Raw genomic sequence first — 54307 nt, 5'->3', positions numbered from 1 at the left:
TGTACGACGCCTTCCTGATCAAGGAAAACCACATCGCCGCCTGCGGCGGCATCGCCCAGGCCGTCGCCAGCGCCCGGCAGATCGCCCCCGGCCGGCCGGTGGAAGTGGAAGTGGAAAACCTCGAGGAACTGCAGCAGGCGCTGGACGCCGGCGCCGACATCATCATGCTCGACGAGCTGGACGATGACGACATGCGCACTGCTGTCAGCCTCAACGCCGGCCGCGCCAAGCTGGAAGCCTCCGGCGGGGTGAACAAGACCACCCTGCGCGGCATCGCCGAAACCGGCGTCGACTACATCTCCATCGGCACCCTGACCAAGGACGTCAAGGCCATCGACCTGTCGATGCGCCTGAGCCTGTAAGCGGCTGTTAGTGCCGTGCAACGCAAAACAGCCCGTTGCGCAGTGCTGCACAACGGGCTGTTTGGTCTGAATCAATGGTGCCGGTGAGAGGAATCGAACCCCCGACCTTCGCGTTACGAGTGCGCTGCTCTACCGACTGAGCTACACCGGCTTGAAACGTGGCGCAAAGGCTATCACTGAGCCCGGCGCAGACGCAAGGCGGGCGCGTAGGGAGCGGGATCGACAATCGGCGCCTGGCCCAGCAGCAGATCGGTGAGCAGCTGGCAGGACGCAGGCGCCAGCACCAAGCCGTTGCGGAAGTGCCCGCAGTTCAGCCACAGCCCCTCGTGCTCCGGCACCGGGCCAATGAACGGGATACCGTCCGGCGAGCCGGGACGCAGGCCGGCCCAGTGCTTGACCACCTCGGCGTCGGCCAGCGCCGGCAGCAGCTCGATGGCCGAGGCGCGCAGGCTTTCCAGCGCCTCATCGGTCGGGGTCTTGTCGAAGCCCTCGTACTCCAAGGTGCTGCCGACCAGGATATGGCCGTCGCGGCGCGGAATCGCGTAGCGACCGTTGGCCATCACCATCGCCGGCAGAAAGTCCGCCGCGCACTTGAACAGGATCATCTGCCCCTTCACCGGCTCCACCGGCAGCTCGAGGCCGAGGCTCTTGAGCAGCTCGCCACTCCAGGCGCCCGCTGCCACCACCACCGCATCGGCGCGCAGTTCACCCTGCGCCGTCTGCACACCGACCACCCGGCCGTCCTCGCGCAGGAAGCCCTCGACCGCGCACTGCTCGCGAATCTCGACATTGGGCAGCACCTCCAGCGCCGCGCGCAGCGACTTGAGCAACCGCGGGTTGCGCACGTTGGCCACCCCCGCCATGTGGATCGCATGCCGGTAGCCGTGGCGCAGCACCGGCACCGCCGTCTCCACCTCGGCCATTTCTACCTGCCGCAGCGGCCGCCCCTCGCGCTTAGCCCAGGCCAGCGCCTCGGCCTCGTCCTCCAGGTCCAGCCAGTACAGCCCGGTGACGTGCACCTCCGGATCGACGCCGCCCTCCTCGATCAGCTTGTCGCCCAGCCGCGGATAGAAATCCTGCGACCAGTGCGCCAGCGCCGTCACCGCCTCGCTGTAGCGCCATGGATACAGCGGCGAGACGATGCCGCCACCTGCCCAGGACGCCTCGCTGCCGACGGCGGACTGATCGAGCAGGGTGACGGTGCAGCCGGCCTGCGCCAGCAAGCGCGCCGACTGCAGCCCGATGGCCCCGGCGCCGATGATGAGGATGTTGTGCATGGGGAAGCCTTGTGCTGAAAGAACAGAGCCCGTCTCCATAAATGGGGACGGGCTCCGAGTCTACTCCTCAGTGAACCAGATCGCAGCCGGCAAAGCCCGCCACGAAGCCGAGATTCCGTTATTTATCGGTATCGGAACTCCAATAGGTTCTCTGACGAACCTGATCAACCGTTGGCTCAAGCTCGGTAGTCTTCAAGCCACCTTCGCAACCGATACAGAAAGTAACGACATCACCTTCGCAATCGTTGCCAGTGCAGGAGGGATCATTTTTCACCTTGACAGTACCGATTGTCGGCGCAATCGGCATGCCGGTCCCCACTTCGACCGAGCGCTGCCCGCCGCAGACGCCATCAACACCAATCGCGCCCGAGGCATTGAATAGGTTGACCAAATAAGCCGTGGAAACCCCCATGGGCCTTGAACACATGCCAACTGCGCTGCCTCCCGGTTTGTAGGTATTGAATGCCACCATACCACCGATTGTGACTGAAGAGGTCGCCACCTGTTCGCCACGGCCTGAAAGGCTCATGGACCAACCACGCCTGTTAATCTCACCGAGAATACCCGGCGAGGTACAATTGGTCGGCTCAGAATAGTCAAACATTACGCCATCGTCATTCAGATCGTAGCTTCCGGTATCGGCCGGATCATCACGGAACACATAGAAACGATCATCGACATCCTCGACGTATGGATAATTCTTCTCCAGTGGTCTCTCGCGATTTCCGGAGCCGAACGCCAGATATACCTTGCCATTGAAAGGCAGTGCCGAGGGCGCATGAAGAAACTTGCGCGGGTTGTCTGCATCGCGAGAGTAGCCGATTGTCACAGCCTCCCAAGCATCAGTATCACTAATCGCTGCACCGGAATCTGGATCAATGAAGCTGACCCGCGACAAGTTACCACTCAGATCGACCGCATACGCATAGTCGACATAACCATCATGGTCGATATCTACCAAGGTAATATCGGCTGTAACTGCACCCGGCATGGGAATGGCCTTGACCAACGTGCCATCCTCGGCATCGACCACATACATGGCCCGCCCCTTGGAAGACGTTGGGCAGTTTGTGATCTTGGCATCGGTGTCTTCGCAGCTGTCGTAGCCGCCTCCGAAGATAACCACTGGCGAGTTGCCCTCATCATATCCCTTGAGGTGCGCGGCCATCGGCATGGACCAAGTCTGGCCGATATTTTCAAAGCCCACATCGCAACCCTCATCCGAGTCCGGCAACGGACAGCCCTTGCGCCACATCAACTCCGGCGCATCCGGATCGGTCACATTCAGGGCATATACCATGCGTCCACCGCGTCGCATGGTCGGATAGATGTAGGCCGCCTCTACGGCATTGTCTGCATAGACAACATAGCTGCCAATCGCGCCGTCAAAAAAATAATCCTTGGGCAGAGGCGTCGGCGTTGCCGACATATCCTGGTTGGCGAAGGCCACCAGGGGCTCGTTCACGGACAACCGCTGCAGCTTTTTGAAATGCTCAGGCGCAACCAGCGACCAGCGCTCCTGGCCGGTACGGGAATCGATGGCGCGCAGCAGACCGTCGTTGGTGCCGTAGTAAACCGCCACGTTGGGTGTCGTCTGGCCCGTAGCCATACCGTAGTTGATCGGCAGGGGGCGTGAGTGCACCACATCTCCATGTGCAGTGTGGCGTACCCGGGTCACGCTGGTTTCGACACCATCCGTCACCTGCTTGACCGTTTCCTGACCACGAATGTAGTCGAACACGGTCTGCCCGCCGACATCATCAACGAAATCGGCATCAAACGCAGTCAGAGCCCCCTCTTCGACCGTCAGCACGTTGCGCGAGGTGACAGAAGCGCCCAAGTTACGCAGCGCCTGGGCAGCCCCCCCCTTCTCGACGAAGGGGCCATCCGGCGCATCCGACCAAGGGCTAGTAGTTGCTGCGAAACACTTGCTAAGAGGCGCTGGGCTGACGTTTTTGTCCGCCCAGTAGGTTCCCGAATCCGTGGACCAGAAACTCTGGGAGCACTCGCTGGGGAAGTTGGTCAGGGTATTGATGGCCGACTCCAGATTCGCATCGACCAGCTCCGCCTGTCCATTGAGGATGCCTACCTGATAACGCTTGAGGTTGCCAAACCAGCGCGGAGCCGCATCGCCGTCAGGGCGGAACATACCGATGAACACCTGGTTCTCGTTCTGCGCCTGGTTGTTTGCACTCAAAGGCAGAGCCACCGCCGCAAAGGTCGAACTGGCGGAAAGGATCTCGGAGGCTGCCTTGTTGATCGCATCGACGATGGCCTGCTCGTTCTTGGCGACGAAGTACTTGCCGCCCCCGGCATTCGCCGTACTCAGCATGAGACCGGTATGGTCGGCATCCTGCTGCTTGTTGAACACGTCGATGGTGTAGGTCACCACCGGCATGCGAACACTCTGGTCAGCACCACTGGCATCGGTATAGCTAATGGGCACACCATGCTGGAAGAGGAACTTCGCCCAGTCATCGAGGTTCCAGTTTACCCCCTTGCCGGTATCGGTCTGCCCTGTCGGGAGCACCTCGGTTTCGATGTCATTGACGACCGTATCTACAGTCGCAGTGACCTCGACCGTGTAGTTGTATCGTCCCGCATTACAGCCAGCCGCCACAGGAGCTGGCGTCGCCACGCAGGCACAGGTTGCACCAGCCGGGCAGCTCTGCGCAGCAGTACAGGCAGCAGCACTCACATAACACTTATTATTTTTTTCAGTAGTCACATAGGTGTCCACCGTTCCAGCGGGAATAGTCCTGGTCACAGGCTTCTCCACCGTCGAGAATAGTGGGATGGGCAGTGGACTAGCGGTCCCAACTGGCCCTGCCAGCCCGTCCGCCGAAACATCATCCAGATCCAGGGCTTCGTAAAGACTGGCCAGCTTCCCACTATTGATAGAGCTGTCGGTGGACGGGCCGCTCTGGTTGGGGTTGCCGATGAAGATCACGTAGGTCTTCACGCAGGCATCCTCCGCATCCAGTGGGGAAGCGAACTTGGAGTACGGCGGTTCATAGCCAGCAGAATCGGCGGTCGATGGTGTGCCAGCACCTGCAAAGGACTGATCGTCATCCGCCAGATAGTTGTACACGTCATACATCAGGTTGCCATAAGGCGTTCCCGAGCTACGTTTTTCCAAGGGTGTCTCCACCCCTGCAAATATTTCGTCGAGCTCTCCATTGAATGAGAGCTGAGTGGTGGCCGTCAGCGGCTGGAGATCGAATCGTACGAAGCCACCGTCCTGATTTGCATTACCCTGGGTGGTGAACTCCATCAAGCCGACATTGACCTTGTCTACCAGTCCCCCCAATGCCGTCTTGATTGCACGAACCTCGGACTGTCCCTGGGTGACCCCGCCTGGCCACTGCTGGCTCTGCCGAGACCAGTTGGACGTATTGTCGAGAACGATCAAAATATTCGGCTTACCACCACTCCCACCATTGCCTCCGACGAACACGTCAATATCTTCGGCAAAAGCGAATACTGGCAAAAAAATCATCAACACACTGACAACAAGGCCAGTCAATCTTCGTATCAGGGCCATAATTTCCGTCCCCCCGGACTATATCGGACACACCGATTCAACATTATTCTTTGGCGACCATACTGAAACCCCCTGCCGTACAGTGGCTCGGGCGCCGGTGACACTATCCTCAGCGTCGGCCACAAAATTCCAGATCACCACACTACACTCCGAAGCAGCCAGGCTGCTGGAAGAGCCGCCAGGCCTACCCGATGCCGAATGCGGTGACTGGCAAGAGGTAAATCCATAAGCACTCGCGATCAACCTGTTCTTCAGCTCAACATCCACAGCCGTTTCAGCCTGCTCCAGCAACGCTTCAGCTATACCCAAAACCTCGTCATTAGACTTTGGCGTGACCGTCACGCATGTTGGCGCCCTGACTACCACCGTAATGTCATTGACGCCATCATCATTAAAGTCATAACACCTGTTATTTGCAGAACCACAGGCATTGAGCAGCAGATTGCCTGGATTGCTAATGAAGAGCGTCGAGCTGATCGCCTCCTCAATCGCGGCATTGGCCGCGACCATTGCCTGGGAACGACTTTCCATGTTGCCAGCCACCTGCTGATTGACCTTGACCATATTGAAACCACTGATGGCAAGGAGGGTCACCATGACCAGCATGACCAGCCCGACCAGCAATACGGCGCCGCGCTGGCGCTCGGAAAACTTCAAGGATGTCTTCATCATGCTCACCCTCATATCGCCGGAGCGGATGGTGTTTGTGCGGAAGGCTCTTCCGCTCCCGCGGCGCCTGCAACCACCGGCGACTCGCGGCGGCCGGCGACATTGTTTAAGCGTACGGTGCTGGTATATAGCTGGCGCTTGAAACCATCGGCCGGAGTGTAGGCGGCTTCGTTGCCCATGGTGTAACTGCGATCATCGGTATATCCGGGCGTTGGTTCCAAATTACGCGCCAGCAGCCAGATTCTGATTGCAACGACATTCGCCCACTGGGCCGCTGTCGGCTCACTAACGAATTTGTCGACCTCCCCGTCAGCTCCAGCGCTGTCAATGCCATATTCAAAGTGCAGACGCTCGATACCATCGACCAGCGGCGTAGATACATATGCCCCAGCACCCAATTCAGCACGCATCAAAACATTGTCGTCGCGTACATAGTAGAGCCGACTGAGAAACCGATATACCGGAGCTTGGGAAGTGCAGTCTCGCTGGGTGGCGTCCATATCTGCTACTACCGAAGCGACCTGTAGAAGAATTTCACCCGGATCATCATCCTCACAGGCAGAGACCTGAAGGTGATAGCGGCCACTCTCAAAACCATCGCACTCAGCATCCCCCACAGCACAAGTGCTGGTGCGTCGCACGGCCAGATAATCATTGCCTGCCTTGAATCCGGTCATGCAGTCCGTAGAGCCCGCAGTTAACGCTCCACCACCAAAAACCGGCACATTTACGGCCTTCCTTACATCATCCTCACTTGAGAGACAGGCGGTAACTGTCGGGCTCCCCACGGCAGGCGGAACAGCGCCTGACCACTCACCAAAAAAACCCGTATTGGCCAGCTCGCCTTCCAGCAACTGCATGGCGTAGCGGCCGTTCTCGATCTGGCGGGTGGTGTTTTCGATCTCGATGCGTGTGCGGTTGTTGTTGACGAACACCTCGGAGACCGCCAGCAGGATCATGATGCCCAAGAGCATCGCCACCATCATCTCGACCAAGGTGAAAGCGCCCTGGCGATACCCCATGTTACGCATAGCCGTCATTTCAGACCCCCAGGTAAGCCAGCGTGACCAGCATGGAAACCGCACGGCGCATCCGGTCATCGTCGCCATACGCGCCCTCGCCACAGGTAAGGGACGGAGCAACCGTTGGCGACATGCCCTGCCAGACGACGGTCACGCGCAGGATCACCTCGGAGTTGGCTGAGCCGCTCACGGTTTCAATACAGCCACGGGCGCCGATCATCGCGCCCACCTCGGCACCGTCAGCATCCGCAGCTCCTGCACCTTGCAAGGCCTCATTCCATTGGCATAGGTCAGCGCCGACCACGCTGGCGGTACTGCATACATGACTGGTATCGGTGCCATACACGGTTGCCCCGCTGTACGAACCGTTTCTGGCTTCCGCACGATTGGCATTGACCCTGTTCACCATGTCCTGGACCAGCACCAAAGCATGGGAACGCTGATAGGACTCGAGCTCGGTAGCAAGCATCCGGGTCTGCAGCCCCGCCAGCCCCAGCAGGCCTACTGCGAGGATCAGCAGGGTGACGAGCACCTCGATCAAGGTAAAACCCGATTGGGCGGGCGCCCCACGATTAACCGCGCGCATATCCATCCCCTTATAAGTTCGCGTCATCGCATGCTCCCGACCGGGCGCGACCATCCAGACGGATCACCATGCAGCGGGTTTGACTTGCATCACGGACCGATTCGATTTTCAGCATGGTGGCTGCACTTGCCCGGCCATTCGGGCGGAAAATGATCTCCGTGGCAGCCGGATCCGGCGTTATTTCCACCATCTCCGGCTTGAGATCCTGGCGCTGCAGCACGATCAGGTCCGACCCGGTGCCGACCGTCACCTGCCAGCCTTCGGCGCCCCAATCATCGTCAGCAGCAAGCGGGCTCACCGTGACCGGGCGATTGCGCACCACCGCCTCTGCACGCGCCAGGGTCAGACTGGTATGCAGATCCGCCGCCACCGACTTGGCCCCCTGCCCCGCCATCATCTGATTGACGGCTGGAATACCGACCGCCATGAGGATCGTGAAGATCACCAGAACCGTCATGAGCTCTATCAGGGTGAAACCGGCTGATCCACGGCAATTGATGGCGGCCAGCCCAGGATCGCCTCGAAAATTCATCGACATACAAGAACCCCACGTCTCATTGCGAGACCAGCACCAGAAAGATCAGAATCGAAAGGGTGTGCGCGACGTCTGTACAAGCGCCAAGTGCTACCAGGTCTCGGTGACAGCGGAGCCACCACTCCCGGTGATCCTCTGCTTCACACCCGCACTATCGATCGTCAGGGTGCCATCATCCTTCTGCGCTCTTGTCGCCTTCGGCGTCAGGGTGATCAGGATATAGGGCGGCGGGGTGGTGATATCGAAAGCTTCGAGATCATAATTTTCGGCAACGTTTGCCGGCACCGTTATACCCAGCTCGGTCTCATCAACCGCATATCGCCGCGCATCCAGCATGAACTGCTGCTGGCGTTGGGCCAGGTCCATCAGGAAGGACTGGGCTTCGGCCCGCTTTCCTTTGGCTATGTATTGTTGGTATTGGGGCCAGGCAATGCCCATCACGATGCCGATGACGGCTATCGTCATCATCAGTTCAATTAGCGTGAAGCCATGCTGCGTTTTCTTGTTCACCACGCCACCTATTCCGTTGCGATTCATGGAGCCATGCCAGTCTACCCAAAGGCACTGACAAGGAGGTTGACCTGACTGGCAGAATCACCCATCACGCCTCGCCATCAAGCTCAGCCCGCAGCCTCCTGCTTGTGCCAACAATGATTGCATCCGTCACCCACAAAAAAGAGCCGCCGCACGACAGGCGGCTTCTTCAGCCTCTTGTCCGGCAAGCCACTGTGAAGTAGCGCAAAGTTTGCCCTGCATCGCTGATCGACCTGCAACTACCGGGCTAACCTCTGACAACAGCTTGTGCAGGACGCAGAAGCCCCTCAACCGACAGGAGCACGGATGCCATGCTCGGTTCACACCGCGGTTTTACCCTGATCGAGGCCATGCTGGTGCTAGCCTTGCTATCGATGATCCTTGGCATCGGCGTTCCCGCCGTGCGCCAGATGATCCACGGCCAGCAAGTACGCAAGGCCAGCATCGACCTCGCCACAGCGCTGATCCTCAGCCGCCAGGAGGCGATCATGCGCAGACGTGCAGTCGTGCTCGAGAGGCGGGACGGTGACTGGAGCCTCGGCTGGCGGATCTTCGTCGATCACAACGGCAATGGCGCCTTCGACGCCGGAGAGCTGGTGCTGAAGACCGGCGATGCCATCGCTGATGGCGTGCGCATCAGCGCCAATACGCCGGTCAGCCACTATGTGCGCTACCTACCGACCGGACGCGCCAAGCTGCAAAGCGGCGCTTTCCAGGCCGGCACCATCACCCTGTGTCACGCGGATGCTGCGCAGGCCGTCCGCCGGCTGATCATCAGTGCGACGGGCCGCCTGCGAACGGTGAAGGAAGCTGCAGGCAGCTGTTAGGCTGCCCGCCGTGCTTCAGTCTTCCTGCACCACCCGCAACTCCTTGGGCATGGAGAACGTCACGTTCTCCGGACGCCCGTCCAGCTCGACCACCTCGACGGCGCCCCACTCGCGCAGACGCGCGATCACGCCCTGCACCAGCACCTCGGGGGCGGAGGCGCCGGCGGTGATGCCGATCTTCTGCTTGCCGGCGAACCATTCGCGCAGGAGGTCCTCGGCGCCGTCGATCAGGTGCGCCGGGGTGCCCATGCGCTCGGCCAGTTCGCGCAGGCGGTTGGAGTTTGAACTGTTGGGGCTGCCGACCACCAGCAGCAGGTCGCTGCCTGCGGCCAGTTGCTTGACCGCGTCCTGGCGGTTCTGGGTGGCGTAGCAGATGTCGTTCTTGCGCGGACCCTGGATGGCGGGGAACCTGGCGCGCAGGGCGTCGATCACCTTGGCGGTGTCGTCCATCGACAGGGTGGTCTGGGTGACGTAGGCCAGCGCTGCGGGGTTGCGCACCTCGAGCCTGGCCACATCCGCCTCGTCCTCGACCAGGTAGATGGCGCCGCCGTTGCGGGCGTCGTACTGGCCCATGGTGCCTTCCACCTCCGGGTGGCCGGCGTGGCCGATGAGGATGCACTCCTCGCCGTCGCGACTGTAGCGGGCCACTTCCAGATGCACCTTGGTGACCAGCGGGCAGGTGGCGTCGAACACCTTGAGGCCACGGCGCGCGGCCTCGTCGCGCACCGCCTGGGACACGCCGTGGGCGCTGAAGATCACGATGACGTCGTCCGGCACCTGGTCCAGTTCCTCGACGAAGATGGCGCCACGGGCGCGCAGATCCTCGACCACGAACTTGTTGTGGACCACTTCATGGCGCACGTAGATCGGCGGACCGAACACTTCCAGGGCGCGGTTGACGATCTCGATCGCGCGGTCGACGCCGGCGCAGAAGCCGCGGGGGTTGGCGAGGGTGATTTGCATGGGAAGTCTCGGCACGCGGGGATTCGGAGGGGGCCACCGCCAGCAGGAGCAGATTCATCTGCGACCAGCACAGGTCGCGAATGAACTCGCTCCTACAGGAAGCACATCAGGCGGGCTGCACGTCGACGATTTCCACGTCGAAGGTCAGGCGCTTGCCGGCCAGCGGGTGGTTGAAGTCGATGGTGACCTGCTCGGCATCGAACTGCTTGACCACGCCCGGCAGCTCGGCCTTGGCGGCATCGTTGAAGATCACCATCAGGCCCTCGGACAGCTCCATGCCCTCGAACTGGCTGCGCGGCATGACCTGCACGTTCTGCGGGTTGGGCTGGCCGAAGCCGTGTTCGGGCTCAATGGCGATCGAGCGCTTGTCGCCAGCCTTGAGGCCGTAGAGCGCCTGCTCGAAGCCAGGCAGCAGGTTGCCGTCGCCGACCTTGAAGGTCGCCGGACGCTTGTCGAAGGTGCTGTCGACCACGTCGCCCGACTCGAGCTTGATGGCGAAGTGCAGGGTTACCTGGCGCTCGGGGCCGATGCGCTGTTCAGTCATGGCGGTCTCCGCTTTTGTCGGATTTGAACATGTCCAGGGCCAGCAGCACGGCACCGACGCTGATCGCGCAGTCGGCGACGTTGAAAGCCGGGAAATACCAGCGCTGCTGCCAGTGGACCAGAATGAAGTCGATGACGTGGCCGTAGGCCACGCGGTCGAACAGGTTGCCCAGCGCGCCACCCAGCACCAGCGCCAGGCCCAGCGCCAGCCAGCCCTGGCCGCGGCGCGGCAGGCGCTTGAGCCAGACCACCAGCACGGCGCTGACGCCGACCGCGATCAGGGCGAACAGCCAGCGCTGCCAGCCGTCGTGATCGGCGAGGAAGCTGAAGGCGGCGCCGGTGTTGTAGGCCAGGGTCCAGCTGAAGTAGTCGGGAATGACCACGATCTGCTGGTACAGGCGCAGGCTGTTCTCGAAGTACAGCTTGCTGACCTGGTCGAACACGAAGACGATCGCGCTCAACCACAGCCAGGGCAAGGCACCCAGGCGCCCGGCATCAGGCATGCTCGCGCACCTCGCCGGCACCGTGCACGTTGTCGATGCAGCGACCGCAGATTTCCGGATGCTCGGCGTGCTGGCCGACGTCCGCGCGGAAGTGCCAGCAGCGCACGCACTTGCCGTGCGCCGACTTGACCACGCGCAGCTTGAGGCCCGGCAGCTCGCTGTCCACCGCATCGGCCGGGGCGTCGGCGAGCGGCGCCAGGCTGGCATAGGAGGTGATCAGCACGAAGCGCAGCTCGTCGCCCAGCTTGGCCAGGGTAGCGGCCAGTTGGTCCTCGGCGTACAGGGTGACTTCGGCCTGCAGGCCGCCGCCGATGGTCTTGGCGTTGCGCTGGTTTTCCAGTTCCTTGTTGACCGCAACCTTGACCGCCATGGCCTCGGCCCAGAACTCGCGGCCCAGCTCGGCGTCGGCGTCCAGTTCGAACAGGCCGTCGTACCAGGTAGTGAGGAACACCGACTCGCTGCGCTCGCCCGGCAGGTACTGCCAGATTTCCTCGGCGGTGAAAGCGAGGATCGGCGCAATCCAGCGCACCAGCGCCTCGGCGATGTGGAACAGCGCGGTCTGGCAGGAGCGGCGCGCCTGGCTGTCGGCGGCGGTGGTGTACTGGCGGTCCTTGATGATGTCGAGGTAGAAGCCGCCCAGCTCCTGCACGCAGAAGTTGTGCACCTTCTGGTAGACGTTCCAGAAGCGGTACTGGTCGTAGGCTTCGGTCAGCTCGGTCTGCAGGCGCGCGGCGGCGTCCACCGCCCAGCGGTCCAGCGCCAGCATCTGCTGCGGTTCGAGCAGGTCGGTGGACGGGTTGAAGCCGCTGAGGTTGGAGAGCAGGAAGCGCATGGTGTTGCGGATGCGCCGGTAGGCGTCGGCGCTGCGCTGGAGGATCTGCTTGGACACCGCCATCTCGCCGGAGTAGTCGGTGGCCGAGACCCACAGGCGCAGGATGTCGGCGCCCATGCTGTCGGTGACTTCCTGCGGGGCGATGACGTTGCCCAGCGACTTGGACATCTTGCGGCCGTTTTCGTCGACCACGAAGCCGTGGGTCAGCAGGCCGCGGTACGGCGCGTGGCCGTCGATGGCCGCGCCGGTCAGCAGGGATGAGTGGAACCAGCCGCGGTGCTGGTCGGAACCTTCCAGGTACAGGTCGGCGCGCGGGCCCTGGTCGTGACCCATCGGGTGCGAGCCGCGCATCACGTGCCAGTGGGTGGTGCCGGAGTCGAACCAGACGTCGAGGGTGTCGCTGATCTTGTCGTAGTCGGTGGCCTCGTCACCGAGCAGCTCGCTGGCGTCCAGGCTGAACCAGGCCTCGATGCCCTCTTTTTCGACGCGCTGGGCGACCTGCTCCATCAGCTCGACGGTGCGCGGGTGCAGCTCGCCGCTGGCCTTGTGCAGGAAGAACGGGATCGGCACGCCCCAGTTGCGCTGGCGCGAGATGCACCAGTCGGGACGGTTGGCGATCATCGCGTGCAGCCGCGGCTGGCCCCAGCCGGGGTAGAACTCGGTCTGCTCGATGGCGTCCAGCGCGCGCTCGCGCAGGGTGGCGCCGGCGGTCGGTTGCTTGTCCATGCCGACGAACCACTGCGCGGTGGCGCGGTAGATCAGCGGGGTCTTGTGCCGCCAGCAGTGCATGTAGCTGTGGCTGATGCCTTCGTGCTTGAGCAGCGCGCCGACTTCCTGCAGCTTGGCGACAATCTGCGGGTTGGCCTTCCAGATGAACTGGCCGCCGAAGAACGGCAGGTCCGGAACGTAGACGCCGTTGCTCTGCACCGGGTTGAGGATGTCGTCATTCTGCATGCCGTACTGCTTGCAGGAGCGGAAGTCGTCCTCGCCGTAGGCCGGCGCCGAGTGGACGATGCCGGTGCCGGCGCCCAACTCGACGTACTCGGCCAGGTAGACGGGGGAGAAGCGCTCGTAGAACGGGTGGCGGAAACGGAGGTTTTCCAGCGCCGCGCCATGGGCGCTGGCGATCGCCTCGCCCTGCAGGCCGTAGCGCGCCAGGCAGGACTCGACCAGTTCGGCAGCCAGCAGCAGCAGCTTGTCGCCGACGTCGACCAGCACGTACTCGAATTCGGGATGGACGTTGAGCGCCTGGTTGGCCGGGATGGTCCACGGCGTGGTGGTCCAGATCACGATGCTGGCCGGCTTGGGCAGGCTCTGCAGGCCGAAGGCGGCCGCCAGCTGGTCGGCGTCCTCGACGGCGAAGGCGACGTCGATGGCGTCGGACTTCTTGTCCTGGTACTCCACCTCGGCCTCGGCCAGCGCCGAGCCGCAGTCGAAGCACCAGTTGACCGGCTTGAGGCCCTTGAACACGAAGCCGCCCTTGACCATCTCGGCCAGGGCGCGGATCTCGCCGGCCTCGTTGGCGAAGTTCATGGTCTTGTACGGGTTGCCCCAGTCGCCGAGCACGCCGAGGCGGATGAAGTCGGCCTTCTGGCCCTCGATCTGCTCGGCGGCATAGCTGCGGCACAGCTCGCGGGTCTTGTCCGCCGGCAGGTTCTTGCCGTGGGTGACCTCGACCTTGTGCTCGATCGGCAGCCCGTGGCAGTCCCAGCCCGGCACGTAGGGGGCGTCGTAGCCGGCGAGGGTCTTGGAGCGGACGATGATGTCCTTGAGAACCTTGTTGACCGCGTGGCCGATGTGGATGTTGCCGTTGGCGTAGGGCGGGCCGTCGTGGAGGACGAACTTCGGCCGGTCGGCGCCGAGCTGGCGCAGCTTGCCGTACAGATCGATGCTGTCCCAGTGCTTGAGCATTTCCGGCTCGCGCTGCGGCAGCCCGGCTTTCATCGGGAATGCCGTGTCCGGCAGGTTCAGGGTCGCTTTGTAGTCGGTCATTTCAGGTTCTCTAACGGTTGACCCTGCCAGTGGGCACGGGCGGCGGCGATGTCCGCGTCGATCGCCGACTTCAGTGCCTCCAGGGAGGCGAAACGCTGTTCGTCGCGCAGCTTGCGGTGGAACTGCACCGCCAGACGCCGGCCATAGAGATCACCGGCAAAATCCAGCAGATGTACTTCGAGATGGGCGCGGCCGTCGCCCGCCACGCTCGGCCGGGTGCCGATGTTGGCCACCCCGGGCCACGGGCGGCCGTCCAGTTCGACGCTGACCAGGTAGACCCCCTGCAGGGCCGGACGCAGCCGGTTGAGGCGCAGGTTGGCGGTCGGCGTGCCCAGCTGGCGACCGAGCTTCTGGCCGTGCAGTACCCGCCCGCTGATGCAGTAGGGCCGGCCGAGCAGGCGCTCGGCTAGGGCGAAATCGCCGGCGGCCAGCGCCTCGCGCACCCGCGTGCTGCTGATCCGCTCGCCGCCTTGGGCGATGGTGGCCGCCGACTCGACGGTGAAGCCCTCGCGGGCACCGGCCTCCACCAGCAGGGCGAAATCGCCGGTGCGGTCGCAGCCGAAGCGGAAGTCGTCGCCCACTTCCAGGTGCTTGACGCCGAGACCCTCGACCAGGATCTGGTGGACGAACTGCCCGGCGGACAGCTCGCGCAGGCGGCGGTTGAAGGTCAGGCACAGCACCCGGTCGACGCCGGCCTCGCGCAGCAGCTCGAGCTTCTCGCGCAAGCTGCTGATGCGCCCCGGCGCCTTGTCCGGGGCAAAAAATTCGCGCGGCTGCGGCTCGAAAATCACCACGCAGCTGGGCAGCCCGGCCTGCGCCGCACGCTCGCGCAGGCGCGCCAGGACACCCTGGTGGCCGCGGTGCACGCCGTCGAAATTGCCAATGGTGGCAACGCAGCCGCGCTGGCAGGAACGCAGATTGTGGAGACCTCGAACCAGTTGCATAGACGCGTCTTATGTGCAAATTGACCGATTATACCCATGCATTGAGCGTCAGGCGTAGGCCCTGTGACGACTCGCTCAATGACGCAGATGACGCATGCGCAAGCCCAGCAGCAGCATGGTGGCGGCATAGACGAAGATGCCGCCACCGACCAACAGGCTCAGCTCCCAGGCGCGGCGCTGCCAGCTCCAGGCGAACCATTCGGCGGCCGGCGCATTCAGCCACCAGACCAGCGCCACCATGGCCGCGCAGCCGCCTAGCAGTTGCAGGCCGAACATCCACCAGCCTGGCGCCGGGTGGTACACGCCGGCCTTGTGCAGCCCCCACAGCAGCAGGCAGGTATTGAGCATCGACGACAGCGAAGTGGCCAGCGCCAGACCGACATGCTGCAGCGGCCAGATCAGCACCAGGTTGAACGCCATGTTCGCCAGCATGCACTGCACGGCGATGCGCACCGGGGTCTTCAGGTCCTGGCGGGCAAAGAACGCCGGCGCCAGCACCTTGATCAGCATGAAGGTGAGCACCCCCAGCGAATAGGCCTCCAGCGCATTGGCCGCCTGCACCACGTCGTTCTCGGTCATCTTGCCGTAGTGGAACAGGCTGGCGATCAGCGGTTCGGAGAGGATCGCCAAGGCCAGCGCCGCCGGCACGCCGACCAGCAGCACCATGCGTAGCGCCCAGTCGATGGTGGCGGAAAAGGCCTTGGGATCGCCGCTGGCATGCAGGCGCGACAGGCTGGGCAGAATCACCGTGCCGATGGCGATGCCGAAGGCGCCCAGCGGCAATTCCGACAGGCGGTCGGCGTAGTACAGCCAGGACACGCTGCCGGTCTGCAGGAAGGACGCCAGCACGGTATCCAGCAGCAGGTTGATCTGGCTGACCGATACACCGAACAGCGCCGGCAGCATCAGCTTCATGATCCGCTTGACGCCCTCGTCCTTGCGATTCGGTCGCGGGATGGGCAGCAGCTGGATGCGTACGAGGAACGGCAGCTGGAACAGCAGCTGGGCCATGCCGGCAATGAACACGCCCCAGGCCAGCGCCATGATCGGCTGGTCGAAATACGGGGTGAGCAGCACGGTCGCGCCGATCATGCAGACGTTGAGCAGCACCGGCGTGAAGGCCGGCACGGCGAAGCGCCCGTAGCTGTTGAGGATGCCGCCGCAGAAGGCGGTCAGCGAGATCAGCAGCAGGTAGGGGAAGGTGATGCGCAGCAGCTCGCCGGCCAGGGCGAGCTTTTCCGGCTCGCCGCGAAAGCCCGGCGCGAACAGCATGATCAGGTAGGGCGAGGCCACCACGCCAAGGGCCGTGATGGCGGTCAGAGTCAGCCCGAGGGTGCCGGCGACCCGGTCGACCAGCTGCTTGACCTCGGCCAGGCTGCGCTGCGCGCGGTACTCCGACAGCACCGGCACGAAGGCCTGGGCGAAGGCGCCCTCGGCGAACAGCCGGCGCATGAAATTGGGAATCTTGAAGGCGATGAAGAAGGCATCCGCCGCCGGACTGGAGCCGAAATAGGCCGCCACCACCATGTCGCGGACCATGCCGAGCACCCTTGAGAGCAGGGTCATCACACTGACTACGGCACTGGAGCGCAACAGACCGCTTTTGGTCGACTCACCGGACATGCTTTAATCCCCCCCCTGCAAAGGTCGGCGAGTTTAAGCCAGTGTCTGCCCGTACGACCAGCAACCCGCAGCCGCCGCCGGCGCTTGACAACATCGTCAGGCATCGGCATGATTCGCGGCCTTATTATTTGGTATCCCCCAGTATTCGAGGAGCTCGACGGTGGCAAACTCCCCCTCCGCCAAAAAACGCGCCAGACAGGCTGAGAAGCGCCGCAGCCACAACGCCAGCCTGCGCTCGATGGTGCGTACCTACATCAAGAACGTGGTCAAGGCTATCGACGCCAAAGACCTGGCCAAGGCTCAAGTCGCCTACACCGCTGCTGTACCGGTGATCGACCGCCTGGCTGACAAAGGCATCATCCACAAGAACAAAGCTGCTCGTCACAAGAGCCGTCTGAACGCCCACATCAAGGCGCTCGGCGCAGCCGCTCAGGCTTAAGCTTCTGTTCCGACAAGAACCGGCTTCGGCCGGTTTTTTGTTGTCCTCAGAAAAGTGCTGCGCGCCGCCCCACTCCCCCCCCCTAGCCCCTTGCCGGCGCCACTCCGGCGGCGATATCCGGCCGGTACCGAGCCGTACGCCAAGCCACCAGCATCGCGCCACCGGCACAGAGCAGCATCACCAGCGCCATCGGCCGCGCCGTGCCATCGTGCAGTACACCGACCAACGACGCCGCCAGCGCGGCAATCGCGAACTGCAGGCTGCCGAGCAAGGCCGAAGCACTGCCGGCATGCGCGCCCTGCCCGGCCATGGCACAGGCCGAGGTATTCGGCATCACCACCCCCAGGGTGGCGATGCAGCCAAACAGCGGCAGCAGCAAGGGCCACAGCACGGCAGGCTGCAGCAGCGCCGCGACGAACAGCAGCAGCGCACAGAGCAGATAGACAGCCACCCCACGCGACACCCAGAAGCCCGGCCCGCGGCGGCGCAGCAGGCGTGCATTGAACTGCGCGACGAGAATGAAACCGGCGGCGTTGCTGCCGAATAGCCAGCCGTACTGCTGCGCCGGCACCTGATAAAGGTCGATGAACACAAAAGGCGAGCCGGCGACATAGGCGAACATCGCCGCCATCGCCAGACCGCCGGTCAGCACATGACCGATGAATGCCCGATCTGCCAGCAGCAACCGGTACTGGCGCAACGCCCCTCCCAGCGGCGCTGGCGGCAGATGCTGCGGACGCGTCTCCGGCAGGAACAGGGTCACCAGCAACAGGCAGAGAGCGGCAAACAGCCCCAGGCTGACGAAGATCGCCTGCCAGCCAGACAGCACCAGCAGCAAGCCACCGGCGGAAGGCGCCAGGATCGGCGCCAGTCCCATCACCAGCACCAACTGGGAAAACACCCTGGCCGAGTTGACCGGATCGCACAGGTCGCGCACCACCGCCCGCGACACCACCATCCCGGCACAACCGCCCAGCGCCTGGACGAAGCGTGCCGCGACCAGCCACTCCAGGCTCGGCGCCAAAGCGCAGGCAAACGAGGCCAGGGTGAACAGCCCGACGCCGAACAGCAGCGGCAGCCGCCGACCGAAGCGGTCGGCCAGCGGCCCATAGAGCAGCTGCCCCACGGCCAATCCGATAAAATAGGCCGCCAGACTGAGCTGGACCCGTTCGACATCGGTGGCGAAGACCTGCGCCAGCACCGGAAAGCTCGGCAGATAGAAATCGATCGCCAACGGCGCGAACGCCGTGAGGGCGCCGAGGATCAGCAGGATTCGCAGCGGCATCAGAACTCCCGAACAGGACTGGCAATGGCCGTGGCGATGCACGGAAAGCCGTCATTCTTAGATACATTCAGGCATGCTTGTAAATAGCCTGAACAAATAATCCGCGATCCCCCACCGCCAATGTGGGCTTTCGCCCGAGGTACCGGATGCGCCGCACCAAAGAAGAAGCCGAGCAGACGCGCTGCGCCCTGCTGGCTGCCGCCGAACAGCTGTTTCTCGAACAGGGAGTGGCCCACACCACCCTCGAGCAGATCGCCCGCGCCGCCGGCGTGACCCGCGGCGCGCTCTACTGGCACTTCGAGAACAAGGCCCACCTGTTCCAGGCCATGCTTGAGCAGGTGCGCCTGCCGCCGGAGCAGCTGGCCGAGCGCCTGTCCACCTGCGGCGACCACGATCCGCTGCAGATCCTGCGCGAGATGTGCATCGAAGCCATCACCAGCCTGGCGCGCAACCCACAGAAACGGCGGATCTTCACCATCCTACTGCACCGCTGCGAGTTCACCGACGAACTGCGCCACGTCGAGGAGCGCCACGAAGCCTTCGTCAATCAGTACATCGATCTCTGCGAGGAGCTTTTCCAGCGAGCCGACCGCCAAGGCCGCCTGAACCCCGGACAGACTCCGCGCCTGGCCGCCCGCTGCCTGCACGCGCTGATTATCGGCCTGTTCAGCGACTGGCTGCGCGACCCCGAACTGTTCGACGCCGAGCGCGACGCACCGCAGATGATCGATGCCCTGCTGCGCGGCCTGGCGCGCGACTGGCCGACCGGCTGAGCCACCCGCGGCCGGATGCCCGGCAGCCCACGGCTTTCGCCGGCGTTCACACGCCTGCAACCCGCATCCGGTAAATAGCTGCCATCGATTCACGGAGCAGCGACATGTCCACCCTCACCGAACTGGCCCAACAGATCGCCCTGCTGTACCCGCTCAAGGACAAGACGGCCGGCAAGCGCTATCGCATCGTCAACGAACTCGCCGGCCTGACCGAACTGGAGGAGATCGGCGGCAAACCGCGCTACATCCCGACCCGCGTCCTCCGGGACAGCAGGCTCTGGGATCTGGCCGGCTAACCGCCCCTAGCGCCGCCCTACCCTCGACAGGTTAAGCGTGCCCTTTTCCGTGAAGCGCCGACTGCCCAACACCCCGCCGGACAGCCTGCCATGCAGCACGTAGGGCACCTTGTCCAAGCGGTCATTCTCGGCCAGCCCCAGCGCCTGACGCACGGCGGAAAACGCCGAGATGCTGACCGGCACCACCAGCAGCTTCTCGCCGAAGCGCGGCACGCTGCCACGCTGATCGCTCACCCCAGTGGCCAGCGCGCGGCCACCGACCTCCAGCTCCAGCGCAATGCCGTCGTACTCGATCGGCGTGGTGTTCGGGTTCTGCAGGCGCAGCTTCACCGCGAAACGCATCTCCAGGCCTTCCCCCGGCAAGGGATCGAAGCCCACCACATGCATGTTGATCGGCTCGCGACTGCCGAGCACCGCGCAGGCACTCAACGCCAACGCGAGCAACCCCGCCAACAGGAGGCGGGCGATGCGGGCAGCGGCCGGCGCAGAAAGAGAAAGACTGGGCATGGCATGACGTCCTGATGCGGGCGAATGAGACCAAGTATCGGCCTGCCGAACGCAACATGCGCGGCACCCGCCAGCAATATTCGACCACCGACCCGACCGAGCCAGGCGCCGGAGCAGAAGCCGCAGCAGGAGAGTGACGAGACTCGACAGGATCACCATGCGGAAGTGGAAAATTCCGTGGCGGTGGCGGGCAGGTAGGAAGGAGAGAAAGAAGGGGCAGACTGCATGCCGAGCACCTGTCGATGCCCCACGGTCAGTGTGACCTGTCAGTGGCACACCTGCCGAAAATGGCAGGCCCAGACAGCACAAAGCCCCGTCATCCGGGGCTCTGCGCTTGTGTTGGTGGAGCCGGGGGGATTTGAACCCCCGTCCGCCAGCTCTCCACTATCGGTTCTACATGCTTAGCCATGTCTATTGAGTTAACTCCTCGCGACCCGACTGGCAGGGTGCTTGGAGCGAGCTGCATGAGTTTTAGCCGTTACGTCTGCAGCGAACTTGGCGGCGATCCTGTTCTATATGACTGACCAAATCTTCGGGTTTACAGGCATCCCCTAGGGTCAGCTAGCGGCCCTTAGGCGGCTAGAGCGTAGTTGTCGTCGTTGGCAACTATAAGTTTGCAACAGTGGATTTACGAGTTCTGTTACCAACTCGGCATGCCCCTCAAGCTTTGCTACCGGCGTCGAATCCTGATCGGCCCCTGGGTACTTCTGCTTGCTAGGTCTGGGTGCAGTGTACGGCAAAGGTTCCCTACGGCCAAGCCTGTTGTAGAGTAGCAGGCCGTCACCGACCGGCCATCCGGACGGGTGGCGGCGAAGCGAGCCATAGACTTAGGCAATCACATTGATTTCATCAATCAATTATGCCTAACCCCGTGCCCCGGGTAGGATTCACTTCACCAAACAAGCTTCCAACCCCCGAAGGAGTTCAACGAATGTCCCTCATCAACACCCAGGTTCAACCGTTCAAGGTCAACGCTTTCCACAACGGCAAGTTCATCGAGGTCACCGAGCAGACCCTGAAGGGCAAGTGGTCGGTCATGATCTTCATGCCGGCAGCCTTCACCTTCAACTGCCCGACCGAGATCGAAGACGCCGCCGAGAACTACGCCGAATTCCAGAAGGCCGGCGCCGAGGTGTACATCGTCACCACCGACACCCACTTCTCCCACAAGGTCTGGCACGAAACCTCCCCGGCCGTCGGCAAGGCCCAGTTCCCGCTGATCGGCGACCCGACCCACGCGCTGACCAACGCTTTCGGCGTGCACATTCCGGAAGAAGGCCTGGCCCTGCGCGGCACCTTCATCATCAACCCGGAAGGCGTGATCAAGACCCTGGAAATCCACTCCAACGAGATCGCCCGTGACGTCAGCGAGACCCTGCGCAAGCTGAAGGCCGCCCAGTTCACCGCCGCCCACCCGGGCCAGGTCTGCCCGGCCAAGTGGAAGGAAGGTGCCGAAGCCCTGACTCCGTCCCTGGATCTGGTCGGCAAGATCTAAGCAACCCTGCGGTTGCCGCGCTGCGAGAGCCGCGACCCGGCTCTCCATGCGCCCGAACGCCCGGGCGCGATCCGCCCGGGCGTTTTACTACCCAAATTTTGCACAGGATATCGATGCCATGTTGGACGCCAATCTGAAAACCCAGTTGAAGGCCTACCTCGAGAAGGTCACCCAGCCGTTCGAGATCGTCGCGTCCCTCGATGACGGCGCGAAATCCCAGGAACTGCTCGGTCTGCTGACCGACATCGCCAGCCTGAGCGACAAAATCGCCCTGCGCAGCGACGGCGACGATAGCCGCAAGCCCTCGTTTGCCCTGAACCGCATCAATGGCAACATCAGCCTGCGTTTCGCCGGCATCCCGATGGGCCACGAATTCTCCTCGCTGGTACTCGCCCTGCTGCAGGTCGGCGGCCACCCGTCGAAGACCAGCGCGGACGTGATCGAACAGATCAAGAACCTCGAAGGCGAATTCAACTTCGAGACCTATTTCTCGCTGTCCTGCCAGAACTGCCCCGACGTGGTGCAGGCGCTGAACCTGATGGCCGTGCTCAACCCCAACATCCGCCACGTCGCCATCGACGGCGCGCTGTTCCAGGATGAGGTCGAGCAACGCCAGATCATGTCGGTGCCGAGCATCTACCTCAACGGCGAACTGTTCGGCCAGGGCCGCATGGGCGAAGAAGAGATTCTCGCCAAGCTCGACACCGGTGCCAGCGCCCGCGATGCCGAGAAGCTCAATGCCAAGGACGCCTTCGATGTGCTGGTGGTCGGCGGCGGCCCGGCCGGCGCTACCGCGGCGATCTACGCCGCCCGCAAGGGCATCCGTACCGGTGTCGCCGCCGAGCGCTTCGGCGGCCAGGTGCTGGACACCATGGCCATCGAGAACTTCATCTCGGTACCGGAGACCGAAGGCCCGAAACTGGCCCGCGCCCTGGAAGAACACGTCAGGCAGTACGACGTCGACATCATGAACCTGCAACGCGCCGCCAAGCTGGTGCCGGCGGCCAGCGAAGGCGGGCTGCATGAAGTGCAGTTCGACAACGGCGCCGCACTGAAGGCCAAGACCGTGATCGTCGCCACCGGCGCTCGCTGGCGCGAGATGAACGTGCCGGGCGAGCAGGAATACCGCGGCCGCGGCGTGGCCTACTGCCCGCACTGCGACGGCCCGCTGTTCAAGGGCAAGCGCGTGGCGGTGATCGGCGGTGGCAACTCCGGCGTCGAGGCGGCCATCGACCTGGCCGGCATCGTCGCCCACGTCACCCTGCTTGAGTTCGGTGAGCAACTGCGTGCCGATGCGGTACTGCAGAACAAGCTGCGCAGCCTGCCCAACGTCACCATCCTGACCATGGCGCAGACCACCGAGGTCAAGGGCGACGGCCAGAAGGTCACCGGCCTGGTGTACAAGGACCGCGGCAGCGAGGCGGTCCACACCGTCGAGCTGGAAGGCATCTTCGTGCAGATCGGCCTGCTGCCCAATAGCGACTGGCTGAAAGGCACCGTCGAGCTGACCCGCTTCGGCGAGATCATCACCGACGCCAAGGGCCAGACCAACATCCCCGGCGTGTTCGGCGCCGGCGATGTGACCACCGTGCCCTACAAGCAGATCGTCATCGCCGTGGGCGAAGGGGCCAAGGCCGCGCTGAGCGCCTTCGACCACCTGATCCGCCAGGCCTGACCGCCCGCTTCACCCGCGCCGCGCCACTCCCTCCGGGAGGGCGCGGCGTTTTTGTTGGCACTGGGGCCTCCCCGCGCGGCCGCGGCAGCCCGCCACCCACGCCCACACCTGCGGTGGTGCACGCCCAGGCGCAGGCGAGCGTGCCTAGCCCTTTATTGGCGCTTGCGCAGCGCCGCGTTCAGATTGTCGACCACCTCGGCCCAGTCGGCATCGCCGAGGATCTCCTCGCGCAGGAACGCCGCCTGCGCCGGAGTCCAGAAGCTGGCGTCGGCCAGGTCGACATTCTCCGGCAGTGGCGCATGACGTTCGAGAAACTGGCTGATTGCGTCGTTGTCGTTGGGCAAGCCCAGTTGCTCGAACAGGTGGTGAAAGGCGTGGATCGGCTGTTCCATGGAATCCTCCGGCAATGCCTGCAGCATGGTTGGGAACAGCACAGAGTATTGTCCAGCGCGGACGAACCTGCCGGCGCCAGCGCTACGCTGGCCGCCCAATGGTGCGGCACGGCTCATACCGATAGCGCAGCGTCAGCCCGTTCAGGCCAGTCCCAGGGTCAGCGCCGTCAGCACGGCATAACGGATACCCTTGGCCAGGGTGACGCAGGCCAGCACGACCCAGAACGACTCGCGCATCACCCCGGCCACCAGGGTCAGCGGATCACCGACCACCGGCAGCCAGCTGAACAGCAGCGACCAGCGGCCAAACCGCTGATACCAGTGCCGGGCGCGCTGCAGGTGCCGCTCGCGCACCGGGAACCAGCGCTTCTCGCGAAAACGCTCGAGATACAGCCCCAGCAGCCAGTTGAGCAGCGAGCCGAGCACGTTGCCGGCGGTGGCCACCGCCAGCAGGGTCAGCACCGGCTGGCGTTCGGCCAGCAGCAGGCCGACCAGCAGCGCCTCGGACTGCAGCGGCAGCAGGCTGGCGGCGCCGAAGGCGGCGAAGAACAGCCCGAGATAGGCGGAAAGATCGAGCATGGCGAGTGCAGCGGCACCTCGGCGAAGAAAGCCTTACTCGGCGTCGGCCTCGCGGATCAACGCGTAGTCGAAACCATAGACATCGCTGAACCACACCGGACTGCCCTCAGCCATGCCGCCATAGGTCACCCGCAGGGCCAGCAGGCTGGCGCCGTAGCCCAGATCGGCCAGACGCCGGGGGAACAGGTCACGGTAGAAGCTGCTGGCCTCCTCGTACTCGGCGCTGGCCTGCGCCTCGTCGTTGGGGAAGCGCGCATCCAACTCGGCATCGAAGCGGGCGAACCGCGCGGCGAAGTCGTCCGAAGCGTAGACGAACTCGTCTTCCTCGCCGCCGAAGACGAAGGCCAGGTGCTCGCAGGGGGTTTCCAGGTACTCGTCGTCCTGTTCGACGAACTGCTGCTGGCCGCAGATCGGGCAGTGCACCTTGGGCGGCTGCAAGCCGAACGGCTGTTCGATGGCGACGTAACCGACCTGACCGGCAACCGGGGAAACGTTGTCCTGCATGAAATCCTCGCTGAAATCGACCCTGCAACGAAACGGGGCGACCTGATCGGTCGCCCCGTGGGTATGGCAAGTTTAAGTGTTCGAGCCGAACTGTGGGCGAGAAATCGCCGCCCGATCAGAGCTTCCAGGCGTAGGCGATACCGAAGCTGTCCTGCTGCATCTTCAGATCCACCTCGCCGCCGCCCAGCTGCGGGGCGATCGAGTTGCGGCCCTTGAGTTCCTCGCTGAAGGCGTGGGCGTAGAACACGCTGATCTCGTTGCCGGACTCCTGCGCCCAGGTGGCGCCGAGGGTCAGGTGCTTGCGCACCACGCCCGGCGCCAGGGTGTTGAAGAAGGTCTCGCGCTTGTCCAGCGCCTGGTCGGCCCAGCTGTAGCCGCCGCGCAGGGTCAGCTGCTGGTTCACCGCGTAGCTGGCGCCGAGCTTGTACACGCGGATGTCTTCCCAGCCGAAGTTCGGACCGTCCTCGGAACCGAGCCGATTACCACTGAACAGCACGCTGACCGGATTGGAAATGGCCTTCACGTCGCTGTAGTCGATCTGCTGCACGTCCGCGGCCAGGGTCAGGCGCTCGGTGGCGCGCCAGGCCAGGCCGATACCGTAGTTTTCCGGAATGTCGAAGCTGCCGTGGTCGGCGAACAGGCCTTCGTAACGGTCGAACTTGCCGGTCTTGATCTTCGACGACCAGGCCACACCGACGCTCAGCGTATCGGTGAGCTGGCCGTTCCAGCCCAGGCGCAGGCCCCAGCCATCGGAATGGTCGTGGCCATTGTTGGTCACCTTGCCCGGTGCCTCGGAAGTCATGCCGTTGTCGAACGCGCTCAGGCCGCGCGCCTCGAAGCGCTGGTAGGCGTAGTTGAGGCCGATGCCGAAGCTGTGCCGCTCGTTGAGGCGCCAGGCCAGCGACGGGGTGACGAACACCTGGCTCAGATCGACGCCAGCGTCACCCTGGCTGCCGTAGGCGCCGAACGGATTGCGCCCGTAGTCGGTGTTCATGCCGCCGTTGCCGTACACCGCCAGGCCGAAGGCCAGGCGCTCGTTGAGCTGGCGGGTGTAACCGAACTCGGGGATCAGGAAGGCGTCGCTGTCGTTGCCCTCGTACTGGCCGTCGGCCGAGCCGGCGGGACCGAGGTTGTTGCCGTGGATCTCCACGCTGCGATCGGGCTTGAAGTAGGTCACGCCCAGATCCAGGCGGTCGCCCACCAGCGCGGTGCCGGCCGGGTTGGTCGCGGCCGCCAGGGCATCCTGCGGCAGGGCATAGCCGACACCCGCCATGCCGAGGGACTTGATGCCGTAACCGTGGGCGAAATAGCCGTTGGTGGCGAAGGCCAGCGGACTGGCGGTGGCGCCAGCGGCCAGCAGGACAGCGAATAGCGACTTGTTGAACGACATGCAGATTCCCCCCGGAAAACTGTCGGCTGCCAGCGGCAGACCGTGAATGGGGGCAATCTTAAACAAAATACATAATGTGCAATTATAATATTAGGCGATACTTTAATGCCCTAACGATCTATAAAGTCAGCTCAGCGCCAACTCAGGCCTGCGGGCAGTAGAGTTGGTACAGGGTGCCGAGCAGCACCAGCAATTTGGGTTCGGCTATCGAATAGAACATGCGCTTGCCGTCGCGCCGCGTCTGCACCAGCCCTTCCGCGCGCAGTACCGCCAGTTGCTGCGACAGACTCGGCTGACGCAGACCGAGCAGCTCTTCCAGCTCCCCGACCGAGCGCTCGCCCTGGCTCAGCTGACAGAGCAGCAACAGGCGATCCGGATTGCCGAGGGTGCGCAGCACGGCGGCGGCTTCGCTGGCGGCGGTGCGCATCAGCTGCATGTCGAGATCGGCTTGGGCTTCGCTCATGGCACGAGGATTCCTTCTGTCGCGGGCCGGTGAATGTATACAGCGCGACAGTATCGCGCGAACACTCGGCCACGACCATGCCTGTCACCCTGCCAGCATGCCTATGCAGGCGCGTAACGCGCTGTCTATAATGCCCACTATTACTGTATAAAAAAACAGTCAACCAGCATTATGCAGGCAGATGAGGTGGCGCATGGCCGTCGAAGTGGTTTACCGCAGCAGCCGGGATTTGGAGCGTTTGTTCATGGATAAAGCCGAAGCAGATCGTCACGACCGGATGCTCGAGCTGGCGGAGAAGCTCGCCGAGGTGTTGCGGCAAGCCCAACCGGCACTGGACGAGCGCCAGGCCGAGGAACTCGGCATCTACATGGCAAAGCATCGCGAGCTGTTTGCCAAGGCCTTCCGCAACCAGACCGACGCGCTGGACGAACTGCTCGCTCCGACCGGCGCGTAATGCCCCGGCGCAGTCTCAGCCGCCGGTGGCATTCATGAAGCGCACCACCTGCACCTCGCCGGACACCGCGAACTCGTGGCGCAGCGGCTTGCGTTGCAGGGCTGCGCCGATGGCCTCGACCAGCGGCCGATCCTCGGTCGGATGACGACGCACCAGGCCGCGCAGGTCCAGCGAATGCTCGTGCCCCAGGCACAGCAGCAGACGGCCCTCGGCAGTCAAGCGCAGGCGGTTGCAGCTTGAGCAGAAGTTGTGCGAGTGGGGCGAGATGAAGCCGACGCGGGTATCGGGATGGCCCTCCAGCCGCACGTAGCGCGCCGGCCCGCCGCTCTGCTCGGGGCTGTCGAACAGGTTGTAGCGCTCGGCGATCCGCGCGCGCACCTCGTCGCTGGAACAGAACGCCTCACCGCGATCGCGCCCCACCTGGCCCAGCGGCATCTCCTCGATGAAGCTGATATCCAGGCCGCGGGCCACGGCGAAATCCACCAGCGCCGCCACCTCGTCGTCGTTGCGCCCCTTCATGATCACACTGTTGAGCTTGATGCGGGCAAAGCCGGCGTCGCGCGCCGCCTCGATGCCGGCCAGCACCTGGGCCAGGTCGCCGGTGCGGGTGATCGCCCGGAAGCGCTGGGCATCCAGGCTGTCGAGACTGATGTTCAGGCGCTTGACCCCGGCCTCGGCCAGCGGTCGGGCGAGCTTGCCCAGTTGCGAGCCGTTGCTGGTCATCACCAGCTCGCGCAAGCCCGGCAGTGCCGCGATCTGCCGGCACAGGTCGACGATGCCGCGACGTACCAGCGGCTCGCCGCCGGTCAGGCGGATCTTCTTCACCCCGAGATCGACGAACAGGCGAGCGATACGCACGATCTCCTCGAAGCCGAGCACCTGCTGGCGCGGCAGGAAGGTCATCTCCTCGGCCATGCAGTAGACACAGCGAAAGTCGCAGCGATCCGTCACCGACAGGCGCAGGTAGTCGATCTTGCGACCATGGCCGTCGAGCAGCATGGCGTCGTTCATCTGGCGTTTCTCCTCGTGGCCGCGCCGAGCCGAGCCGTCGGGCGCTGCAGCCGCACGATGCAAGGACTGCACCAGCGCTGCGTGCACGGCTCGCCGGCGCTCCTTGCTCACTAGTTAAGCATGCGGGTCGGCTTTTCGCGGCGGTCAGCCCTGGCAAGGCCTTGCACCAGCGAGGAGCATGACGCAGTGCAAAGCCGCGACGGCGCACCACGGCAGAACATGGCAGGCCTTGGCGCTTACGTCCAGCGCTGCGCTGCGGCCTGGTCGCTGTCGCGGCCATCGACCCAGCGCGCGCCATCGGCAGTGTCCTCGCGCTTCCAGAACGGCGCACGGGTCTTCAGGTAGTCCATGATGAAGTTGCAGGCGTCGAAGGCGGCCTGGCGATGGCTGCTGGCGGTGCCGACGAAGACGATCGGCTCGCCCGGCTGCAGGTGACCGACGCGATGGACGATCTCCACGCCGAGCAGCGGCCAGCGCTCTTTGGCCTGCTCGACGATGCCGGCCAGGGCCTTTTCGGTCATGCCCGGATAGTGCTCGAGGGTCATCGCCGACACCGCATTGCCGTCGTTGTAGTCGCGCACGTAGCCGACGAAGCCGACCACTGCGCCGATGCCGGCGTTGGCGGCGTGCAGCGCCTCCAGTTCGACGCCGGGCTGGAAGGCCGCAACCTGGACTCGAATTGCCATGTCAGCCTCCGGTCACCGGTGGGAAGAAGGCCACCTCGTCACCGTCGGCCAGCGGCTCGGCGAGGCTGCACAGCTCCTGGTTGCGTGCGCACAGCAGGCTCTTCTCGGCCAGCACCTGCCAGGCCGCGCCGCGCGCCAGCAGCTGACGACGCAGGGCATCGAGGCTGTCCAGTTCGGCCGACCACGGCAGGCTCTCGCCGTCGCTGCCCAGCACCTCGCGGTAGCGGGCGAAGAAACGCACCTCGATCATGCTGGCTGCTCCGCACGGTAGTCGCCACTCTTGCCGCCGCTCTTTTCCAGCAGGCGCACGCGTTCGATGGTCATGCCGCGGTCCACCGCCTTGCACATGTCGTAGAGGGTCAGCGCGGCGACGCTGGCGGCGGTCAGCGCCTCCATTTCCACCCCCGTCTGCCCCGCCAGCTTGCAGCGGGCGACGATATGCACCGCGTCCTCTCCTTGCGGCTCCAGTTCGACACGAATGCCGGTGAGCAGCAACGGATGGCACAGCGGGATCAGCTCGTGGGTCTTCTTCGCCGCCATGATCCCGGCCACCCGCGCCACGGCGAACACGTCGCCCTTGGGGTGGCCGCCGGAGACGATCAGCTTGAGGGTCTGCGGCTGCATGCGCACCAGCGCCTCGGCACTGGCTTGGCGAGCGGTGGTGGCCTTGTCGGTGACATCGACCATGTTGGCCCGCCCCTGGGCATCCAGATGGGTCAGTCCAGTGGTCGCCGCGGATGAAGGTTGCAGGGCAGCCGTGGTGGGCGCCAGGCCGGTCGCATCCGACTGCTGCGGGCGGGACTCCTCGTCGGACTCGCCCGGCATCGCGCCACGCGGTCCGGCAGCCACCAGCGCCTCGAGCGTATTCAGATTGGCCAGCCGCGGATCGTCTTGCGCACAGCCCAGTACCTGGGCGTTGGCCGCCAGCAGGAAACTCAGCGGACTGCGCTCGCCGGCCTGCCAGGCGCGCTCCAGCTCGCCCTGCAGGCAGCGCGGAATCATGCAGAACAGCGGCTCCAACTGCCCGCCGCGGCGCAGCAGCAAGGGGCGCTGCGGCTCGCACACGGCCTGGTGGCGCATGGAAAACAGCAGGTCGGCGTCGATATGCGGCGCATCGCAAGGCAGCACCAGCAGCCAGTCGTGGCGCATCGCGGCGAGGCCGGCGCGGATACCGGCCAGCGGGCCGGGAAAATCGTCGCCGTCGTCGCTCACCAGGCGGTCGGCCCACAGCGCATAGTTCTCGGCGTTGCGGTTGCAGGAGATGATCAGGTCGTCGGTCAGCGGCTGCACCCGTTCGCTCAGCGTGGCGATCAGCGGGCGGCCGGCAAACTCCACCAGCCCCTTGTCCACTCCGCCCATGCGCCGCCCTCGCCCGCCGGCGAGCAGCAGCACGGAACAGGGGGGCAGGTCAGCGGCAGCAGCAAGCATGGCGATTCTCCAAGCGGTTGGTCTTGCCGCGATGGTACACCGCCACGCGCGCGCCGCCAGCCGACGCGTTCACCAAGCCGCACGCATGGAGCCTGACGACAGCGGATTCGTTCATCCTGCGCAGGATCAGCGGGCTGGCCAAGCGCCAGCCCATCCCGGGCCGCCCGGCCGGCTCAGCCCTCCGGCTGCTCCAGCGCGGTGACCAGTGCCTTGAAGAAACGCCCCGCCTCGCCGCCGGTGACCGCGCGATGATCGAAGGTCAGCGACAGCGGCAGGATCGGGTGCACCACCACCTTGCCGTCCACCGCCACCGGCTGGTCGCGGATCACCCCGGCGCCGATGATCGCCACCTGCGGCGGCACCACCACGGGGCTGGCATAACGGCCGAACAGGGTGCCGAAGTTGGTCAGGGTCAGGGTCGCGCCCATCATTTCCTGCGGCGGAATCGAGCGCGCCTTCACGTCCGCGCGCAGGCGGCGCATGCCCTCGCGCAGGTCATCGGCATCGCGCTGGCCGACATTGCGCAGCACCGGCACGAACAGCCCGTCCGGGGTGTCCACGGCGATGCCCAGGTCGAGCTGCTCGTGGCGGCGCACGGCCAGTGCCTTGCCGTCGAACCAGGCGTTGAGCCCCGGCTCGGCGCGGCAGGCCACGGCGATGGCCTGGGCCAGGCGCACCAGCGGTTCGCGCGCGGTGGGCCAGCGGCTGAGATCGGCGTCCTCGGCCAGCATCACCGGTACCACCTCGGCATGCGCGCGCGCCATGTTCAGCGCCATGCTGCGCCGCACGCCGCGCAGGCGCTCGCCACCGAAGCTGGCGCGGGCACTTTCGGCCACCGCCTCGACATCGCCGCGGGTGATCAGCCCGTCGGCGCCGCTACCGGTCAGCCCGCCCAGCTCGATACCCAGCTGGCGGGCCAGTTGACGCACCGCCGGGGTGGCGCGCGGCGCCAGGTGCTCGCGGGTCGACGGCGCGGCACCGATGAAGAAGCTGTCGCCCTCCCCGCCCTCGCCGGCCTCCAGCTTGCCGACCACGGTGCCGCTGTCCTCGCCCTCGCCTTCGTAGGCCAGCAAGGGCTCGCCGACGTGGATGATGTCGCCGTCGACGCCGTAGGTCTTCAGCACCACGCCGTCATAGGGCGCAGGAATATCGACGATGGCCTTGGCGGTTTCCACCGAGACCAGCAGCTGGTCGGCCTTGACGCTGTCGCCGGGCTTGACGTGCCACTCGACGATCTCCGCTTCCTGCAGGCCTTCGCCGAGGTCGGGCAGCTTGAAGTGTTTCATGGCGACTCTCCGTAGGGTGCGCCGTGCGCACCGATCACGTTATTCCACGGTGCGCGCGCTCAGGCGTACTCCAGCACCGCATCGCAGGCGGCGAGGATGTCGCCGACGTCCGGCAGGTAGTACGGCTCCAGGCGGTACAGCGGCGGCGGGATGTCCGGCGCGGCGACCCGCTGGATCGGCGCCTGCAGGTCGAGCAGCGCGCGCTCGTACAGGCTGGCGGCGATCTCCGCGCCCACCCCGCCGCTCTTCGGCGCCTCCTGGACGATCACGCAGCGCCCGGTCTTGCGTACCGAGGCTTCCAGGGTGTCGAGGTCCAGCGGCTTGATGCTCGCCACGTCGATCACCTCGGCGCTGACCCCGCGCTCGGCCAGCGCGCTGGCGGCCTGCAGCGTCTCGTGCACGCTGGCCCCCCAGCTGACCAGGGTCAGGTCGCTGCCCTCGCGCAGGGTGAAGCAGCTGTCCAGCGGCAGGCGGCGGCCGTCGTCGACCAAGGGCTGCGGGTTCATCCGGTACAGCCGGGTCGGCTCGAGAAAGATCACCGGATCGGGATCGTCGATGGCCGCCAGCAGCAGGCCGTAGGCCCGTGCCGGCGACGAGGGGATGACCACGCGCAGGCCGGGGATGTGGGCGAACAGCGCCTCGGTCGCCTCGCTGTGGTGCTCGGGCGCGCGGATGCCGGCGCCCATCGGCGAGCGCAGCACCAGCGGGCAGCTCAGCCGGCCGCGGGTGCGGTTGCGCAGGCGGCCGGCGTGCGACACCAGCTGCTCCATGGCGGCGTAGATGAAGCCGAGGAACTGGATCTCCATCACCGGCTTGAGGCCTTGGCTGGCCATGCCGATGGACAGGCCGGCGATCATGTTCTCCGCCAGCGGCGTGTCGATCACCCGCTTGAAGCCGAAGGCATCGCGCAGGCCGAGGGTGGCGCGGAACACGCCGCCGTTGACGCCGATGTCCTCGCCGAGCACCACCACGTTGGCGTCCTCGGCCATCGCCCGATGCAGGGCCAGGTTGACCGCCTCGAGCAGGGTGTATTTTTTCTCACTCATGATCCGCTCCTTGCGTGCGGCGGACGACGCGTTCGGCGAACTGCTCGCGCTGCTCGGCCAGCGCCGCCGGCCAGTCGGCATAGACGTGGCGGAATACCTCCTGCAGGTCCTGGGGCGGGGTCGCCTCGTAGGCGTCGATGGCCTGCTGCAGCTCGGCCTGGGTCTCGGCCACCAGCGCCTGCTCGCGCGACTCGTCCCACCAGCCGCGCGCCACCAGGAAGTTCTGCAGGCGCTTGATCGGCTCCTCGTGCCAGGCCTGGTTGACCTCCTCGGCGCTGCGGTAGCGGGTGGCGTCGTCGGCGGTGGTGTGGTCGCAGAGGCGGTAGGTGATGCACTCCAGCAGGGTCGGCCCCTTGCCCTGGCGGGCGTGGTCGATGGCCTGGCGCAGGCGCTCGGCCACCGCGATCACATCGTTGCCGTCCACCTGCTCGCCGGCGAAGCCGGCGCCGATGGCCTTCTGCGCCAGGGTCGGCGCGCCGCACTGGATGCGCCGCGGCACCGAAATCGCCCACTGGTTGTTGTTGACCACGAACACCACCGGCAGCTGCCAGGCGCCGGCGACATTCAGGGCCTCGAGGAAGTCGCCCTTGCTGGTGGCGCCGTCGCCGCAGGTGGTCAGCGCCACCCGTGGCTCGCCGCGGATCTTGAACGCACTGGCCACGCCACAGGCATGCAGCGCTTGGGTGGCGATCGGCACACACAGCGGGAAGTCGCCGCTCGCCACCGCGCCGGCATAGGCGCTGCCGCGTTCGTCGCCGCCCCAGTACAGCAGCATCTCGCGCATGCTCACCCCGCGCAGCAGCTGGGCGGCGCTGTCGCGGTAGTAGGGCAGGAACACGTCGTCGCCACGCAGCAGGCTGCCGATGGCGGTGCCGATGGCTTCCTGCCCCAAGCTGGAGGCATAGGTGCCGATGCGCCCGGTACGCTGCAGGGCGATCACCTTCTGATCGAGCAGGCGGGTGCGCAACATGGCGCGATACAGCCCGACCACCCGTGCGCCGTCCTCCACCCAGTCGGGCAGCGGCCCCAGTGGCTGGCCGTCGGCATCGAGGTAGCGGGTGTACGGTAGATCGATTCGCGAAGGGGACATGGCTTCCTCCCAGGCACCGCGCGAGTGCGTTGGAACCTGCCGCCGGTGGCGGCAGGTGTGGAGCAGCACATCAGGAACCGTAGATCAGTCGCTCGGCCAGGCTGTCGGCGACCCGCGCCGGCGAACGCCGCTCGACCAGAGCCTCGTCGTAGATCTCGGTCAGCCGGCTGTCGATGTGCGCCAGGTGGGCGGTGATTTCCTCATGGCTGCACCCTTGGTGCTGCAGGGCGACGAAGATCAGTCCGCCGGAATTGATCACGTAGTCCGGCGCGTAGAGGATGCCGCGCGCCGCCAGCTCGTCGCCCATTTCCGGGCTGTCCAGCTGGTTGTTGGCGGCACCGGCCACCGCCGCACAGCGCAGCTTGCCGATGGTCTGCGGGTTGATCACCCCACCCAGGCCGCAGGGGGCGAGGATGTCGCAGGGCATGGTGAGCAGCGCGTCGGCCACCACCGGCTGGGCGCCGAAGTGCTCGACCGCCTGCTCCAGGCGGCCCTCGTCGATATCGCTGACGATCAGCCGGGCACCGGCCTCGGCCAGGTGCCCGGCCAGGGCGAAGCCGACATGGCCGAGGCCCTGCACGGCGATGCACAGCCCGTCGAGCTTGTCGCTGCCCAGGCGCGCCTTGGCGGTGGCGCGGATGCCGGCGAGCACGCCGAGCGCCGTGTGCGGTGACGGATCGCCGCCCGCCGTGGTGCTGGTGACATGCGCGGTGTGCCGGGCGATGCAGTCCATGTCGACACCCGAGGTACCGCTGTCCACCGCGGTGATGTAGCGCCCGCCGAGCTTGTCGACGAAGCGGCCGAAGGCCTCGAACAGCGCCTCGCGGCTGCTCGGTTGCGGCGGACGGATGATCACCGCCTTGCCGCCGCCCAGCGCCAGGCCGGCCAGCGCGGCCTTGTAGCTCATGCCGCGGGCCAGGCGTGCGGCATCGCGCACGGCACTGTCGACATCGGGATAGGCCAGATAGCGGCAACCGCCGAGCGCCGGGCCGAGGTGGGTATTGTGGATGGCGACGATCGCCTGCAGCCCGGTTTGCGGGTCGCTGGCCAGATGCAGCTCTTCGACGCGCACGGCTTCCATGGTGGCGAACATGAGACGAACTCCTGACTGGTCGGTGGACTAGGCGTCGTCGACAGGGCGTCTCCCACAGCTGATCCCGATCTGGTCATCCCCCGACCGCCCGGCACAGCTTTCTGCACGCAACCCTGCGCGCGGCCCCATGGCCCGCGCGACGCTTCTTTTCCCTGAGTATAGGCAGTGCCGGAGAGCCTGCCCGACCAGTCGGAGAGATCGGCTCAGCGCAGCTTGAGCAGCTGCGCCGCCAGGCGCGCCAGCCACGGCTCGGCGTCCTCGGCCGGGGTCACCGTCTCGCTGGCATCCAGTTGCAGTTGCGACTGCACATCGCGCATGCCCAGCTTCAGCAACAGCGCATGGGCCTGCAGGGCGGCGGCACAGAAGTTTTCGCCGTAGCACGAGTCGCCCAGGCCGATCACCGCTACCGGCCGGCCACGCCAGTCGGGCTGCCAGGCTTCGATCTCGTCGAGCAGCGCCTGCAGGTCGTCCGGCACCTCGCCCATGCCGGTGGTCGAGGTCACCACCAGCAGCGCCTGCGGGTCCAGCGCCAGCAGCGCATCGAGGCCGATATCCGGCAGATGGCACGCGGCCAGGCCGGCAGCCGTCAGCTGCTGTTCGGCATGGCGGGCCACCTCTTCGGCGGCACCGAAGGCAGAACCTGAGAGAATGGCGACTTCGAGCATGAAGGCTCCTGAGGGCAGCAAGGGAAAGCCGCCATTATGCGCCAATGCGCAGCTGCTGCGCCGCCATGGCAAGCGCACGGGGATGGATTAGAATGCCGCCATCACCTACAGGACAGTCCCGATGATCAACGCCAAGCTGCTGCAACTGGTAATCGACGCCTCCAACGACGGCATCGTGGTGGCCGAACAGGAAGGCGACGACAACATCCTCATCTACGCCAACCGGGCCTTCGAGCGCCTGACCGGCTACAGCGTCGACGACATCCTCTATCAGGACTGCCGCTTCCTGCAGGCCGGCGACCGCGCCCAGCCCGGCCTGGACGCCATCCGCCAGGCGGTGCGCGAGCACCGTCCGTGCCGCCAGGTGATTCGCAACTATCGCAAGGATGGTTCGCCGTTCTGGAACGAGCTGTCGATCACCCCGGTGCTCAACGAGGCCGACCAGCTGACCTACTACATCGGCATCCAGAAGGACGTCACCGGGCAGGTCGAGGCGGAGCAGCGCGTGCGCGAGCTGGAAGCCGAACTGGCCGCGGCGAAGGCCGAGCTGGCCGCCCTGCGCGCCGGCCAGGCCTGAACCCCGCGAGCGACGTCGGTCCGCGCTCTGCCGCCGGCGTGCTGGCGCAGAGGCGCGGATCGCGACCATCCCTTTCGCGATCCGCAAAATAAAAAACTCCGGCAGCCAAAAAATCCGAGATCGGCGGCTGCCGGAGTGCGCAGGCAGAGCGCGGCATACAGGCTCTCAAGGGGTGGACTGTACGGCGCGCATTTCTGTATAGCTTTTGTATAGGAAATTGCCGCACACAGCAAGCATTCCTGTACAGCGCGCACAGTATTTTTTCGCCAAGCGCACGCAGCACCGCCCGAGGCACACCCGGGCGACGGTTGTCGTGGATGGAATCATGGGGAAGCGACCCGGGCAGCCGGGTCGGCAGAATGCGCCCGTCAGGTATCCAGATGACCGGCAAGGAACTGGCGCAGACGCCGCGGCATCAGCCGCCCCTCGCTGCCCAGACAGGCGATCGGCGTGCCCTGCAGGGACTCCTCGGCCAACTCGGCCACCTCGCCGGCCAGCGCCAGCGGACAGTCCAGCGCCAGCACCAGGCGCCCGAGCTGGCGCGGCAGCTCGGCTTCCGGCGGACGATTGGAGAACAGCACCAGCGCCTGCGGCTGGATCTTCTCGCACACCAGCGGCAGCTCGTCGAACGGCTGGCCAATGCCGAGTAGGCTCACCGCCAGGTCGCTGCCGGCCAGCAGCAGACCGGTCACCAGCAGCTCCAGCTCGTGGCCATGGCCGGGCAGCGCGGCCAGCAGCACGCGCTCCTCGCTTTGCCCGCGGCTCAGCTGCAGGCGCTGCAGGGCGCGCCCGCGCAGGAAGGTGTCGAGAAACAGCCACTCGCTGGTCTGGCCGAAACCGTCCTGACGCAGCAGCAGCTCCTGCCACACCGGCAGCAGCACGTCCTGGAACACCACCGCCAGCGGATAGCTGGAGAACACCTGACCGTAGAGACGCTCCAGGCCCGTCTCGTCGAAGGCCGCCACGGCGCGGCGCAGCTGCGCCTGCCACTCGCCCCACTCGCCGGCGGCCACATCGTCGTAGGTCGGCGTGCTGGGCGCCTTGGCCGTGCTGCTGCGGGCGAGGATCTTGCCGACCTTGCTGACCGCCACGCCGCGCTCGATCCAGGCCAGGATGCTGCGCACCGCATCGATGTCGGCCAGCGAATACAGGCGGTGGCCGCTGTCGGTGCGGGTCGGCTGGATCAGCCCGTAGCGCCGCTCCCAGGCCCGCAGGGTGACCGGGTTGACGCCGGTCAGGCGCGACACCTCGCGGATCGGATACAGCTCTTCCTCGCGAGGTACGGCGGGGACGCTGACGGAGGCGACGGAGAATTCGGGCATGGCATGGGCACCGCACGGCGGATGTGAGTGGCAATTGTAACTCAGGCCATTGCCGGCTTAAATTGTACAGCACATGTACAAAGAGGGACGCTCGCCATGCGCCATCCCACTGCCTGGCCACTGACGCTCTACTATGCCGGCGACTGCCCGCTGTGCGCCCGCGAGATTCGCGTCCTGCGCCGGCGCGCCTCGCCACAGCGCCTGCAGCTGGTGGATATCGACGCCGCCGACTTCGATCCCGCGCCGCTGGGCTTCAGTCGCAGCCAGCTGCAGCAGCGCCTGCATGCACGTTTCGCCGATGGCCAATGGATCAGCGGCCTCGACGCCACCTTCTGGAGCTGGTGCGCCGCCGGCCTCGGTCGCTGGGCCGCGCCCTTGCGCTGGCCGCTGCTGCGTCCGCTGCTGGAGCTCGGCTATCGACTGTTCTGCCGCCTGCGCCCCTACCTGCACTGGCTGCCTCATCCGGACGGCGCGGCGCGCTGTCGCGCAGGGACCTGCGAACTGCCGGAGCGCACCAGCAGCGGCGGCAGGGATTGAGGCCCGCAAGCGCTGCCACGGCAGAAAATCTGCCAAAAACATGTACAAAACAAAAACAACAGTACAATAAAATACCAAATCAAAAAGCCTGCACAGCCGCGAAAAACGGCGTCTTATCCACCTTCCTCGGTAACAAACCCGACAAAAACCGACTACCCACACGGCCCGCAGGGTTGTACAAGATCGAAGACTGATATAACTTTGCCTCTGGTTCAGTCGGTGCTCCGTCCCGCACTTGTCAGGTACCCGGCGGCTGTGCCGCTGAACCTTCCCAGAATCCAAGAGGCCGCCATGAGCCAGTCACCCGCCCCCATCCTGATCACCGGCGCCAGCCAGCGTGTCGGGTTGCATTGCGCGCGGCGCCTGCTCGACGAGGGCCAGCCACTGATCGTCAGCTACCGCACGGAGCGTCCGGCGCTCGACGACCTGCGCCAGCGCGGCGCGCTGACCCTGGCGGCCGACTTTTCCAGCGAGGCCGGCGTCCTCGCCTTCATCGACCAGCTCAAGCAGCACACCGAGCGCCTGCGCGCCATCGTGCACAATGCCTCCGACTGGCTGCGCGAGGAACCCGGACATGAGGCCGAAGCCTTCACCCGGATGGTCAACGTGCATATGCTGGCGCCCTACCTGATCAACCTGCGTTGCCGCGAACTGCTCGAGCACTGCGAGTTGGCCGATATCGTGCATATCACCGACGACGTGGCCCGTCGCGGCAGCGCCAACCGCGTGGCCTACTGCGCCAGCAAGGCCGGACTGGAAAACCTGACCCTGTCGTTCGCGGCGCAGTTCGCCCCGCGGATCAAGGTCAACGCCATCGCCCCGGCGCTGGTGATGTTTCACGAGCACGACGACGCCGCGTACCGCGAGAAAACCCTGGCCAAGTCGGCCCTCGGCATCGAGCCGGGAGCGGAGGTCATCTACCAGAGCCTGCGCTATCTTCTGGACAACCCCTACGTCACCGGCACCAGCCTGTGCGTCAACGGCGGCCGCCACCTGAAGTGAGCCCGCTACAGTGAGCCCCCAACCGGCCGCCACGAGGAATCGAACATGAGCGATCAGCTGTCGCAAATCAGCCAGCATTACCACGAAATTCTCAAAGGCCTCGGCGAGAATCCCGAGCGCGAAGGCCTGCTGGACACCCCCAAGCGGGCCGCCAAGGCCATGCAGTACCTGTGCCGCGGCTATGAGCAGTCGCTGGACGAGATCGTCAACGGCGCGCTGTTCGCCTCCGACAACGACGAGATGGTGATCGTCCGCGACATCGAGCTGTACTCGCTGTGCGAACACCACCTGCTGCCGTTCATCGGCAAGGCCCACGTCGCCTACATCCCCACCGGCAAGGTGCTCGGCCTGTCCAAGGTGGCGCGCATCGTCGATATGTTCGCCCGTCGCCTGCAGATCCAGGAAAACCTCACCCGGCAGATCGCCGAGGCGGTCCAGCAGGTGACCAACGCGGCCGGCGTGGCGGTGGTAATCGAGGCGCAGCACATGTGCATGATGATGCGCGGGGTGGAGAAGCAGAACTCGGTGATGACCTCCTCGGTGATGCTCGGCGCCTTCCGCCAGTCGACCAACACCCGCCAGGAGTTCCTGCAACTGATCGGACGGAGCAAGTAAATGCCTCGACTGGAGCCCGGCATGGCGCGCATCCGCGTCAAGGACCTGCGCCTGCGCACCTACATCGGCATCAAGGAGGAGGAAATCCTCAACAAGCAGGATGTGCTGATCAACCTGACCATCCTCTACCCGGCGCAGGACGCGGTGCAGGGCAACGACATCGACCAGGCGCTGAACTACCGCACCATCACCAAGGCGGTGATTCGCCATGTCGAGGAAAACCGCTTCGCCCTGCTCGAGCGGCTGACCCAGGAAATCCTCGACCTGGTGATGGCCAACCCGGACGTACGCTACGCCGAGGTAGAGGTCGACAAGCTGCACGCCCTGCGCTTTGCCGAGTCGGTGTCGATCACCCTCGCCGGACACCGCTGACACGCCAGTCAGTCTCGCGGCCGCACCGGCATTGTCCGGCGCGGTCGCGGCTTCTATCATCGGCCTCTTTCCACCGACCACCGCGAGAGCAGCCATGAGCGAACAACCCGCCATCACCGACCAGCAGCGCCTCGAACTGGAAGCCGCCGCCTTTCGCCGCCTTCTGCAGCACCTCGGTGAGCGCAGCGACGTGCAGAACATCGAGCTGATGAACCTCGCCGGTTTCTGCCGCAACTGCCTGGGCAAGTGGTACAAGGCCGCCGCCGACGAGCGCGGCATCGAAATGTCCGCCGACCAGGCGCGCGACACCATCTACGGCATGCCCTACGCCGAGTGGAAAGCCCAGCATCAAAAAGAGGCCACGCCCGAACAGCTGGCCGCCTTCGACCAAGCGAGCAAGAAATGACCGCACTGACCGACTTCCGCGCCGCCCTGCGCCGCGACGCGCATCCCTTCGCCGACACCCTGGCATTCATCGCCGCCCACTACGACTACCAACCGCAGGCCTTCGTCAACGGCGGAGTGGAAAGCGCCGCCGGCCAGAACGAGGGCTCCTGCAAGCTGCTCGGTCTGGCCCTGCTCGAAGGCCTCAGCGCCGAGGAAACCCTGCTGGGCTTCGGCGAGCACTACCGCAGCGTGCTGGCGACTCCCGAAGGCAGCGACCACGCCAACATCCGCGCCCTGCAGGCCAGCGGCCTGGCCGGCGTGCGCTTTGCCGAACTGCCGCTGACGCGCAAGAGCTGAGATCCCCCCCGTAGGGTGGGTTAGCCGCAGAGCGGCGTAACCCACCAGCCGGCCGCAAGGCCGGTGCTTGAGATGCCTGGCGGCATCGTTGGTAGGTTACGGCCTGCGGCCTAACCCACCCTACGGCACGCCCCGTGTTAAGTTGGCCCCGTGTTCCCCACGGAGTTCCCCATGCCCACCCAAGCCCTCTCAGGCCCCGGCTACCTCGCTGCCGGCCTGCGCCTGATCCTGCGTCCGGGCCTGCGACTGTTCGTCCTGCTGCCGCTGACCATCAACCTGCTGCTGTTCATCGGCCTGAGCGTGCTGGCGTTCCAGCAGTTCGGCTACTGGGTCGATGCCCTGATGCCGGGCCTACCCGGCTGGCTGAGCTTTCTCGAATACCTGCTGTGGCCGCTGTTCGTGGTGCTGGTGCTGCTGATCCTGTTCTTCGGCTTCACCCTGCTGGCCAACCTGATCGCCGCACCGTTCAACGGCTTCCTCGCCGAGAAGGTCGAGGCGGTGGTGCGCGGCCGCGACGACGCGCCGCCGTTCAGTGGGGGCGAACTGCTGGCGATGATCCCGCGCACCCTCGGCCGCGAACTGCGCAAACTCGGCTACTTCCTGCCGCGGGCGCTGGGGCTGCTGGTGCTGTCGCTGATTCCGGGGCTGAACCTGATCGCCGCGCCGCTGTGGCTGCTGTTCGGCGTATGGATGATGGCGGTGCAGTACATCGACTACCCGGCAGACAACCACAAGATGGGCTGGGACGAGATGCTCGCCTGGCTGCGCGCCAAGCGCTGGCAGAGCCTGGGCTTCGGCGCCGTCACCTATGCCGCACTACTGGTGCCGGGACTGAACATTCTGTTGATGCCGGCCGCAGTGGCCGGAGCGACGGTGTTCTGGGTACGCGAGGACGGCGCCACGCGACTGGGGCGCTGAGCTAACGACGGGGGGCGGCGGCTCAGGCCAGCGCCGCCAGGGCCTTCTCGATCGCCTGGATCAGTTGCGGATCTTCCGGGGTGACCCGCGGCGAGAAACGCTCGAGCACCCGGCCATCCGGGCCGACCAGGAACTTCTCGAAGTTCCAGGTGATGTCGCCGGGGAACTCCGCCCCCTCGCCCGCCAGCAGCCGGTACAACGGATGGCGGTCATGGCCATTGACCTCAATCTTGGCGCTCAGCGGGAAGCTGACCCCGTAGTTGAGGCTGCAGAACGCGCGGATCTCCGCCTCGCTGCCCGGCTCCTGCCCGGCGAACTGGTTGCACGGCAGACCGAGCACGCTGAAGCCGCGCTCGCGGTACTGCTGATGGAGATGCTCCAACCCGGCGTATTGCGGCGTCAGGCCGCATTTCGACGCGACATTGACCACCAGTACCACCTTGCCCTTGAACGGCGCCAGGGGCAGGTCCTGGCCGTCCAGGGCCTTCAGATTCAGGTCGTGGAAAATGCTCATCACAGGGCTCCATGCAAATCCGGAACAACGATCCAAAAAAAAGGTGCTATCACGGATCGCAATAGCACCTTTCCTAGCGTTCAGCTTAGCAGCAGATGGACATCCGCTCGCCGGGCTTATTAGTGGTGATGACCACCTTCGCCATGCACGTGGCCGTGGGCGATTTCCTCGGCAGAGGCGTCGCGCACGTTGACCACCTTGACCTTGAAGTTCAGGCTCTGGCCGGCCAGCGGGTGGTTGCCGTCGACGGTGACGTCCTCGCCTTCGATGTCGCGGATGGTGACGATCTGCATGCCGCCGTCCGGAGCGGAGGCGTGGAACTGCATGCCGACTTCCAGCTCGTCGACGCCTTCGAACATGGCGCGGTTGAGCACGGCCACCAGCTCGACGCTGTAGTCGCCGTAGGCTTCCTGCGGCTCGATGGTGACGTCCAGCTCGTCGCCGGCCTGCTTGCCTTCGAGGGCCTTTTCCAGACCGACGATGATGTTGCCGGCGCCATGCAGGTATACCAGCGGTGCACCGCCGGCGGAGCTGTCGATGACCTCACCGCCTTCGTTGGTCAGGGTGTAGTCGATGGATACCGCCTTGTTGGCCGCGATCTGCATGGTTTGAAACCTTTGGATATTTTGAATATGGAGAGGTGCGAACGCTGATTCTACGTTGCCGCCGGATTGAAAGCGACCCGCAGCGGGACAGGCGGACGCGGCCGCGCACGCAGCGCAACGATTGTCCGTCAACAGCGGCCAAATCCAGCGATCTTACGCCTCGAACACGGCTACAGTATCATCCGGCCGCCGCACCAGCCCCGCCGGCCCACCGCCCGAGAACCCGCCATGCTCAGACACCTGCCCGCCCCGCTGCGCGGTGCCATCACCAGCCTGCTGCTGGGACTCAACACCCTGCTGTGGTGCTGGCCGTTGTTCGCCCTGGCGCTGCTCAAGCTGCTGCCGTTCGCCGCCACCCGGACGCTGAGCCGGCGTCTGATGGGCCAGGTCGCCGCCCGCTGGGCCGACGGCAACCGGGCGTGGATGCAGTGGGTGCAGGATACCCGGTGGCAGGTCGAGGGACTCGAGCAGCTGCAGGTGCGCGGCTCCTGCCTGGTGATCAGCAACCACCAGAGCTGGGTCGACATCTTCGTCCTGCAGTACCACCTCAACCGCCGCCTGCCGCTGCTGCGCTTCTTCCTGAAGAAGGAGCTGATCTGGATCCCGGTGTTCGGCCTGTGCTGCTGGGCGCTGGACTTTCCGTTCATGCAGCGCCACTCCAAGGCCTACCTGGCGCGCCACCCGGAGCGCCGCGACGCCGACCTGCAGACCGCGCGCAAGGCCTGCGCGCGCCTGCGCGGCATTCCGGTGGCGCTGTTCAACTTCCTCGAAGGCACGCGCTTCACCGCGGCCAAGCAGGCAGCGCAGCAGTCGCCCTACCGTCACCTGCTCAAGCCACGCGCCGGCGGCATCGCCCTGGCCATCGACGCCATGGGCGAGCAACTGCAAGCGCTGGTCGACGTGACCATCCACTACCCCGACGGCCGCCCGCGCTTTCGCGACCTGCTCTGCGGGCGGCTGCAGCGGGTGACGGTATGCTTCAGCCAGCGACCGATCCCTGCCGAGTTCCTCGGCCGCAGCTACGACCAGGACGAGGCCTACCGCCTGCAGTTCCAGCAGTGGGTCAACAGCCTGTGGGAGGACAAGGACGCCCTGCTCGAGCGCCTGCAACGCCACCCACTCAGCGCTTGACCTGCAGCCAGGCCGCGTCCACCGCCGTCTTCTGCCGCGGGCTCAGCGACTCCAGATAGTAGAAGCTGCGCCGCTGGCCGCTGGCGACCACCAGATCCTTCCGCTCGCTGGCCAGTCGGCCCATCGCCGGCGCATCGCCGCGGATGACCGGGTAGAACAGCGTCTCGCGGGCATTGCGGGTGTTCACTTCGGCACCGGCCAGGTAGTCGATGAAGCGATGCGCCGCCGCGACGTTCTGCGCGTTGCTGGGAATCGCCATGGTGTCGATGAACATCAGCGCCCCCTCGCGCGGCATGACGTAACTCAGCTGCGCCCCGGCGTCGGCCCCCTTCAGCGCGTGCCCGCTCCAGGCGATGGCCGCGCACAGCTGGCCGCTGGCCAACTGCTCGATATACGCGCGATTGCCGAAGGTGGCGACCTTGCCGCGCAGCGCGGCCAGCTCCTCGCCGGCCTGCTGGACCTGGCGCGGGCCGCTGCGGGCCAGCGTGCGCCCCTTGTAGTTGAGCAGCAGCGAGAGGATTTCCTGGCGCGCATCCAGCATGCCGATGCCGCACTTGGCCAGGCGCTCGTTGTTGCGGGCGTCGAACAGCAGGCTCCAGCTCTCCTCGGGCACCGCACCCAGCGCTTCGGTCACCTTGGCCACGTTCAGCGCCAGGCCGACGGTGCCCCACTGGTAGGGCACGGCATGCCGGGTCTGCGCCGAGGAGCCGTCGAGCATGGTGTCCAGGTCAGGGTCGATCTGCTTCAGATTGGGCAGCCTGGCCGGATCCAGTAGCTGCAGGCGCTGCGCGGCGACCAGCGCCGGCAGCTGGAAGTGCACGGGGAAGACCACGTCGTAACGGCGGCCGAATGCCTCATCGCTCAGCACGTCCTCCGCCGCGCCGTAGGCCTCGTACTCCACGCGGATTCCCGTCTGCTGCTGGAACTCCTCGATCAGGCCGGGCGCCAGCCGTCCCTCCCCGCCATACACCCGCAGCACTTCCCCGGCGTGCGCCAGCGCGCCCCCCGCAGTCAGCCCCAGCACCAGCAGCGTCCGCTTCAACATGACCCGTTACTCCTTGTTCTTATTGGATAGGCAAGCCGCGCCCATGGCAGCGGCTTTGCGCGCAGGATTTAAACGGGCTATACGACCTTTGTCGCGATTCTTTGCGAAAAAGGCGACCTGAATCACACTTCAGGAAAGGAACTGACTGAGCACGGCGCGCAGCTTGCCCGGCTTGACCGGTTTGTTGAGCAGCGGAATGCCCTGCTCGTGCAGCTGGCGGCGACACTGCTCGCTGCGCTCGGCAGTGATCATCACCGCCGGCAGCGGCAGCGCCGACTCACCGCGCAGGTTCTGCACCAGATCGCAGCCGTTGGCGCCCTGATCGAGGTGGTAGTCCACCAACAGCAGCTCGGCCGGCCAGCCGACCAGCTGCGCGCGCGCCTCCGCCAGGCCGGCGGCCACGCGCACCTCGCAGCCCCACTGGGCCAGCAGCGCCTGCATGCTCTGCTGGATGTCCGGCTCGTTGTCGACCACCAGCACCCGCCGCCCGGGCAGCGGATTGCCCAGCGTCTCGCGCGGGCGCGCGACCGGCTCCGGCGCCACGTACTCGGCCAGCGGCACCTCGATGCTGAACACCGAGCCGCGCCCCGGCTGCGAGCGCACCTGGATGCGGTAGTCGAGCATGCGCGCGATACGCTCGACGATCGCCAGGCCCAGGCCGACGCCCTTGCGCTCGGCGGCGCGGTCGGCGTCCAGCTGGTTGAACTCGAGGAAGATCTCCTCCAGCTTGTCGGCCGCGATGCCGCGGCCGGTATCCCACACCTCGATCAGCAGGTGCGCGCCGCGGCGGCGGCAGCCGAGCAGCACGCGACCCTGGCCGGTGTAGCGGCAGGCGTTGCTGAGAAAGTTGCGCAGGATGCGGGTGAGCAGGCGGAAGTCGGTACGCACGGCGAGGCGCGGGATGCGCACGCGCAAGCCCAGGCCGACCGCCTCGGCCACCGGCTGGAATTCCGAGGCCAGCGGCGCCAGCAGCTCGTCGAGGCGATACACCGCGAGGTCCGGACGGATCGCCCGGCTGTCCAGGCGGGCGATGTCCAGAAGGTCGGCGAGCAGGTCCTCGGCGCCTTCCAGGGCCTGGTGGGTGCGCTCCACCAGGTTGGCCTCGCTGGCCTCCAGCGGGCGCTCGCGCAGGGTGGAGATCAGCAGGCGCGCAGCGTTGAGCGGCTGCAGCAGGTCGTGGCTGGCCGCGGCCAGGTACTTGTCCTTGCTCTGGTTGGCCGCCTCGGCGGCGTCGCGCGCCTCGCGCAGCTCGCACTGGATGCGCTCGCGCTGGCGGATCTCCTGCTGCAGGTGGCGGTTGGCCTCGAGCAGCTCGGCGGTGCGCGCGGCGACGCGCTGCTCCAGCTCGACGTTGAGCTGCTGCTGGCGCAGCTGGGCCTGCTTGCGCTCGGTGATGTCGGCGACGAAGCCCTCGACCAGGCCCTCCTCGTCGGGCTTGAGCAGCAGGTTCATCAGCACGTCGATGCAGCTGCCGTCGCGGCGGCGCAGGCGCGTCTCGTAGCCGAACAGGCCGTGGCCCTCGCGCAGCACCGCATTGATCCGCGCCAGCTCCGCGGCGCCGCCGACGAACAGCTGCTCGGCCAGATCGGTCTGCGACCACAGCACCTGCTGCGGATCCTCGTAGCCGAGCATGTGCGCCAGCGCCGGGTTGGCGGCGAGGATGCCGTGGTTCATGCGGCCCTGGAAGATGCCATGCACCGCGTGCTCGAACAGCCACTTGTAGCGGTTGCGCTCGCGCTCCAGCTCGTCGAGGCGCGCCGACAGCTCGGGGTAGTAGCTCTTGCGCGCCGAGTGGCTGCCGAGGCCCAGCAGGTCGGCGACGTCCGGGCGGCCGTCAGAGAGCTTCGCCATACACCACCTCGACGTCGCGCTGGGTCGAGTGCCTGGGGTTGGTCAGGATGCACGGGTCCTGCATGGCGTGCTGCGACAGGAACGGGATGTCCGAGCTGCCGACGCCGTGCAGCTTGAGGGTTTCCTCGAAGCCCACCGCGCGCTTGAAGGCGATCAGGTGGTCGACCAGCCGGCCGCGCACCTGCGGCGGGGTCAGCCCGCGGCAGTCGATGCCGAAGGTCTCGGCGACGATGCGAAAGCGCTCCGGCGCAGCGTCGAAGTTGAACGCCACCACATGCTCGACCAGCGCCGCGTTGCACAGCCCGTGCGGCAGGTCGAGGTAGCCGCCGAGGCTGTGGCTCATGGCGTGCACCGCGCCGAGAATCGCGTTGGAGAACGCCAGCCCGGCCTGCATGCTGCCGAGCATGATCTTCTCGCGCAGGGCGATGTCCTGCGGATTGGCGATCATCTGCACCAGGTTGCCGTTGATCAGGCGCATCGCCTCCAGCGCGTGGGGGTCGGTGAGCGGCCCGCTGCCGGTGGAGACGAACGCCTCGATGGCGTGCACCAGGGCGTCGATGCCGGTGCAGGCGGAGAGGAACGGGTCCATGCTCACCGTGGTTTCCGGGTCGATCAGCGACACGTCCGGCACCACCGCCTTGCTGACGATGGAGAACTTCATCCGCTCGGTCTGGTTGGAGATGATCACGAACTGCGACACGTCGGCCGAGGTGCCGGCGGTGGTGGGGATCAGGATCAGCGGCGGGCTGGGCACGCGAATGGTGTCGACGCCCTCGAACTCGAGGATGCTGCGCCCGTGGGCGGCGACGATGCCAATGGCCTTGGCGCAGTCCATCGGGCTGCCGCCGCCGACCGCGACGATCACGTCGCAGGCGCTGGCGCGGTACAGCTCGGCGCCGTGCATCACCTCCTCGACCCGCGGGTTGGGCGAAACGGCGGTGTACAGCACGTGGGCGATGCCCTGGCGATCGAGGCTGGCCAGCACGTCGCCGACCCAGCCGGCCGCCTGCACGCCGGGATCGGAGACCACCAGCACCCGGCGCGCGCCGAAGGTCGCCGCGTAGTTGCCGACCGAGTGGCGGGAGCCGGCGCCGAAGATGATTTCCGGGCTGACGAACTTGCGAAGCGGGCTGATGGCAGACATGCGGGAACCTGACGAGCATCTTTGTTGTTATGAAATATTACTAGGCGACAGCCTACTGCATTAGTCGGTCTTTGCAATCCACCCAAGGTGCACAGCCGCCCTGCGGTAGCGGCGCTAGTCAAGCAACCGTCGGTAGAACTGCCACTCGCGCTCGAGGGCATCGGCCAGGTTGGCGGCCTGGCGAAAGCCGTGGCGCTCCTCGGCATAGTGGCGGTACGCCACCGCCACCCCGCGCGCGCGCAGGGCGGCGACCATCGCCTCGGTCTGCTGCGGCACCACCACCGCATCCAGGCCACCCTGGAAGAAGATCAGCGGCGCGGCGATGCGCCCGGCGTGCAGCAGCGGCGTGCGCGCCGCATAGCGTTCGCCATCACGCTCGGGGTCGCCGATCAGCCAGTCCAGGTAGTCGCCCTCGAACTTGTGGGTGGCGCGGCGCAGGGCCAGCGGATCGCTGACCCCGTACAGGCTGGCGCCGCCGCGGAAGACGTCGTGGAAAGCCAGCGCGCACAGCGCGGTGTAGCCGCCGGCGCTGGCGCCGCGGATGAAGGCGCGCGCCGGGTCGATCAGGCCCTGCGCGCCGAGATGACCGACCAGGGCGACGGCATCTTCCACCTCGATGCGCCCCCACTCGCCGGCCAAACGCAGGCGGAAGGCTCGGCCGAAACCGCTGGAGCCGCGGTAGTTGAGATCGGCCACGGCAAAGCCGCGCTGGGTCCAGAACTGGATGCGCGGATCGAACACCGGGTAGCAGGCCGAGGTCGGCCCGCCGTGCAGGAACAGCACCAGCGGCGGCTTCTCGCCGGCCGGCACCCCACAGGCGGCGTTGCGCGGCGGATAGAAGAAGGCGTGGGCGCGCTCGCCCGCGCCGCTGGCGAAACCGAGCGGCGCGGGACAGGACAGCTCGGCGGCGGCCAGCGGCTGCTCGCCGCCGGCGAGGATGCGCACCGCGCCCGAATCGCGGGCGATGGCCAGCACGGCGGGCAGGCGGTCGGGGGCACCGGCGATGCAGTAGAAAAACGCGGCGTCCGCGGCCAGCTGGCGAAAGCGCGAGAACGCGGGCGCCAGGCGCCGCTCGCGCCCGCCACCGTCGCGCTCGACCAGCAGCCCCCAGCCGTCCTGCAGGCGGCTGAGCAGCAGGCCGTCGCCCGCCAGCGGCAGGTAGCTGACGGTGCCCAGCTGCCAGGGGGCCGGGGCGTGGTCGGCGCTGGCCATGGGCCATGGCTCGCTCCAGCCCTCGCTGTCGGTGGAGACGCCGGTGCGCACGGCGCACCCTACCGACATACATGTCCCAGCGGCCGGCTCACCGTAGGGTGCGCCATGCGCACCAGCATCCCCGACGCCCTGCCCGGTGCGCACAGCGCACCCTACCGGCATGCACACCCCAGCGGCCGGCCCACCGTAGGGTGCGCCCTGCGCTCCGCCTTCGGGCTGCCAGCATCCATCGCGCTCGCCCCACGGCTGCCACCAGCCGCCACGGTCGCTCAGGCAGACCAGCCGCTCATCGGCAGTGAACGTCGGTTGCTGCAATGACTCATTGCCCGCCGCGCCGGCCAGCACTTCACGCGGACCGAGCGAGCCATCGGCGTACACCGCGGCGCGGCACAGCCGGGTGGCGGTCCACGGCAGTTCGGGGCGCGCCCATTCGATCCACGCCAGCTGGCGGCCGTCGCCGCTCAGGCGCGGCGCGCTGTAGAAGTCGGCGCCCTCGGCCAGCACCCGGCGGCTGCCGTCGGCCAGGTCCAGGCTGACCAGCCGGTGCACCACCGCCTCGGCCTCGCGGCTTTCCTCCACCGCCAGCACAGCCTGCCAGGCCGGCGCGAAGTGCAGGTCGCCGTAGCGGCAGTCGGGGCGCGCAGTCAGGGCATGCAGCGGTCCGGCCCCGCCATCGGCGTCTACCGCCAGCCGGTAGACCTGCTGATCCGCCTCGTCGACCAGCGCCACGCCGGCGCCCGCCACGCAGAAGGCACCGCCGCCGTATTCGTAGACCCGGCTGCGCACCGACAGCCCCGGCGGCGTCAGGCGCCGGGTAATGCCCTCACGCCACAACCACAGGCTGCAGCCCGCCTCCGCCGGGTCGAAGGCCAGCCACAGCAGGCCGCCGAGACCGGCGCGCAGCTCGGCGAAGTCGCGGCTGGCGACCGCGGCATGGCTGGCCGACCAGCGACTCGGCCAGTCGCCACAGGGCAGCGACTGGAGCGCAGGACGTAGGGTGGATAACGGCGCAGCCTTATCCACCGCAGCAGCCTCTTCGGTGAAAAACGCTGACGCGGTTTTCCACAGGGTGGCTATCCACGGGGTGGCCATCCACCCGACATCGTGCCCCGCACATGCAATCTCTCCTCAGCTCTTGCAGATGATCTGCGAGGCCTTCGCACTGCGGTAGATCAACTCGTCGAGCTGCAACGGCGCCTGCTCGGCCTCGCGACGGGCGTCGAGGATCAGGCCGTGGTGCGCCGACTTGCTGCACACCGGGTCGGCGTTGTCGGCATTGCCGGTGAGCATGAACGCCTGGCAGCGGCAGCCGCCGAAGTCGCGGTCCTTCTCGTCGCAGGAGCGGCACGGCTCGGGCATCCAGTCGTCGCCGCGGTAGCGGTTGAAGCCGAAGGACTCGAACCAGATGTGCTTGAGGCTGTGCTCGCGCACGTTGGGGAACTGCACCGGCAGCTGGCGCGCGCTGTGGCACGGCAGCGCGGTGCCGTCCGGGGTGATGTCGAGGAACAGGTTGCCCCAGCCGTTCATGCACGCCTTGGGCCGCTCCTCGTAGTAGTCCGGGGTGACGAAGATCAGCTTGCACGGATGTTTCTGCGCGGAGAGCTTGTCGCGCCACTCGTTGGTGATGCGCTCGGCGCGCTCCAGCTGCGCCTTGGTCGGCAACAGCCCGGCGCGGTTCAGCTCGGCCCAGCCGTAGAACTGGCAGGTGGCCAGCTCGACGAAGTCGGCCTCCAGCTCCAGGCACAGCTCGATGATCCGCTCGATGTTGTCGATGTTGTGCCGGTGGGTGACGAAGTTGAGCACCATCGGATAGCCGTGCTTCTTCACCGCGCGGGCCATTTCCAGCTTGTGGGCGAAGGCCTTCTTTGATCCGGCCAGCAGGTTGTTCACCTCCTCGTCGGCGGCCTGGAAGCTGATCTGGATGTGGTCGAGGCCGGCCTCGCGGAAGCTGGCGATCTTCGCCTCGGTCAGGCCGATGCCGGAGGTGATCAGGTTGGTGTAGTAGCCCAGCTCGCGGGCGGCAGCGATCAGCTCGACCAGGTCCTGGCGCACCAGCGGCTCGCCACCGGAAAAGCCGAGCTGGGCGGCGCCCAGCTCGCGGGCCTGACGGAACACCTCGATCCACTGCGCAGTGCTCAGCTCCTCGCCCTGCTTGGCGAAGTCCAGCGGGTTGGAGCAGTACGGGCACTGCAGCGGGCAGCGGTAGGTCAGCTCGGCCAGCAGCCACAGTGGCGGGCCGGGCGTGTGGCCCGGCTTAGCGAAGCTCGATCCAGAAACGTTCATGGGCCACCTCCAGGAAAACCAGAATGTCTTCGTCGATGCCCGGCACCTCGGGGAAACGCGCGCTGAGGTCATCGATGATGGCAGCGACGCTGCGCGTGCCGTCGACCTCGGCGAGGATCGCTCCGGCGCTGTCGTTGAGCTGGATCATCCCCTCGGGATAGAGCAGCACGTGGCAGCTCTGGGCCGGTTCCCACTGGAAGCGGAAGCCACGGCGCAGCACCGGGATCTTGTGCATGAGTTCGTCGTTCATCGGGCCTCCGCAGGGTGCGCCATGCGCACCGGCAAGCATGAGACGGCAAGGGTGCGCATGGCGCACCCTGCGCGGAGTGCGTCAGCCGTAGGGTGCGCCGTGCGCACCAAGGGGGTACGGTTCACAGCGCGATCCCCCGGTGCCAGACCCGCTCGGCCGTCACCGTGTGGTACGGCGGGCGCTGCAGTTCGTAGGCCATGCTCATGGCGTCGAGCATGCTCCACAGCACGTCGAGCTTGAACTGCAGGATCTCCAACATGCGCTGCTGGGCTTCCCAGGTGGTGTAGTGCGCCAGGGTGATGCGCAGGCCGTGCTCGACGTCGCGGCGCGCTTCCTTGAGGCGCTTGCGGAAGTAGTCGTAGCCGCCGGCGTCGATCCACGGATAGTGCGCCGGCCAGGCGTCCAGGCGCGACTGGTGGATGTGCGGGGCGAACAGCTCGGTCAGCGAGCTGCTGGCCGCTTCCTGCCAGCAGGCGCGGCGGGCGAAGTTGACGTAGGCGTCCACCGCGAAGCGCACGCCGGGCAGCACCAGCTCCTGGGAGAGCAGCTGCGCGCGGGTCAGGCCGACGGCCTCGCCGAGGCGCAGCCAGGCCTCGATGCCGCCCTCCTCGCCCGGTGCGCCGTCGTGGTCGACGATACGCTGGATCCACTCGCGACGGGTGTCGCGGTCCGGGCAGTTGGCCATGATCGCCGCGTCCTTCACCGGGATGCACACCTGGTAGTAGAAGCGGTTGGCCACCCAGCCCTGGATCTGCTCGCGGCTGGCGCGGCCCTCGTACATGGCGACGTGGAACGGGTGGTGGATGTGGTAGTAGGCGCCCTTGGCGCGCAGCGCCTGCTCGAATTCGGCGGGGCTCATGGCAGTCTGGGTCATCGCGACTCCTCGGCGGCCGCGACCGGCGCGGCTCTTTGTTGTTCTGGTGGTGCGGTGCGCATGGCGCACCCTACTGGGCGGCGCGGCTGGCGTAGGGTGCGCCGTGCGCACCATCAGCCGACAATCCGTTACAGCTCGATGTGCATGCCGTCCCAGGCGACCTCGATGCCGCGCGCGGTCAGTTCGGCGCGCTCGGCCGAGTCCTCGTCGAGGATCGGGTTGGTGTTGTTGATGTGGATGAGCACCTTGCGCTGGCGCGGCAGGCGCTCGAGCACCTCGAGCATGCCGCCGGCGCCGCTCTGCGGCAGGTGGCCCATGGCGCTGCCGAGCTTGTCGCCGACGCCGGCGTGGATCATCTCGTCGTCGCGCCACAGGGTGCCGTCGACCAGCAGGCAGTCGGCGCGGTCCATCCACTCCAGCAGTTCGCCGTCGACCTGGCCGAGGCCGGGGGCGTAGAACAGCCGTCCGCCGGTGCGGCTGTCCTCGACCAGCAGGCCGAGGTTGTCGCCCGGGTGCGGGTCGTTGCGGTGCGGCGAGTAGGGCGGCGCCGCGCTGCGCAGCGGGATCGGCGTGAAGCGCAGCGCCGGGCAGGCGGCAACGCTGAAACTCTGCTCCAGGCCGATGGGATTCCAGCGCAGGCCGCCGTTCCAGTGCTCCAGCATGTTGAACAGCGGGAAGCCGCTGGTCAGGTCCTGGTGGACCATCTCGGTGCACCACACCTCGTGCGGGCAGCCTTCGCGCAGGGTGAGCAGGCCGGTGGTGTGGTCGATCTGGCTGTCCAGCAGGATCAGCGCGCGGATCGCCGTGTCGCGCAGCGCGCGGGCCGGCTGCAGGGCCGGGAAGGCCTCGATCTGCGCACGGATGTCCGGCGAGGCGTTGCAGATGATCCAGTTCACCCCGTCATCGGACAGGGCGATGGAAGATTGGGTACGCGCCGTGGCACTCAGGGTGCCTTCGCGCAGGCCGCGGCAGTTGCGGCAGTTGCAGTTCCACTGGGGAAAACCACCGCCGGCGGCGGAACCGAGAATACGGATATGCATGGGCAGACCCCGGGTGGGAAGCCCCGGCAGGGCCGGGGCTATGTTGATCAACGGTTGGCGAAGTACATGGTCACTTCAAAGCCAATGCGCAGATCGGTGAAGGCGGGCTTGGTCCACATGGCGCAGTCCTCATTGTTGTCGAAAGCCGGTGAATTCCGGCAACACAGTTATGCTCCCGCAGGCGCCCGGACCAAATGGTACTTTGGAAGGAGTTTTCGCTGACCTTGGTAGGCCCGCCCGGTCGCGCAAATCCGGGACGAAAAAAAACGCGGCCGGAGCCGCGTTCGACAAGGACCCGCCGTGGGCCATGGGTAACCACCGGCAGGCCGCGCACCAAGGGAAGGCGCGTCGACAAGCAGGGGCGCGCCAGCAGGGCGGCGCGCCCGAGAGGGTACTCAGAAGAAACCGAGCGGATTGACGTCGTAGCTGATCAGCAGGTTCTTGGTCTGCTGGTAGTGGTCGAGCATCATCTTGTGGGTCTCGCGGCCGACGCCGGACTTCTTGTAGCCACCGAACGCGGCGTGCGCCGGGTACAGGTGGTAGCAGTTGGTCCACACGCGACCGGCCTTGATGCCGCGGCCCATGCGGTAGGCGCGGTTGATGTCGCGGGTCCACACACCGGCGCCCAGGCCGAACTCGGTGTCGTTGGCGATCGCCAGGGCTTCGGCTTCGTCCTTGAAGGTGGTCACGCTGACCACCGGGCCGAAGATCTCTTCCTGGAACACGCGCATCTTGTTGTGACCCTTGAGCAGGGTCGGCTGGATGTAGTAGCCGGTGGACAGGCTGCCTTCGAGCTTCTCGGCGGCGCCGCCGGTGAGGATCTCGGCGCCTTCGGCGCGGGCCACGTCGAAGTAGGAGAGGATCTTCTCGAACTGCTGGTCGGAGGCCTGGGCACCCACCATGGTCTCGGTGTCCAGCGGGTTGCCGCGCTTGATCTGCTTGATCTTCTTCATCACCG

General features: G+C 66.1%; 59 protein-coding genes, 1 tRNA gene, 1 other RNA gene and 1 pseudogene (1 of these 62 cut by a window edge). 17 read left to right on the top strand and 45 right to left on the bottom strand.

Annotated features, from left to right (window positions below; genetic code table 11):
• Positions 1-362: the final stretch of a carboxylating nicotinate-nucleotide diphosphorylase gene (gene nadC / locus KRX52_RS13535; RefSeq protein WP_217682245.1), read on the top strand. Its footprint begins 487 nt before the window's first position; 362 of the gene's 849 nt are visible here — the last part of the coding sequence; its start codon lies beyond the left edge, outside the window; the stop codon is at positions 360-362.
• Between the two features lie 75 nt (positions 363-437).
• Here the strand turns inward: nadC and KRX52_RS13530 are convergent.
• The 8 genes from KRX52_RS13530 to KRX52_RS21000 all read right to left on the bottom strand — a co-directional run bounded on the left by KRX52_RS13530 (position 438) and on the right by KRX52_RS21000 (position 8532).
• Positions 438-513: transfer RNA gene (locus KRX52_RS13530), tRNA-Thr, on the bottom strand.
• 22 nt (positions 514-535) lie between these two features.
• Positions 536-1639 carry a glycine oxidase ThiO gene (gene thiO, locus KRX52_RS13525; RefSeq protein ID WP_217682244.1) on the bottom strand — a complete coding sequence of 368 codons (1104 nt, stop codon included), beginning with the start codon at positions 1637-1639 and terminating at the stop codon, positions 536-538.
• Between the two features lie 118 nt (positions 1640-1757).
• Positions 1758-5183, bottom strand: coding sequence for a pilus assembly protein (locus tag KRX52_RS13520; RefSeq protein ID WP_217682243.1), 3426 nt, complete (start codon positions 5181-5183; stop codon positions 1758-1760).
• Between the two features lie 18 nt (positions 5184-5201).
• Complete coding sequence (locus KRX52_RS13515; protein WP_217682242.1) at positions 5202-5855, bottom strand: hypothetical protein; 654 nt, start codon at positions 5853-5855, stop codon at positions 5202-5204.
• An 8-nt stretch (positions 5856-5863) separates the two neighbouring features.
• Positions 5864-6892: a PilW family protein gene (locus tag KRX52_RS13510; RefSeq protein WP_217682241.1), complete on the bottom strand. Its 1029-nt coding sequence runs from the start codon at positions 6890-6892 to the stop codon at positions 5864-5866.
• 1 nt (position 6893) lies between these two features.
• Positions 6894-7487: a type IV pilus modification protein PilV gene (pilV, locus tag KRX52_RS13505; RefSeq protein ID WP_217682240.1), complete on the bottom strand. Its 594-nt coding sequence runs from the start codon at positions 7485-7487 to the stop codon at positions 6894-6896.
• Positions 7471-7998 (bottom strand): GspH/FimT family pseudopilin, encoded by a 528-nt coding sequence (locus KRX52_RS13500; protein WP_217682239.1) that lies wholly within the window; start codon positions 7996-7998, stop codon positions 7471-7473. Before KRX52_RS13500 ends, pilV begins: the two co-directional genes overlap by 17 nt.
• A gap of 87 nt (positions 7999-8085) precedes the next feature.
• On the bottom strand, positions 8086-8532 hold the full coding sequence (locus KRX52_RS21000) for a type IV pilin protein (protein ID WP_217682238.1): 447 nt from the start codon (positions 8530-8532) through the stop codon (positions 8086-8088).
• A gap of 308 nt (positions 8533-8840) precedes the next feature.
• Between KRX52_RS21000 and KRX52_RS13490 the strand changes: the two genes are divergently transcribed.
• Positions 8841-9356, top strand: a complete 516-nt coding sequence (locus tag KRX52_RS13490; RefSeq protein ID WP_217682429.1) for a GspH/FimT family pseudopilin — start codon at positions 8841-8843, stop codon at positions 9354-9356.
• A gap of 15 nt (positions 9357-9371) precedes the next feature.
• Here KRX52_RS13490 and ispH read toward each other — a convergent pair whose 3' ends face one another.
• The 6 genes from ispH to murJ form a co-directional block, all read right to left on the bottom strand.
• Positions 9372-10319 carry a 4-hydroxy-3-methylbut-2-enyl diphosphate reductase gene (ispH, locus tag KRX52_RS13485; protein ID WP_217682237.1) on the bottom strand — a complete coding sequence of 316 codons (948 nt, stop codon included), beginning with the start codon at positions 10317-10319 and terminating at the stop codon, positions 9372-9374.
• A gap of 106 nt (positions 10320-10425) precedes the next feature.
• Entirely contained in the window at positions 10426-10863 is a 438-nt protein-coding gene (gene fkpB / locus KRX52_RS13480; protein WP_090310574.1) for an FKBP-type peptidyl-prolyl cis-trans isomerase, read from the bottom strand.
• On the bottom strand, positions 10856-11365 hold the full coding sequence (gene lspA / locus KRX52_RS13475) for a signal peptidase II (protein WP_217682236.1): 510 nt from the start codon (positions 11363-11365) through the stop codon (positions 10856-10858). The genes fkpB and lspA overlap by 8 nt, the downstream gene beginning before the upstream one ends.
• The gene (gene ileS, locus KRX52_RS13470; protein ID WP_217682235.1) at positions 11358-14189 is read right to left on the bottom strand and encodes an isoleucine--tRNA ligase; all 2832 of its coding nucleotides are present in this window, start codon (positions 14187-14189) and stop codon (positions 11358-11360) included. The genes lspA and ileS overlap by 8 nt, the downstream gene beginning before the upstream one ends.
• Entirely contained in the window at positions 14186-15133 is a 948-nt protein-coding gene (gene ribF, locus KRX52_RS13465) for a bifunctional riboflavin kinase/FAD synthetase (protein WP_217682234.1), read from the bottom strand. Before ribF ends, ileS begins: the two co-directional genes overlap by 4 nt.
• A gap of 75 nt (positions 15134-15208) precedes the next feature.
• Entirely contained in the window at positions 15209-16756 is a 1548-nt protein-coding gene (gene murJ, locus KRX52_RS13460; protein ID WP_217682233.1) for a murein biosynthesis integral membrane protein MurJ, read from the bottom strand.
• A gap of 160 nt (positions 16757-16916) precedes the next feature.
• On the opposite strand from murJ, the gene rpsT reads away from it, so the two are divergent.
• The gene (gene rpsT, locus KRX52_RS13455) at positions 16917-17195 is read left to right on the top strand and encodes a 30S ribosomal protein S20 (protein WP_217682232.1); all 279 of its coding nucleotides are present in this window, start codon (positions 16917-16919) and stop codon (positions 17193-17195) included.
• A gap of 82 nt (positions 17196-17277) precedes the next feature.
• On the opposite strand, the gene KRX52_RS13450 is transcribed toward rpsT, so the two are convergent.
• Positions 17278-18480 (bottom strand): multidrug effflux MFS transporter, encoded by a 1203-nt coding sequence (locus KRX52_RS13450; protein ID WP_217682231.1) that lies wholly within the window; start codon positions 18478-18480, stop codon positions 17278-17280.
• 146 nt (positions 18481-18626) lie between these two features.
• On the opposite strand from KRX52_RS13450, the gene KRX52_RS13445 reads away from it, so the two are divergent.
• Positions 18627-19253, top strand: coding sequence for a TetR family transcriptional regulator (locus tag KRX52_RS13445; RefSeq protein WP_217682230.1), 627 nt, complete (start codon positions 18627-18629; stop codon positions 19251-19253).
• Positions 19254-19357: 104 nt separating this feature from the next.
• Positions 19358-19549 carry a hypothetical protein gene (locus KRX52_RS13440; protein WP_217682229.1) on the top strand — a complete coding sequence of 64 codons (192 nt, stop codon included), beginning with the start codon at positions 19358-19360 and terminating at the stop codon, positions 19547-19549.
• A gap of 6 nt (positions 19550-19555) precedes the next feature.
• Here the strand turns inward: KRX52_RS13440 and KRX52_RS13435 are convergent, their stop codons facing one another.
• Positions 19556-20056 (bottom strand): LEA/WHy family protein, encoded by a 501-nt coding sequence (locus tag KRX52_RS13435; protein WP_217682228.1) that lies wholly within the window; start codon positions 20054-20056, stop codon positions 19556-19558.
• A gap of 340 nt (positions 20057-20396) precedes the next feature.
• Positions 20397-20754: a transfer-messenger RNA gene (gene ssrA, locus KRX52_RS13430) on the bottom strand.
• A 233-nt stretch (positions 20755-20987) separates the two neighbouring features.
• On the opposite strand from ssrA, the gene ahpC reads away from it, so the two are divergent.
• Together ahpC and ahpF are read left to right on the top strand one after the other, a co-directional pair.
• Positions 20988-21551, top strand: coding sequence for an alkyl hydroperoxide reductase subunit C (gene ahpC, locus KRX52_RS13425; RefSeq protein WP_217682227.1), 564 nt, complete (start codon positions 20988-20990; stop codon positions 21549-21551).
• Between the two features lie 118 nt (positions 21552-21669).
• A complete protein-coding gene (gene ahpF, locus KRX52_RS13420; RefSeq protein ID WP_217682226.1) occupies positions 21670-23226 on the top strand; it encodes an alkyl hydroperoxide reductase subunit F in 1557 nt (518 codons plus the stop codon).
• 152 nt (positions 23227-23378) lie between these two features.
• Here the strand turns inward: ahpF and KRX52_RS13415 are convergent, their stop codons facing one another.
• From KRX52_RS13415 to KRX52_RS13395, 5 genes are all read right to left on the bottom strand, one after another.
• The gene (locus KRX52_RS13415; RefSeq protein WP_217682225.1) at positions 23379-23618 is read right to left on the bottom strand and encodes a DUF2789 domain-containing protein; all 240 of its coding nucleotides are present in this window, start codon (positions 23616-23618) and stop codon (positions 23379-23381) included.
• 141 nt (positions 23619-23759) lie between these two features.
• Complete coding sequence (locus KRX52_RS13410) at positions 23760-24197, bottom strand: YqaA family protein (protein WP_217682224.1); 438 nt, start codon at positions 24195-24197, stop codon at positions 23760-23762.
• Between the two features lie 33 nt (positions 24198-24230).
• Positions 24231-24701 carry a hypothetical protein gene (locus KRX52_RS13405; RefSeq protein ID WP_217682223.1) on the bottom strand — a complete coding sequence of 157 codons (471 nt, stop codon included), beginning with the start codon at positions 24699-24701 and terminating at the stop codon, positions 24231-24233.
• A gap of 115 nt (positions 24702-24816) precedes the next feature.
• Positions 24817-26091, bottom strand: a complete 1275-nt coding sequence (locus KRX52_RS13400) for an OmpP1/FadL family transporter (RefSeq protein ID WP_217682222.1) — start codon at positions 26089-26091, stop codon at positions 24817-24819.
• Between the two features lie 142 nt (positions 26092-26233).
• Positions 26234-26554 carry an ArsR/SmtB family transcription factor gene (locus tag KRX52_RS13395; RefSeq protein WP_217682221.1) on the bottom strand — a complete coding sequence of 107 codons (321 nt, stop codon included), beginning with the start codon at positions 26552-26554 and terminating at the stop codon, positions 26234-26236.
• A 193-nt stretch (positions 26555-26747) separates the two neighbouring features.
• Here KRX52_RS13395 and KRX52_RS13390 point away from each other — a divergent pair, with 193 nt between their 5' ends.
• On the top strand, positions 26748-27008 hold the full coding sequence (locus KRX52_RS13390) for a YebG family protein (RefSeq protein ID WP_217682220.1): 261 nt from the start codon (positions 26748-26750) through the stop codon (positions 27006-27008).
• A gap of 15 nt (positions 27009-27023) precedes the next feature.
• On the opposite strand, the gene moaA is transcribed toward KRX52_RS13390, so the two are convergent.
• The 10 genes and pseudogenes from moaA to KRX52_RS13340 form a co-directional block, all read right to left on the bottom strand.
• Complete coding sequence (gene moaA, locus KRX52_RS13385; RefSeq protein WP_437439706.1) at positions 27024-28007, bottom strand: GTP 3',8-cyclase MoaA; 984 nt, start codon at positions 28005-28007, stop codon at positions 27024-27026.
• A 248-nt stretch (positions 28008-28255) separates the two neighbouring features.
• Positions 28256-28705, bottom strand: a complete 450-nt coding sequence (moaE, locus tag KRX52_RS13380) for a molybdopterin synthase catalytic subunit MoaE (RefSeq protein WP_217682218.1) — start codon at positions 28703-28705, stop codon at positions 28256-28258.
• A 1-nt stretch (position 28706) separates the two neighbouring features.
• Positions 28707-28955, bottom strand: coding sequence for a MoaD/ThiS family protein (locus tag KRX52_RS13375; RefSeq protein ID WP_217682217.1), 249 nt, complete (start codon positions 28953-28955; stop codon positions 28707-28709).
• Entirely contained in the window at positions 28952-29425 is a 474-nt protein-coding gene (moaC, locus tag KRX52_RS13370) for a cyclic pyranopterin monophosphate synthase MoaC (protein WP_302850384.1), read from the bottom strand. Before moaC ends, KRX52_RS13375 begins: the two co-directional genes overlap by 4 nt.
• Before the next feature lie 129 nt (positions 29426-29554).
• Positions 29555-30133, bottom strand: a pseudogene (gene mobA / locus KRX52_RS13365) (molybdenum cofactor guanylyltransferase MobA); the annotation flags it as partial.
• Between the two features lie 173 nt (positions 30134-30306).
• Complete coding sequence (locus tag KRX52_RS13360) at positions 30307-31419, bottom strand: dihydrolipoamide acetyltransferase family protein (RefSeq protein WP_217682216.1); 1113 nt, start codon at positions 31417-31419, stop codon at positions 30307-30309.
• Between the two features lie 59 nt (positions 31420-31478).
• Positions 31479-32465, bottom strand: a complete 987-nt coding sequence (locus KRX52_RS13355) for an alpha-ketoacid dehydrogenase subunit beta (protein ID WP_217682215.1) — start codon at positions 32463-32465, stop codon at positions 31479-31481.
• Complete coding sequence (gene pdhA, locus KRX52_RS13350; RefSeq protein ID WP_217682214.1) at positions 32458-33555, bottom strand: pyruvate dehydrogenase (acetyl-transferring) E1 component subunit alpha; 1098 nt, start codon at positions 33553-33555, stop codon at positions 32458-32460. Before pdhA ends, KRX52_RS13355 begins: the two co-directional genes overlap by 8 nt.
• A gap of 70 nt (positions 33556-33625) precedes the next feature.
• Positions 33626-34648 (bottom strand): Glu/Leu/Phe/Val dehydrogenase family protein, encoded by a 1023-nt coding sequence (locus tag KRX52_RS13345; RefSeq protein ID WP_217682213.1) that lies wholly within the window; start codon positions 34646-34648, stop codon positions 33626-33628.
• Between the two features lie 203 nt (positions 34649-34851).
• A complete protein-coding gene (locus KRX52_RS13340) occupies positions 34852-35313 on the bottom strand; it encodes a flavodoxin domain-containing protein (RefSeq protein WP_217682212.1) in 462 nt (153 codons plus the stop codon).
• A gap of 121 nt (positions 35314-35434) precedes the next feature.
• On the opposite strand from KRX52_RS13340, the gene KRX52_RS13335 reads away from it, so the two are divergent.
• Entirely contained in the window at positions 35435-35890 is a 456-nt protein-coding gene (locus tag KRX52_RS13335) for a PAS domain-containing protein (protein ID WP_217682211.1), read from the top strand.
• A gap of 368 nt (positions 35891-36258) precedes the next feature.
• On the opposite strand, the gene KRX52_RS13330 is transcribed toward KRX52_RS13335, so the two are convergent.
• Positions 36259-37212 (bottom strand): MerR family transcriptional regulator, encoded by a 954-nt coding sequence (locus KRX52_RS13330; RefSeq protein ID WP_217682210.1) that lies wholly within the window; start codon positions 37210-37212, stop codon positions 36259-36261.
• A 96-nt stretch (positions 37213-37308) separates the two neighbouring features.
• Between KRX52_RS13330 and KRX52_RS13325 the strand changes: the two genes are divergently transcribed.
• The 7 genes from KRX52_RS13325 (at position 37309) to cysZ (ending at position 41400) form a co-directional block, all read left to right on the top strand.
• A complete protein-coding gene (locus KRX52_RS13325) occupies positions 37309-37749 on the top strand; it encodes a thiol-disulfide oxidoreductase DCC family protein (RefSeq protein ID WP_217682209.1) in 441 nt (146 codons plus the stop codon).
• A 291-nt stretch (positions 37750-38040) separates the two neighbouring features.
• Complete coding sequence (gene folM, locus KRX52_RS13320) at positions 38041-38751, top strand: dihydromonapterin reductase (RefSeq protein WP_217682208.1); 711 nt, start codon at positions 38041-38043, stop codon at positions 38749-38751.
• 45 nt (positions 38752-38796) lie between these two features.
• Complete coding sequence (gene folE, locus KRX52_RS13315; RefSeq protein WP_217682207.1) at positions 38797-39366, top strand: GTP cyclohydrolase I FolE; 570 nt, start codon at positions 38797-38799, stop codon at positions 39364-39366.
• Complete coding sequence (gene folX / locus KRX52_RS13310; protein WP_217682206.1) at positions 39367-39738, top strand: dihydroneopterin triphosphate 2'-epimerase; 372 nt, start codon at positions 39367-39369, stop codon at positions 39736-39738.
• Positions 39739-39832: 94 nt separating this feature from the next.
• Positions 39833-40144 carry a DUF1244 domain-containing protein gene (locus KRX52_RS13305; RefSeq protein WP_217682205.1) on the top strand — a complete coding sequence of 104 codons (312 nt, stop codon included), beginning with the start codon at positions 39833-39835 and terminating at the stop codon, positions 40142-40144.
• A complete protein-coding gene (locus KRX52_RS13300) occupies positions 40141-40482 on the top strand; it encodes a HopJ type III effector protein (RefSeq protein WP_217682204.1) in 342 nt (113 codons plus the stop codon). Before KRX52_RS13305 ends, KRX52_RS13300 begins: the two co-directional genes overlap by 4 nt.
• A 171-nt stretch (positions 40483-40653) precedes the next feature.
• Complete coding sequence (gene cysZ / locus KRX52_RS13295; RefSeq protein ID WP_217682203.1) at positions 40654-41400, top strand: sulfate transporter CysZ; 747 nt, start codon at positions 40654-40656, stop codon at positions 41398-41400.
• A gap of 22 nt (positions 41401-41422) precedes the next feature.
• Here cysZ and KRX52_RS13290 read toward each other — a convergent pair whose 3' ends face one another.
• The gene (locus tag KRX52_RS13290) at positions 41423-41914 is read right to left on the bottom strand and encodes a glutathione peroxidase (protein WP_217682202.1); all 492 of its coding nucleotides are present in this window, start codon (positions 41912-41914) and stop codon (positions 41423-41425) included.
• A gap of 119 nt (positions 41915-42033) precedes the next feature.
• The gene (locus KRX52_RS13285; RefSeq protein ID WP_217682201.1) at positions 42034-42519 is read right to left on the bottom strand and encodes an FKBP-type peptidyl-prolyl cis-trans isomerase; all 486 of its coding nucleotides are present in this window, start codon (positions 42517-42519) and stop codon (positions 42034-42036) included.
• 228 nt (positions 42520-42747) lie between these two features.
• On the opposite strand from KRX52_RS13285, the gene yihG reads away from it, so the two are divergent.
• Positions 42748-43650 (top strand): 1-acylglycerol-3-phosphate O-acyltransferase, YihG family, encoded by a 903-nt coding sequence (gene yihG, locus KRX52_RS13280; protein WP_217682200.1) that lies wholly within the window; start codon positions 42748-42750, stop codon positions 43648-43650.
• Here the strand turns inward: yihG and KRX52_RS13275 are convergent.
• The 10 genes from KRX52_RS13275 to KRX52_RS13230 all read right to left on the bottom strand — a co-directional run.
• Entirely contained in the window at positions 43640-44695 is a 1056-nt protein-coding gene (locus KRX52_RS13275) for an extracellular solute-binding protein (protein WP_217682199.1), read from the bottom strand. The two genes, yihG and KRX52_RS13275, sit on opposite strands and share 11 nt — an antisense overlap.
• A 129-nt stretch (positions 44696-44824) precedes the next feature.
• Positions 44825-46546, bottom strand: coding sequence for a PAS domain-containing hybrid sensor histidine kinase/response regulator (locus tag KRX52_RS13270; protein ID WP_217682198.1), 1722 nt, complete (start codon positions 46544-46546; stop codon positions 44825-44827).
• Entirely contained in the window at positions 46530-47690 is a 1161-nt protein-coding gene (gene ercA / locus KRX52_RS13265; RefSeq protein WP_217682197.1) for an alcohol dehydrogenase-like regulatory protein ErcA, read from the bottom strand. Before ercA ends, KRX52_RS13270 begins: the two co-directional genes overlap by 17 nt.
• A 114-nt stretch (positions 47691-47804) precedes the next feature.
• Positions 47805-49994, bottom strand: coding sequence for a S9 family peptidase (locus KRX52_RS20820; RefSeq protein WP_254797588.1), 2190 nt, complete (start codon positions 49992-49994; stop codon positions 47805-47807).
• Positions 49995-50030: 36 nt separating this feature from the next.
• Complete coding sequence (pqqE, locus tag KRX52_RS13255) at positions 50031-51185, bottom strand: pyrroloquinoline quinone biosynthesis protein PqqE (protein WP_217682196.1); 1155 nt, start codon at positions 51183-51185, stop codon at positions 50031-50033.
• Positions 51157-51435, bottom strand: coding sequence for a pyrroloquinoline quinone biosynthesis peptide chaperone PqqD (gene pqqD, locus KRX52_RS13250; RefSeq protein ID WP_217682195.1), 279 nt, complete (start codon positions 51433-51435; stop codon positions 51157-51159). The genes pqqE and pqqD overlap by 29 nt, the downstream gene beginning before the upstream one ends.
• A 121-nt stretch (positions 51436-51556) precedes the next feature.
• Complete coding sequence (pqqC, locus tag KRX52_RS13245) at positions 51557-52309, bottom strand: pyrroloquinoline-quinone synthase PqqC (RefSeq protein ID WP_217682194.1); 753 nt, start codon at positions 52307-52309, stop codon at positions 51557-51559.
• Between the two features lie 128 nt (positions 52310-52437).
• Positions 52438-53349 (bottom strand): pyrroloquinoline quinone biosynthesis protein PqqB, encoded by a 912-nt coding sequence (gene pqqB / locus KRX52_RS13240; RefSeq protein WP_217682193.1) that lies wholly within the window; start codon positions 53347-53349, stop codon positions 52438-52440.
• A gap of 47 nt (positions 53350-53396) precedes the next feature.
• A complete protein-coding gene (pqqA, locus tag KRX52_RS13235; RefSeq protein ID WP_003253598.1) occupies positions 53397-53468 on the bottom strand; it encodes a pyrroloquinoline quinone precursor peptide PqqA in 72 nt (23 codons plus the stop codon).
• Between the two features lie 276 nt (positions 53469-53744).
• Positions 53745-54307 (bottom strand): aldehyde dehydrogenase family protein (locus tag KRX52_RS13230; RefSeq protein ID WP_217682192.1); only part of this gene is annotated, 563 nt, incomplete at its 5' end.

The sequence above is a fragment of the Geopseudomonas aromaticivorans genome (genome assembly GCF_019097855.1).
Taxonomy (GTDB): domain Bacteria; phylum Pseudomonadota; class Gammaproteobacteria; order Pseudomonadales; family Pseudomonadaceae; genus Geopseudomonas; species Geopseudomonas aromaticivorans.
This window is presented reverse-complemented; position numbering and strand designations above follow the sequence as displayed.

Coding starts and splice junctions, on each gene's coding strand:
- pdhA (WP_217682214.1), bottom strand. CDS start 33,555: ATGTCCCCTTCGCGAATCGATCTACCGTACACCCGCTACCTCGATGCC.
- pqqB (WP_217682193.1), bottom strand. CDS start 53,349: ATGCATATCCGTATTCTCGGTTCCGCCGCCGGCGGTGGTTTTCCCCAG.
- KRX52_RS13335 (WP_217682211.1), top strand. CDS start 35,435: ATGATCAACGCCAAGCTGCTGCAACTGGTAATCGACGCCTCCAACGAC.
- moaE (WP_217682218.1), bottom strand. CDS start 28,705: ATGGCAATTCGAGTCCAGGTTGCGGCCTTCCAGCCCGGCGTCGAACTG.
- KRX52_RS21000 (WP_217682238.1), bottom strand. CDS start 8,532: ATGAATCGCAACGGAATAGGTGGCGTGGTGAACAAGAAAACGCAGCAT.
- KRX52_RS13340 (WP_217682212.1), bottom strand. CDS start 35,313: ATGCTCGAAGTCGCCATTCTCTCAGGTTCTGCCTTCGGTGCCGCCGAA.
- KRX52_RS13285 (WP_217682201.1), bottom strand. CDS start 42,519: ATGCAGATCGCGGCCAACAAGGCGGTATCCATCGACTACACCCTGACC.
- murJ (WP_217682233.1), bottom strand. CDS start 16,756: ATGTCCGGTGAGTCGACCAAAAGCGGTCTGTTGCGCTCCAGTGCCGTA.
- KRX52_RS13305 (WP_217682205.1), top strand. CDS start 39,833: ATGAGCGAACAACCCGCCATCACCGACCAGCAGCGCCTCGAACTGGAA.
- lspA (WP_217682236.1), bottom strand. CDS start 11,365: ATGCCTGATGCCGGGCGCCTGGGTGCCTTGCCCTGGCTGTGGTTGAGC.
- pqqC (WP_217682194.1), bottom strand. CDS start 52,309: ATGACCCAGACTGCCATGAGCCCCGCCGAATTCGAGCAGGCGCTGCGC.
- folX (WP_217682206.1), top strand. CDS start 39,367: ATGCCTCGACTGGAGCCCGGCATGGCGCGCATCCGCGTCAAGGACCTG.
- KRX52_RS13325 (WP_217682209.1), top strand. CDS start 37,309: ATGCGCCATCCCACTGCCTGGCCACTGACGCTCTACTATGCCGGCGAC.
- KRX52_RS13400 (WP_217682222.1), bottom strand. CDS start 26,091: ATGTCGTTCAACAAGTCGCTATTCGCTGTCCTGCTGGCCGCTGGCGCC.
- KRX52_RS13355 (WP_217682215.1), bottom strand. CDS start 32,465: ATGAGTGAGAAAAAATACACCCTGCTCGAGGCGGTCAACCTGGCCCTG.
- KRX52_RS13270 (WP_217682198.1), bottom strand. CDS start 46,546: ATGGCGAAGCTCTCTGACGGCCGCCCGGACGTCGCCGACCTGCTGGGC.
- moaA (WP_437439706.1), bottom strand. CDS start 28,007: ATGCTGCTCGACGGCCATGGTCGCAAGATCGACTACCTGCGCCTGTCG.
- pilV (WP_217682240.1), bottom strand. CDS start 7,487: ATGACGCGAACTTATAAGGGGATGGATATGCGCGCGGTTAATCGTGGG.
- KRX52_RS13435 (WP_217682228.1), bottom strand. CDS start 20,056: ATGCCCAGTCTTTCTCTTTCTGCGCCGGCCGCTGCCCGCATCGCCCGC.
- ribF (WP_217682234.1), bottom strand. CDS start 15,133: ATGCAACTGGTTCGAGGTCTCCACAATCTGCGTTCCTGCCAGCGCGGC.
- KRX52_RS13450 (WP_217682231.1), bottom strand. CDS start 18,480: ATGCCGCTGCGAATCCTGCTGATCCTCGGCGCCCTCACGGCGTTCGCG.
- folE (WP_217682207.1), top strand. CDS start 38,797: ATGAGCGATCAGCTGTCGCAAATCAGCCAGCATTACCACGAAATTCTC.
- KRX52_RS13390 (WP_217682220.1), top strand. CDS start 26,748: ATGGCCGTCGAAGTGGTTTACCGCAGCAGCCGGGATTTGGAGCGTTTG.
- yihG (WP_217682200.1), top strand. CDS start 42,748: ATGCTCAGACACCTGCCCGCCCCGCTGCGCGGTGCCATCACCAGCCTG.
- KRX52_RS20820 (WP_254797588.1), bottom strand. CDS start 49,994: ATGGCCACCCCGTGGATAGCCACCCTGTGGAAAACCGCGTCAGCGTTT.
- KRX52_RS13405 (WP_217682223.1), bottom strand. CDS start 24,701: ATGCAGGACAACGTTTCCCCGGTTGCCGGTCAGGTCGGTTACGTCGCC.
- KRX52_RS13290 (WP_217682202.1), bottom strand. CDS start 41,914: ATGAGCATTTTCCACGACCTGAATCTGAAGGCCCTGGACGGCCAGGAC.
- folM (WP_217682208.1), top strand. CDS start 38,041: ATGAGCCAGTCACCCGCCCCCATCCTGATCACCGGCGCCAGCCAGCGT.
- pqqE (WP_217682196.1), bottom strand. CDS start 51,185: ATGAACGTTTCTGGATCGAGCTTCGCTAAGCCGGGCCACACGCCCGGC.
- KRX52_RS13300 (WP_217682204.1), top strand. CDS start 40,141: ATGACCGCACTGACCGACTTCCGCGCCGCCCTGCGCCGCGACGCGCAT.
- pqqD (WP_217682195.1), bottom strand. CDS start 51,435: ATGAACGACGAACTCATGCACAAGATCCCGGTGCTGCGCCGTGGCTTC.
- ispH (WP_217682237.1), bottom strand. CDS start 10,319: ATGCAAATCACCCTCGCCAACCCCCGCGGCTTCTGCGCCGGCGTCGAC.
- KRX52_RS13360 (WP_217682216.1), bottom strand. CDS start 31,419: ATGAAACACTTCAAGCTGCCCGACCTCGGCGAAGGCCTGCAGGAAGCG.
- ahpC (WP_217682227.1), top strand. CDS start 20,988: ATGTCCCTCATCAACACCCAGGTTCAACCGTTCAAGGTCAACGCTTTC.
- ahpF (WP_217682226.1), top strand. CDS start 21,670: ATGTTGGACGCCAATCTGAAAACCCAGTTGAAGGCCTACCTCGAGAAG.
- thiO (WP_217682244.1), bottom strand. CDS start 1,639: ATGCACAACATCCTCATCATCGGCGCCGGGGCCATCGGGCTGCAGTCG.
- KRX52_RS13515 (WP_217682242.1), bottom strand. CDS start 5,855: ATGATGAAGACATCCTTGAAGTTTTCCGAGCGCCAGCGCGGCGCCGTA.
- KRX52_RS13275 (WP_217682199.1), bottom strand. CDS start 44,695: ATGTTGAAGCGGACGCTGCTGGTGCTGGGGCTGACTGCGGGGGGCGCG.
- KRX52_RS13510 (WP_217682241.1), bottom strand. CDS start 6,892: ATGACGGCTATGCGTAACATGGGGTATCGCCAGGGCGCTTTCACCTTG.
- KRX52_RS13415 (WP_217682225.1), bottom strand. CDS start 23,618: ATGGAACAGCCGATCCACGCCTTTCACCACCTGTTCGAGCAACTGGGC.
- KRX52_RS13520 (WP_217682243.1), bottom strand. CDS start 5,183: ATGGCCCTGATACGAAGATTGACTGGCCTTGTTGTCAGTGTGTTGATG.
- KRX52_RS13490 (WP_217682429.1), top strand. CDS start 8,841: ATGCTCGGTTCACACCGCGGTTTTACCCTGATCGAGGCCATGCTGGTG.
- KRX52_RS13440 (WP_217682229.1), top strand. CDS start 19,358: ATGTCCACCCTCACCGAACTGGCCCAACAGATCGCCCTGCTGTACCCG.
- KRX52_RS13500 (WP_217682239.1), bottom strand. CDS start 7,998: ATGTCGATGAATTTTCGAGGCGATCCTGGGCTGGCCGCCATCAATTGC.
- ileS (WP_217682235.1), bottom strand. CDS start 14,189: ATGACCGACTACAAAGCGACCCTGAACCTGCCGGACACGGCATTCCCG.
- KRX52_RS13330 (WP_217682210.1), bottom strand. CDS start 37,212: ATGCCCGAATTCTCCGTCGCCTCCGTCAGCGTCCCCGCCGTACCTCGC.
- KRX52_RS13410 (WP_217682224.1), bottom strand. CDS start 24,197: ATGCTCGATCTTTCCGCCTATCTCGGGCTGTTCTTCGCCGCCTTCGGC.
- fkpB (WP_090310574.1), bottom strand. CDS start 10,863: ATGACTGAACAGCGCATCGGCCCCGAGCGCCAGGTAACCCTGCACTTC.
- KRX52_RS13395 (WP_217682221.1), bottom strand. CDS start 26,554: ATGAGCGAAGCCCAAGCCGATCTCGACATGCAGCTGATGCGCACCGCC.
- ercA (WP_217682197.1), bottom strand. CDS start 47,690: ATGTCTGCCATCAGCCCGCTTCGCAAGTTCGTCAGCCCGGAAATCATC.
- KRX52_RS13375 (WP_217682217.1), bottom strand. CDS start 28,955: ATGATCGAGGTGCGTTTCTTCGCCCGCTACCGCGAGGTGCTGGGCAGC.
- cysZ (WP_217682203.1), top strand. CDS start 40,654: ATGCCCACCCAAGCCCTCTCAGGCCCCGGCTACCTCGCTGCCGGCCTG.
- KRX52_RS13445 (WP_217682230.1), top strand. CDS start 18,627: ATGCGCCGCACCAAAGAAGAAGCCGAGCAGACGCGCTGCGCCCTGCTG.
- KRX52_RS13345 (WP_217682213.1), bottom strand. CDS start 34,648: ATGTTCGCCACCATGGAAGCCGTGCGCGTCGAAGAGCTGCATCTGGCC.